General features: G+C 68.0%; 59 protein-coding genes (2 of these 59 cut by a window edge). 23 read left to right on the top strand and 36 right to left on the bottom strand.

All coding sequences use genetic code 11. The features are described from left to right. Window positions 1-438, top strand: the 3' portion of a protein-coding gene (recR, locus tag KIH31_RS12630) for a recombination mediator RecR (protein WP_214427490.1). 159 nt of this gene lie to the left of the window's left edge; 438 of the gene's 597 nt are visible here — the last part of the coding sequence; its start codon lies off the left edge, out of view; it ends in the stop codon at window positions 436-438. 138 nt (window positions 439-576) lie between these two features. Then, complete coding sequence (locus KIH31_RS12625; RefSeq protein ID WP_214427489.1) at window positions 577-1,863, top strand: aspartate kinase; 1,287 nt, start codon at window positions 577-579, stop codon at window positions 1,861-1,863. 81 nt (window positions 1,864-1,944) lie between these two features. Here the strand turns inward: KIH31_RS12625 and KIH31_RS12620 are convergent, their stop codons facing one another. After that, window positions 1,945-2,127: a hypothetical protein gene (locus KIH31_RS12620; protein ID WP_214427676.1), complete on the bottom strand. Its 183-nt coding sequence runs from the start codon at window positions 2,125-2,127 to the stop codon at window positions 1,945-1,947. A gap of 172 nt (window positions 2,128-2,299) precedes the next feature. Further along, on the bottom strand, window positions 2,300-2,521 hold the full coding sequence (locus KIH31_RS12615) for a hypothetical protein (protein WP_214427488.1): 222 nt from the start codon (window positions 2,519-2,521) through the stop codon (window positions 2,300-2,302). A 104-nt stretch (window positions 2,522-2,625) separates the two neighbouring features. On the opposite strand from KIH31_RS12615, the gene KIH31_RS12610 reads away from it, so the two are divergent. The 5 genes from KIH31_RS12610 to KIH31_RS12590 all read left to right on the top strand — a co-directional run bounded on the left by KIH31_RS12610 (window position 2,626) and on the right by KIH31_RS12590 (window position 5,306). Continuing rightward, window positions 2,626-3,096, top strand: a complete 471-nt coding sequence (locus tag KIH31_RS12610) for a MarR family winged helix-turn-helix transcriptional regulator (protein ID WP_214427487.1) — start codon at window positions 2,626-2,628, stop codon at window positions 3,094-3,096. Window positions 3,097-3,098: 2 nt separating this feature from the next. Next, the gene (locus KIH31_RS12605; protein WP_214427486.1) at window positions 3,099-3,635 is read left to right on the top strand and encodes a serine protease inhibitor; all 537 of its coding nucleotides are present in this window, start codon (window positions 3,099-3,101) and stop codon (window positions 3,633-3,635) included. After that, on the top strand, window positions 3,632-4,558 hold the full coding sequence (locus KIH31_RS12600; RefSeq protein WP_307857637.1) for a 3-methyladenine DNA glycosylase: 927 nt from the start codon (window positions 3,632-3,634) through the stop codon (window positions 4,556-4,558). Before KIH31_RS12605 ends, KIH31_RS12600 begins: the two co-directional genes overlap by 4 nt. 3 nt (window positions 4,559-4,561) lie before the next feature. Next, a complete protein-coding gene (locus tag KIH31_RS12595) occupies window positions 4,562-4,930 on the top strand; it encodes a serine protease inhibitor (protein WP_214427485.1) in 369 nt (122 codons plus the stop codon). 130 nt (window positions 4,931-5,060) lie between these two features. After that, a complete protein-coding gene (locus KIH31_RS12590; protein WP_214427484.1) occupies window positions 5,061-5,306 on the top strand; it encodes a hypothetical protein in 246 nt (81 codons plus the stop codon). A 24-nt stretch (window positions 5,307-5,330) separates the two neighbouring features. Here the strand turns inward: KIH31_RS12590 and KIH31_RS12585 are convergent, their stop codons facing one another. After that, window positions 5,331-5,624, bottom strand: a complete 294-nt coding sequence (locus tag KIH31_RS12585; RefSeq protein ID WP_214427483.1) for a DUF503 domain-containing protein — start codon at window positions 5,622-5,624, stop codon at window positions 5,331-5,333. Between the two features lie 153 nt (window positions 5,625-5,777). Here KIH31_RS12585 and purS point away from each other — a divergent pair, with 153 nt between their 5' ends. From purS to purL, 3 genes are read left to right on the top strand one after another with little or no spacing between them, the layout of a single operon-like run. Continuing rightward, complete coding sequence (gene purS / locus KIH31_RS12580; RefSeq protein WP_214427482.1) at window positions 5,778-6,029, top strand: phosphoribosylformylglycinamidine synthase subunit PurS; 252 nt, start codon at window positions 5,778-5,780, stop codon at window positions 6,027-6,029. After that, window positions 6,029-6,781 carry a phosphoribosylformylglycinamidine synthase subunit PurQ gene (gene purQ / locus KIH31_RS12575; RefSeq protein WP_214427481.1) on the top strand — a complete coding sequence of 251 codons (753 nt, stop codon included), beginning with the start codon at window positions 6,029-6,031 and terminating at the stop codon, window positions 6,779-6,781. The genes purS and purQ overlap by 1 nt, the downstream gene beginning before the upstream one ends. Beyond that, window positions 6,781-9,087: a phosphoribosylformylglycinamidine synthase subunit PurL gene (gene purL, locus KIH31_RS12570; RefSeq protein WP_214427480.1), complete on the top strand. Its 2,307-nt coding sequence runs from the start codon at window positions 6,781-6,783 to the stop codon at window positions 9,085-9,087. The genes purQ and purL overlap by 1 nt, the downstream gene beginning before the upstream one ends. Window positions 9,088-9,162: 75 nt before the next feature. Here purL and KIH31_RS12565 read toward each other — a convergent pair whose 3' ends face one another. Beyond that, window positions 9,163-9,540 carry an MmcQ/YjbR family DNA-binding protein gene (locus KIH31_RS12565; RefSeq protein WP_214427479.1) on the bottom strand — a complete coding sequence of 126 codons (378 nt, stop codon included), beginning with the start codon at window positions 9,538-9,540 and terminating at the stop codon, window positions 9,163-9,165. A gap of 66 nt (window positions 9,541-9,606) precedes the next feature. Here KIH31_RS12565 and KIH31_RS12560 point away from each other — a divergent pair, with 66 nt between their 5' ends. After that, on the top strand, window positions 9,607-10,446 hold the full coding sequence (locus KIH31_RS12560) for a DUF1206 domain-containing protein (protein WP_250545932.1): 840 nt from the start codon (window positions 9,607-9,609) through the stop codon (window positions 10,444-10,446). 43 nt (window positions 10,447-10,489) lie between these two features. Here KIH31_RS12560 and KIH31_RS12555 read toward each other — a convergent pair whose 3' ends face one another. The 5 genes from KIH31_RS12555 to KIH31_RS12535 all read right to left on the bottom strand — a co-directional run bounded on the left by KIH31_RS12555 (window position 10,490) and on the right by KIH31_RS12535 (window position 13,720). Beyond that, window positions 10,490-10,900, bottom strand: coding sequence for a CoA-binding protein (locus tag KIH31_RS12555; RefSeq protein ID WP_214427478.1), 411 nt, complete (start codon window positions 10,898-10,900; stop codon window positions 10,490-10,492). Between the two features lie 44 nt (window positions 10,901-10,944). Next, a complete protein-coding gene (locus tag KIH31_RS12550; RefSeq protein WP_214427477.1) occupies window positions 10,945-11,613 on the bottom strand; it encodes a hypothetical protein in 669 nt (222 codons plus the stop codon). Next, window positions 11,610-12,161: an RNA polymerase sigma factor gene (locus KIH31_RS12545; RefSeq protein ID WP_214427476.1), complete on the bottom strand. Its 552-nt coding sequence runs from the start codon at window positions 12,159-12,161 to the stop codon at window positions 11,610-11,612. The genes KIH31_RS12550 and KIH31_RS12545 overlap by 4 nt, the downstream gene beginning before the upstream one ends. A 91-nt stretch (window positions 12,162-12,252) precedes the next feature. Next, window positions 12,253-12,747, bottom strand: a complete 495-nt coding sequence (locus tag KIH31_RS12540) for a hypothetical protein (RefSeq protein WP_214427475.1) — start codon at window positions 12,745-12,747, stop codon at window positions 12,253-12,255. A 166-nt stretch (window positions 12,748-12,913) separates the two neighbouring features. Next, on the bottom strand, window positions 12,914-13,720 hold the full coding sequence (locus tag KIH31_RS12535; RefSeq protein WP_214427474.1) for a carbon-nitrogen hydrolase family protein: 807 nt from the start codon (window positions 13,718-13,720) through the stop codon (window positions 12,914-12,916). 191 nt (window positions 13,721-13,911) lie between these two features. On the opposite strand from KIH31_RS12535, the gene KIH31_RS12530 reads away from it, so the two are divergent. Further along, on the top strand, window positions 13,912-14,673 hold the full coding sequence (locus KIH31_RS12530) for a hypothetical protein (protein ID WP_214427473.1): 762 nt from the start codon (window positions 13,912-13,914) through the stop codon (window positions 14,671-14,673). Between the two features lie 195 nt (window positions 14,674-14,868). Here KIH31_RS12530 and KIH31_RS12525 read toward each other — a convergent pair whose 3' ends face one another. Beyond that, window positions 14,869-16,158, bottom strand: a complete 1,290-nt coding sequence (locus KIH31_RS12525) for an adenylosuccinate synthase (RefSeq protein ID WP_214427472.1) — start codon at window positions 16,156-16,158, stop codon at window positions 14,869-14,871. A gap of 185 nt (window positions 16,159-16,343) precedes the next feature. Here KIH31_RS12525 and KIH31_RS12520 point away from each other — a divergent pair, with 185 nt between their 5' ends. Then, on the top strand, window positions 16,344-16,973 hold the full coding sequence (locus tag KIH31_RS12520) for a hypothetical protein (RefSeq protein WP_214427471.1): 630 nt from the start codon (window positions 16,344-16,346) through the stop codon (window positions 16,971-16,973). A gap of 74 nt (window positions 16,974-17,047) precedes the next feature. On the opposite strand, the gene KIH31_RS12515 is transcribed toward KIH31_RS12520, so the two are convergent. The 4 genes from KIH31_RS12515 to KIH31_RS12500 form a co-directional block, all read right to left on the bottom strand. Further along, complete coding sequence (locus KIH31_RS12515; protein ID WP_214427470.1) at window positions 17,048-17,473, bottom strand: DUF3151 domain-containing protein; 426 nt, start codon at window positions 17,471-17,473, stop codon at window positions 17,048-17,050. Between the two features lie 12 nt (window positions 17,474-17,485). Beyond that, window positions 17,486-18,505 carry a class II fructose-bisphosphate aldolase gene (fbaA, locus tag KIH31_RS12510; RefSeq protein WP_214427469.1) on the bottom strand — a complete coding sequence of 340 codons (1,020 nt, stop codon included), beginning with the start codon at window positions 18,503-18,505 and terminating at the stop codon, window positions 17,486-17,488. 170 nt (window positions 18,506-18,675) lie between these two features. Next, the gene (locus KIH31_RS12505) at window positions 18,676-20,652 is read right to left on the bottom strand and encodes a protease pro-enzyme activation domain-containing protein (RefSeq protein WP_214427468.1); all 1,977 of its coding nucleotides are present in this window, start codon (window positions 20,650-20,652) and stop codon (window positions 18,676-18,678) included. Between the two features lie 85 nt (window positions 20,653-20,737). Beyond that, on the bottom strand, window positions 20,738-21,397 hold the full coding sequence (locus KIH31_RS12500) for a TrmH family RNA methyltransferase (RefSeq protein WP_214427467.1): 660 nt from the start codon (window positions 21,395-21,397) through the stop codon (window positions 20,738-20,740). Window positions 21,398-21,628: 231 nt separating this feature from the next. Between KIH31_RS12500 and KIH31_RS12495 the strand changes: the two genes are divergently transcribed. Beyond that, a complete protein-coding gene (locus KIH31_RS12495; protein ID WP_214427466.1) occupies window positions 21,629-22,426 on the top strand; it encodes an HAD-IIA family hydrolase in 798 nt (265 codons plus the stop codon). Between the two features lie 31 nt (window positions 22,427-22,457). Here the strand turns inward: KIH31_RS12495 and pyrE are convergent, their stop codons facing one another. Beyond that, entirely contained in the window at window positions 22,458-23,033 is a 576-nt protein-coding gene (gene pyrE, locus KIH31_RS12490) for an orotate phosphoribosyltransferase (protein WP_214427465.1), read from the bottom strand. 97 nt (window positions 23,034-23,130) lie between these two features. Between pyrE and KIH31_RS12485 the strand changes: the two genes are divergently transcribed. From KIH31_RS12485 to KIH31_RS12475, 3 genes are read left to right on the top strand one after another with little or no spacing between them, the layout of a single operon-like run. Beyond that, on the top strand, window positions 23,131-23,937 hold the full coding sequence (locus KIH31_RS12485) for an ABC transporter ATP-binding protein (protein WP_214427464.1): 807 nt from the start codon (window positions 23,131-23,133) through the stop codon (window positions 23,935-23,937). Beyond that, window positions 23,934-24,770: an ABC transporter permease gene (locus tag KIH31_RS12480; RefSeq protein WP_214427463.1), complete on the top strand. Its 837-nt coding sequence runs from the start codon at window positions 23,934-23,936 to the stop codon at window positions 24,768-24,770. Before KIH31_RS12485 ends, KIH31_RS12480 begins: the two co-directional genes overlap by 4 nt. Further along, window positions 24,751-25,833: a YbhN family protein gene (locus tag KIH31_RS12475; RefSeq protein WP_214427462.1), complete on the top strand. Its 1,083-nt coding sequence runs from the start codon at window positions 24,751-24,753 to the stop codon at window positions 25,831-25,833. Before KIH31_RS12480 ends, KIH31_RS12475 begins: the two co-directional genes overlap by 20 nt. 105 nt (window positions 25,834-25,938) lie before the next feature. On the opposite strand, the gene manD is transcribed toward KIH31_RS12475, so the two are convergent. The 11 genes from manD to KIH31_RS12420 form a co-directional block, all read right to left on the bottom strand. Continuing rightward, on the bottom strand, window positions 25,939-27,168 hold the full coding sequence (gene manD, locus KIH31_RS12470; RefSeq protein WP_214427461.1) for a D-mannonate dehydratase ManD: 1,230 nt from the start codon (window positions 27,166-27,168) through the stop codon (window positions 25,939-25,941). An 84-nt stretch (window positions 27,169-27,252) separates the two neighbouring features. Beyond that, the gene (gene uidB, locus KIH31_RS12465; protein WP_214427460.1) at window positions 27,253-28,641 is read right to left on the bottom strand and encodes a glucuronide transporter; all 1,389 of its coding nucleotides are present in this window, start codon (window positions 28,639-28,641) and stop codon (window positions 27,253-27,255) included. Beyond that, window positions 28,638-30,416 (bottom strand): beta-glucuronidase, encoded by a 1,779-nt coding sequence (gene uidA / locus KIH31_RS12460; protein WP_214427459.1) that lies wholly within the window; start codon window positions 30,414-30,416, stop codon window positions 28,638-28,640. Before uidA ends, uidB begins: the two co-directional genes overlap by 4 nt. 129 nt (window positions 30,417-30,545) lie before the next feature. Then, window positions 30,546-31,862 (bottom strand): mannitol dehydrogenase family protein, encoded by a 1,317-nt coding sequence (locus KIH31_RS12455; RefSeq protein ID WP_374224880.1) that lies wholly within the window; start codon window positions 31,860-31,862, stop codon window positions 30,546-30,548. Window positions 31,863-31,957: 95 nt separating this feature from the next. Beyond that, entirely contained in the window at window positions 31,958-33,364 is a 1,407-nt protein-coding gene (gene uxaC, locus KIH31_RS12450) for a glucuronate isomerase (RefSeq protein ID WP_214427457.1), read from the bottom strand. Between the two features lie 40 nt (window positions 33,365-33,404). Continuing rightward, window positions 33,405-34,289, bottom strand: coding sequence for a sugar phosphate isomerase/epimerase (locus tag KIH31_RS12445; protein WP_214427456.1), 885 nt, complete (start codon window positions 34,287-34,289; stop codon window positions 33,405-33,407). Beyond that, entirely contained in the window at window positions 34,286-35,458 is a 1,173-nt protein-coding gene (locus KIH31_RS12440; protein WP_214427455.1) for a Gfo/Idh/MocA family protein, read from the bottom strand. Before KIH31_RS12440 ends, KIH31_RS12445 begins: the two co-directional genes overlap by 4 nt. Beyond that, entirely contained in the window at window positions 35,455-36,309 is an 855-nt protein-coding gene (locus tag KIH31_RS12435; protein WP_214427454.1) for a sugar phosphate isomerase/epimerase, read from the bottom strand. Before KIH31_RS12435 ends, KIH31_RS12440 begins: the two co-directional genes overlap by 4 nt. Beyond that, entirely contained in the window at window positions 36,306-37,226 is a 921-nt protein-coding gene (locus KIH31_RS12430) for a carbohydrate ABC transporter permease (RefSeq protein WP_214427453.1), read from the bottom strand. Before KIH31_RS12430 ends, KIH31_RS12435 begins: the two co-directional genes overlap by 4 nt. After that, window positions 37,223-38,239, bottom strand: a complete 1,017-nt coding sequence (locus KIH31_RS12425; RefSeq protein ID WP_214427452.1) for a carbohydrate ABC transporter permease — start codon at window positions 38,237-38,239, stop codon at window positions 37,223-37,225. The genes KIH31_RS12430 and KIH31_RS12425 overlap by 4 nt, the downstream gene beginning before the upstream one ends. Window positions 38,240-38,245: 6 nt before the next feature. Beyond that, window positions 38,246-39,583 carry an ABC transporter substrate-binding protein gene (locus KIH31_RS12420; RefSeq protein ID WP_374224879.1) on the bottom strand — a complete coding sequence of 446 codons (1,338 nt, stop codon included), beginning with the start codon at window positions 39,581-39,583 and terminating at the stop codon, window positions 38,246-38,248. A 204-nt stretch (window positions 39,584-39,787) separates the two neighbouring features. Between KIH31_RS12420 and KIH31_RS12415 the strand changes: the two genes are divergently transcribed. From KIH31_RS12415 to KIH31_RS12400, 4 genes are all read left to right on the top strand, one after another. Continuing rightward, window positions 39,788-40,810 carry a LacI family DNA-binding transcriptional regulator gene (locus KIH31_RS12415; RefSeq protein ID WP_214427450.1) on the top strand — a complete coding sequence of 341 codons (1,023 nt, stop codon included), beginning with the start codon at window positions 39,788-39,790 and terminating at the stop codon, window positions 40,808-40,810. A 42-nt stretch (window positions 40,811-40,852) separates the two neighbouring features. Beyond that, window positions 40,853-41,713, top strand: coding sequence for an ammonia-dependent NAD(+) synthetase (nadE, locus tag KIH31_RS12410; protein ID WP_214427449.1), 861 nt, complete (start codon window positions 40,853-40,855; stop codon window positions 41,711-41,713). 79 nt (window positions 41,714-41,792) lie between these two features. Then, window positions 41,793-42,575: an exodeoxyribonuclease III gene (locus tag KIH31_RS12405; RefSeq protein WP_214427448.1), complete on the top strand. Its 783-nt coding sequence runs from the start codon at window positions 41,793-41,795 to the stop codon at window positions 42,573-42,575. Window positions 42,576-42,580: 5 nt separating this feature from the next. Further along, window positions 42,581-43,429, top strand: coding sequence for a hypothetical protein (locus KIH31_RS12400; protein ID WP_214427447.1), 849 nt, complete (start codon window positions 42,581-42,583; stop codon window positions 43,427-43,429). Window positions 43,430-43,470: 41 nt separating this feature from the next. Here KIH31_RS12400 and KIH31_RS12395 read toward each other — a convergent pair whose 3' ends face one another. The 5 genes from KIH31_RS12395 to KIH31_RS12375 all read right to left on the bottom strand — a co-directional run bounded on the left by KIH31_RS12395 (window position 43,471) and on the right by KIH31_RS12375 (window position 48,130). Continuing rightward, the gene (locus KIH31_RS12395; protein WP_214427446.1) at window positions 43,471-44,508 is read right to left on the bottom strand and encodes a LacI family DNA-binding transcriptional regulator; all 1,038 of its coding nucleotides are present in this window, start codon (window positions 44,506-44,508) and stop codon (window positions 43,471-43,473) included. A 63-nt stretch (window positions 44,509-44,571) separates the two neighbouring features. Beyond that, complete coding sequence (locus KIH31_RS12390) at window positions 44,572-44,751, bottom strand: hypothetical protein (protein ID WP_250545931.1); 180 nt, start codon at window positions 44,749-44,751, stop codon at window positions 44,572-44,574. 63 nt (window positions 44,752-44,814) lie between these two features. Further along, entirely contained in the window at window positions 44,815-45,693 is an 879-nt protein-coding gene (locus tag KIH31_RS12385) for a carbohydrate ABC transporter permease (protein ID WP_250545966.1), read from the bottom strand. 5 nt (window positions 45,694-45,698) lie between these two features. After that, entirely contained in the window at window positions 45,699-46,733 is a 1,035-nt protein-coding gene (locus tag KIH31_RS12380) for a carbohydrate ABC transporter permease (RefSeq protein WP_214427443.1), read from the bottom strand. A gap of 101 nt (window positions 46,734-46,834) precedes the next feature. Continuing rightward, a complete protein-coding gene (locus KIH31_RS12375; RefSeq protein WP_214427442.1) occupies window positions 46,835-48,130 on the bottom strand; it encodes an ABC transporter substrate-binding protein in 1,296 nt (431 codons plus the stop codon). 268 nt (window positions 48,131-48,398) lie between these two features. On the opposite strand from KIH31_RS12375, the gene KIH31_RS12370 reads away from it, so the two are divergent. Further along, entirely contained in the window at window positions 48,399-50,051 is a 1,653-nt protein-coding gene (locus KIH31_RS12370; RefSeq protein WP_214427673.1) for an alpha-amylase family glycosyl hydrolase, read from the top strand. Between the two features lie 87 nt (window positions 50,052-50,138). Here KIH31_RS12370 and KIH31_RS12365 read toward each other — a convergent pair whose 3' ends face one another. From KIH31_RS12365 to KIH31_RS12345, 5 genes are read right to left on the bottom strand one after another with little or no spacing between them, the layout of a single operon-like run. Continuing rightward, entirely contained in the window at window positions 50,139-50,747 is a 609-nt protein-coding gene (locus tag KIH31_RS12365) for a hypothetical protein (protein WP_214427441.1), read from the bottom strand. After that, window positions 50,744-51,364 (bottom strand): DUF6286 domain-containing protein, encoded by a 621-nt coding sequence (locus KIH31_RS12360; RefSeq protein ID WP_214427440.1) that lies wholly within the window; start codon window positions 51,362-51,364, stop codon window positions 50,744-50,746. Before KIH31_RS12360 ends, KIH31_RS12365 begins: the two co-directional genes overlap by 4 nt. Beyond that, a complete protein-coding gene (locus tag KIH31_RS12355; RefSeq protein WP_250545965.1) occupies window positions 51,361-51,762 on the bottom strand; it encodes a hypothetical protein in 402 nt (133 codons plus the stop codon). Before KIH31_RS12355 ends, KIH31_RS12360 begins: the two co-directional genes overlap by 4 nt. Window positions 51,763-51,764: 2 nt before the next feature. Then, on the bottom strand, window positions 51,765-51,956 hold the full coding sequence (locus KIH31_RS12350; RefSeq protein ID WP_214427439.1) for a DUF2273 domain-containing protein: 192 nt from the start codon (window positions 51,954-51,956) through the stop codon (window positions 51,765-51,767). Beyond that, on the bottom strand, window positions 51,953-52,417 hold the full coding sequence (locus KIH31_RS12345) for an Asp23/Gls24 family envelope stress response protein (protein WP_214427438.1): 465 nt from the start codon (window positions 52,415-52,417) through the stop codon (window positions 51,953-51,955). The genes KIH31_RS12350 and KIH31_RS12345 overlap by 4 nt, the downstream gene beginning before the upstream one ends. A gap of 144 nt (window positions 52,418-52,561) precedes the next feature. Between KIH31_RS12345 and KIH31_RS12340 the strand changes: the two genes are divergently transcribed. Further along, on the top strand, window positions 52,562-54,342 hold the 5' portion of the coding sequence (locus KIH31_RS12340; protein WP_214427437.1) for an alpha-amylase family protein. It continues 139 nt past the right edge of the window; the window shows 1,781 of its 1,920 coding nt (coding positions 1-1,781); its start codon is at window positions 52,562-52,564; its stop codon lies off the right edge, out of view.

Raw genomic sequence — 54,342 nt, 5'->3', positions numbered from 1 at the left:
AAGTTCTGCAGCATCTGCGGCAACGTCTCCGAACAGGAGACCTGCAGCATTTGCCGCGACCCGCGGCGCGACCCGACGATGATCTGCGTGGTGGAGGAGTCCAAGGACGTCCAGGCCGTCGAGCGGACCCGGTCCTTCCGCGGCCGGTACCACGTGCTCGGCGGAGCCATCAACCCGATCGCCGGCATCGGCCCCGAACAGCTGCGCATCCGCGAACTGCTCAACCGCCTCTCCGACGGGCAGATCGAGGAAATCATCATCGCCACCGACCCGAACCTGGAGGGCGAGGCGACCGCCACCTACCTGGCGCGGATGCTCAAAACCATCGGGGTCACGGTCACCCGTCTCGCGTCCGGGCTGCCGGTTGGCGGGGATCTCGAATACGCCGACGAAGTCACCCTCGGCCGCGCCTTCGAGGGCCGCCGCCACCTCAGCTGAGGCCAGCGCTGCCTTCGCCGGAGGTCCACACTGCGGACGCCGCTGTCTCACTTTTCAGGCAGTCGCCGCCGTCGCGGTAAACTTGGGAGGTTGGCATTCGCCCGGCCACAGCCCGTTCCCTCAGGAGTTAGAGCACGCATGAGTTTGATTGTGCAGAAGTTTGGTGGTTCTTCGGTCGCGGACGCCGAGGGCATCAAACGCGTGGCCAAGCGCATCGTGGATACGCAGCACGCGGGCAACGAGGTCGTCGTCGTGGTCTCCGCCATGGGCGACACGACGGACGAGCTGCTCGACTTGGCGGCCCAGGTCACCGACGCGGCCCCGGCACGCGAACTGGACATGCTCCTCAGCGCCGGCGAGCGCATCTCAATGGCACTGCTCGCCATGGCCATCCACCAACTCGACGCCAGCGCGCAGTCCTTCACCGGCAGCCAGGCCGGCATGATCACCGACGGCATTCACGGCAAGGCCCGCATCATTGACGTGGACCCGCACCGCATCCGCACCTCGCTGGACAAGGGCAACATCGCGATCATCGCCGGCTTCCAGGGCATGAGCCGTTCCACGAACGAGGTCACCACGCTGGGCCGCGGCGGGTCGGACACGACGGCGGTGGCGCTGGCGGCCGCCCTCGACGCCGACGTGTGCGAGATCTACACCGACGTCGACGGCGTCTTCACCGCCGACCCGCGCGTGGTGGCCTCGGCGCAGAAGATCGACACGCTCTCCAGCGAAGAAATGCTGGAGCTGGCTGCCTCCGGAGCGAAGATCCTGCACCTGCGCTGTGTTGAGTACGCCCGCCGGTTCGGTATCCCGATCCATGTGCGCTCCTCCTTCAGCCAGAAGGAAGGAACCTGGATCATCCCCAGCCCCGATGACAAGATCAAGATCCAAGAAGGAGTTGCCTTGGAGCAGCCAATCATCTCCGGCGTCGCCCACGACCGGTCCGAGGCGAAGGTTACGGTCGTCGGCGTGCCGGACATCCCCGGCAAGGCGGCGGATATCTTCGGCGTGATCGCCGGGGCTCACGTGAATATCGACATGATCGTGCAGAACGTCTCCACCCACGGCTCCGGCCGCACGGATATCTCCTTCACCCTGCCCATGGTCGAAGGCGCCGAGGCACTGGAATCGCTGCGTGCCGCGCAGGAGCGGATCGGCTTCCAGGACGTCATCTACAACGACAAGATCGGCAAGCTGTCACTGATCGGAGCGGGCATGCGCTCCAACCCCGGGGTGTCTTTCAAGTTCTTCGAAGCGCTCTCCAGCGCAGGGATCAACATCGACATGATCTCGACGTCGGAGATCCGCATCTCCGTCGTCACGCGCGCAGACCTGCTCGACAGTGCAGTGCGCGCCATCCACACCGCCTTCAACCTCGACGGCGAGTCCGAAGCGACCGTCTACGGCGGCACCGGCCGCTAGGACCACGCCGGACGCACAGGATCCGCGCCGCCCCCAACGCGCGCGGACCCTGTGCGTCTGTTGCCCGGGCTCCTCCCGGCTTCAGCCAGCGCCGGTCTTGCGGACGCCGTAGTGGTGTCCTTCGGAGTCGGTCTCGACCTCGAAGGTCGCCAGTTCCTCTTCCGAGGCTTCCTCGAAGTCGTCGTGACGGTGCGTCACAGGCACCCTCGGGTCGGCGCGGTCCGCGGGACCGAATACCGCCCGGAGGCGGTCGGTCGCGTGCATGACCCGGCCCACCCCGCTGTGGTGCGTGGCGGCGCCAGGCTCGGCGTGCCGCTCGGTGCTTCGATGTCCAACCACTTTTTCCACCCCCTTCCGCGTCATCGGGTCCGGTGGTGTCAGTAGCACAATTCTACGCTCAGAGGCGTCGCAGGCACCCGGATCAGCCCGGGCACTTTCAGCTCGTTTGCCCTGCCGGCCGCTCCCGCAGATAGGTCGTGCCGTCGGGGTTGCGCACCGTCTCCCACTGGCTCAGCTCCGCCTCCCGGCGCAGCTGAGCGGCGTCGCGCCGCACGATCACCGGGCCCTCCAAGGATCCCTGCTGCGCCGGACCGAAGAAGATCCGAAGTTTGCCGGTCAGTTTCATGAAGCGGCTGGCAAAGCCCTCAGCCTCGGCCATGGTTAGGCTCCTTGACTCGGACGGCCGCCCTCGTGCCGTCGACAACGTTAGTACACTAAATATTAGCGCACAGTTGCGGGAGACGTTCGTATACTGGAGACACCATGGCAACTCCCAAGCCGGCATCCGGCACCGAAGAAGACCTTCTGCTCGAGCGGCAGTTGTGCTTCGCGCTGGCCGTCGCATCCCGGACGGTCATCGGGGCCTACAAACCCGTCCTGCGGGAACTGAAGCTCACGCATCCGCAGTACCTGGTGATGCTCGCGCTCTGGGAACGGAATCCCCGCTCGGTCCGCGAACTCAGCGATGCCCTGCTGCTGGAACCCGCCACCCTCTCACCCCTGCTCAAGCGCCTTGAAGCCCTCGGATACGTCACGCGCCGGCGGGCCGAAGGCAACGAGCGTGCACTCGCCGTCGGCCTCACCGCCGAGGGCACCGCACTGCGCAACAAGGCCCTCGGCGTGCCGGGCGCCATGCTGGACCGCCTGGGCCTCACCCGCCAGGACGCGGCGGACCTGCATGCCTCGATGACCCGGCTGATCGGCGCGGCCCAGTCCGACGTCAGGGCGGGCTGACCATGGGCGCGCGTGGAATGACGTTCGCCGCCGCGGCCGCTTTGGCCGGCAGCCTGTTGCTGTCCGCCTGCGGCGGCCCCACCGGCGGGGGCACCTCTCCGGCAACCACTCCCCCAGCCTCGACCCCGGGCTCGACCCCGACGACGACGCCCGCTCCTGCCACGCCGACGACGCCGCCCGCCTCAGCACCCGTGGCGAAGGACGCTTCGCTGCAGGTCACCGTGCGCGCCACTGCGAACGCCAAACCCGTCCAGTACCGGCTGGAATGCAAGTCGGGCAGCGCGGCCGCGGGCAGCACGGTCCCCGATCCCGCCGCGGCCTGCAAGGCGGTCCTCGCCAACAAGGCAGCCTTCGACACCAAGCCGGACCCCACCCGGATGTGCAACCAGATCTATGCCGGACCCGAGACCGCCACGGTCACCGGCACCATCGACCGCACGCCGGTGAAATCGGCATTCGGCAGGACCGACGGCTGCAAGGAAGAAGTGTGGCGGACGCTCGCACCGCTCTTCGGGTTCACCGCCGGCGGAGCCAAGTGACCTCTCCGGCCATCGGCGCGGTGCTCGATCCCGCCGCCTGGCGCGCCCGGGAAGCGGCCCACGCCGCGCGCGTGCGCCGTTACGCCGACCCGTACCTGCAGCGCCGCTCCGCAAACCGGAAGCACCCCGTCGAGGACTTCCTGTTCACCTACTACTCGCACAAGCCCGGCCAGCTGCTCCGCTGGCACCCCGGCGCCGGCACGGTCCTGACGGGCGACGGCGCACACGAGCGCCTCGGCTGGAAGCATTACCGGGAACCGAGCACTCTCGAACGGGCGCAGGCCGGCCTCGGCGCCGCGGAGCAGGCCGTCATCGTGGACACGGCGGCTTTCCTCACGGACCGGCGCGACGCCGTCGACTTCGCACTCGTCATCCTCGCCGGCACCGCCGCACGCCCCGCCCAGTTCGGCTGTTTCGGCCTGCACGAGTGGGCCATGGTGTACCAGCAGGAGCGGCAGGAGATCCGGCACGAGTACCTCCAGCTGCGGCTGGGAGGCGCGGGGACCGATGAGGTGATTGAGCGGGAGCGGATCCGCTGCTCCCACTTCGATGCCTTCCGGTTCTTCACCTCCGCCGCGGTGCCGCGCAACGAGCTGCAGCCCAGCCGCGCCACCCAGCGCGTGCTGGAACAACCCGGTTGCCTGCACGCCAACATGGACCTCTACAAGTGGGCCTACAAGCTTTCCCCGGCACTTCCGAGCGAGCTGCTGATGGACTGCTTCGAATTATCCTGGCGCATCCGGGCCATGGACATGCAGGCTTCGCCCTATGACCTCGCCGACTGGGGATATCCCCCGATCCCTATCGAGACGGCGGAGGGCAAGGCACGGTACGTGGCCGCGCAGCGTTCCTTCAGTGAGGAGGCCTCCGGCCTCCGGGCGCGCCTGCTTGAGGCCGTCACGGGCCTGGCGAAGAAGCGGTAGCTCATGGTCTCCGAAGCGCCCGCTGGCAGCCCGGCGGCCGACCTGGTGGTCACCCTGTTCGAATCCCCGGGCGCCGCTCCCGTCGTCCGCCGCCTCGTGGCGGACGACGCCGGCCTGCGGCCCGGAACCACCGTGGAGGACGCCCCGGCCGCCCTGGCCGCGGTGCTGGAGCACGGCGAGAGCCTCTTCTTCCCGGTGCGGACGCGCCTGAGGGTCTGCACCCAGCAGTACGGCGGCCCGCAGCGCGCCACGGTGTCCGGGCTGTTCCTGGGCCGGGAGGTCCGCGCCGAGTTCAGCCTCACGGACGGATGCCGAATCGCGGACTGGGAACGGATCGCTGCCCTGCTCGGCGCCCGCCCCGGCCTGCTCTGACCGTCCGTTGCCCGCAGCTTGCGCGGTTGCTCAACCGCCTCCGCGCGACATTGGACAACTGCACATGGCTTCTGCGGCCCCGGGACGCATAACCTGCAAGGGACAGCTCACTTCAATCAATGGGGATCAAGTGAAACGACTCTCTTCGAACCGGCCGGATGCCGGTTCCTCCTCCAGCGCCACCCTGGCTCGGCCGTCCACCTGGATCACGGCGGTCACCGGCAGCCACTGCCCGCGGACAGGCCTCTGGGCCGTGCTCGGGGACTCTTCGACCAGGCGCACCATCTTCGAAGGGGACCTGTTCCCCTCCGTCGCCGGCCGGATGACGGCCTGGCGCCTGGTCCAGCCGGACACGACCCCGCACGCGAACTCCTAACGCCGCCCCGCAGGCGGGCGCCCGCTAGTCCTCGCTGCTGAGGATGCGCCGGCGGGCGCTGAGCAGGTCCACTTCGGGCCGCGCCGCGGCGAGACGCTCGACGGCGTCGAGCAGGTCCACCACGTGCGCCCTGTCCCCCGAGACGACGGCGGCTCCGACCACCGCCCGGCGGTACAGGTCCAGCGCGCCGGCTTCAGCCACGGCCGCCTCGAACCGTCGCCGCAGCTCATTGACCAAGGGCCGGACGACGGCGCGCTTTTCCTTCAGCGAATGCACATCGCCCAGCAGCAAATCCAACTCGATCCACCCGATCCACATGCCACGGTCCTAGCCGCATCACTGACACAAGTCAACGACCGGCGCGAAAGCTCGATAGACTGGCTCTGCAAGCTCGCGGAGCGCTGGATCAGCGTGAGACGGCACCATCCGCGGACGCTTCCCTCGTTACGCTCACCAAACAGGAGTCACCGGATGCCCCGGATCGTCGTTGACGTCATGCCCAAGCCCGAAATTCTTGATCCGCAGGGGAAGGCCATCGTCGGGGCACTCCCCCGGCTGGGTTTCACCAGCTTCAGCGCCGTCCGCCAGGGCAAGCGCTTTGAACTGACCGTCGACGGCGAGGTGACCGACGAGATCCTGGCGCAGGCGCGCAACGCGGCCGAAACCTTGCTCTCCAACCCGGTCATCGAGGACGTCGTGAACATCGAGGTAGTTGAAGGCTGATGACTGAGACTCCTCTGATCGGCGACCTGGCGGCGCCCGCCGCCGGGTCTGCGCTCTCCGGCGCCCGCATCGGCGTCGTCACCTTCCCCGGAACCCTGGACGACCGCGACGCCGCGCGCGCCGTACGCCTGGCCGGCGGCACGGCCGTCCCGCTGTGGCACGCCGCCACCGAACTGGGCGACGTGGACGCCGTCGTCATCCCCGGCGGCTTCTCCTACGGCGACTACCTCCGGGCCGGTGCGATCGCCCGCTTCGCGCCGCTGATGGACAAAATCATCGACGCCGCGAAGTCCGATGCGAAGCTACCCGTGCTGGGCATCTGCAACGGCTTCCAGATCCTGACCGAATCGCACCTGCTGCCCGGATCGATGATCAAGAACGACCACCTGAAGTTCCTGTGCCGTGACCAGGTGCTGCGGATCGAAAACAACACCACGGCCTGGACCTCGGACTACGCCGCCGGCCAGGAAATCACCGTCCCGCTGAAGAACCAGGACGGCCAGTTCATCGCCGATGAGAAGACGCTGGACGCACTGGAGGCCGAGGGCCGCGTGGTCTTCCGCTACGTCGGCTTCAACCCGAACGGCTCCCGCCGGGACATCGCCGGCATTTCCAACGCCGCCGGCAACGTGGTGGGGCTCATGCCGCACCCGGAGCACGCCGTCGAAGCAGGATACGGCCCGGCCCACACCGGCACCGACGGGCTCGGGTTCTTCACCTCTGTTCTCAATAAGCTCGTCGGAGGCAAGTAATGACCGAGGTCACCCAGAAGTTCAACATCGACACCGTCGAGCACGCCGCGCAGACCCCCGAGCAGGAACTGCCCTGGGCAGAGCTGGGCCTGAAGGACACCGAATTCGAGGAAATCGTCAAGCTGCTGGGCCGCCGTCCCACCGCCGCCGAGCTCGCGATGTACTCGGTCATGTGGTCCGAGCACTGCTCCTACAAATCCTCCAAGGTGCACCTGCGTCAATTCGGTGAAAAGGTCACCGAGAAGATGAAGGAGCACCTGCTCGTCGGCATCGGCGAGAACGCCGGCGTCGTGGACATCGGCGACGGCTGGGCCGTGACCTTCAAGGTCGAGTCCCACAACCACCCGTCCTTCGTCGAGCCCTACCAGGGCGCCGCGACCGGCGTCGGCGGCATCGTCCGCGACATCATCTCGATGGGCGCCCGCCCGGTGGCCGTGATGGATCCGCTGCGCTTCGGCGCCATCGACCACCCGGACACCGCCCGCCTGGTGCACGGCATCGTCTCGGGCATCGGCGGCTACGGCAACTCGCTGGGCCTGCCGAACATCGGCGGCGAGGTCGTCTTCGACTCCGTCTACCAGGGCAACCCGCTGGTGAACGCCCTCGCGGTGGGCGTGCTCCGGCACGAGGACATCCGCCTCGCCAACGCCTCCGGTGTCGGCAACAAGGTGGTCCTCTTCGGCGCCCGCACCGGCGGCGACGGCATCGGCGGCGCCTCGGTGCTGGCCTCCGAGTCCTTCGATGCGACGAAGCCCTCCAAGCGCCCGGCCGTCCAGGTGGGCGACCCGTTCGCGGAGAAGGTGCTCATTGAGTGCTGCCTGGAGCTGTTCAAGGCCTCCGTGGTTGAAGGCATCCAGGACCTCGGGGCGGCCGGCATCTCCTGCGCCACCTCGGAGCTGGCCTCCAACGGCGACGGCGGCATGCACGTCGAGCTGACCAAGGTGCTGCTGCGCGACCCGTCGCTGACCCCGGGCGAGATCCTGATGTCCGAGTCGCAGGAACGCATGATGGCCGTCGTGACGCCGGAGAACGTGGCCGCCTTCGAAGCGATCATGGACAAGTGGGCCGTGGAGTACTCCTGGCTTGGCGAAGTCACCGACACCGGCAGGCTCGTCATCGAGTGGGACGGCGAGAAGATCGTCGACGTCGACCCGCGCACCGTGGCCCACGAGGGTCCCGTGTACAACCGCCCGTACAACCGGCCGGAATGGCTGGACAGCATCCAGGCGGACAGCTTCACCGGCAGCGTGCAGGACGCCGGACGGCCGCAGACCCCCGAGGAGCTCGCGGCTGCCGTCGTCGAGCTCATCTCCTCGCCGAACATGGCCTCCAAGGACTGGGTCACCAACCAGTACGACCGCTACGTGCAGGGCAACACCGCGCTGGCGTTCCCGGACGACGCCGGTGTGGTCCGCGTCGACGAGGAGACCGGCCTGGGCGTGTCCATCTCCACGGACGCCAACGGCCGCTACTCCTACCTTGACCCGTACGAGGGCGCCCGCCTGGCCCTGGCCGAGGCCTACCGCAACGTGGCCACCTCCGGTGCGAAGCCGCTGGCTGTCACCGACTGCCTCAACTTCGGCTCGCCCGAGGACCCGGAGGTCATGTGGCAGTTCGCGGAATCCGTTCGCGGGCTGGCCGACGGCTGCCAAGAGCTCGGCGTCCCGGTCACCGGCGGCAACGTCTCGCTGTACAACCAGACGGGCGGCGTCGCCATCCACCCCACCCCGGTGGTCGGCGTGCTGGGCGTGTTCGACGACGTCGCCCGCCGCACCCCGAGTGGCTGGGCGGAGGACGGGCAGGCCATCTACCTGCTGGGCACCACCCGCGACGAGCTGGGTGGATCCGAATGGGCCAACCTGCGCGGCCACCTCGGCGGCAAGCCGCCGGTGGCGGATCTCGCGGCGGAGAAGGCGCTGGGCGAGATCCTGGTCAACGCCTCCCGCGACGGCATGATCGACGCCGCGCACGATCTCTCCGAAGGCGGTCTCGCGGCCGCCCTGGTCGAGGCGTCACTGCGCTTCAACACCGGCGCGCGGATCGGCCTGGACGAATTGTGCGAGCGTGACGGGATCGACCTGTTCACTGCCCTGTTCTCCGAGTCGCAGGCCCGTGCGCTTGTCGCCGTCCCGCGATCCGAGGAGATCCGGTTCACCGACATGTGCACCGCCCGAGGCTTCGCGCATCTGCGGATCGGTGTCGTGGACGCGGCGTCCGAGGCGCTCGATGTGCAGGGCCGGTTCAGCCTGCCGCTGGCCCAGCTGCGCGAGGCGAACGACGCCGTCCTGCCGAAGTACTTCGACTGACCGGACGGCTCCCGCCCATGACGCGGTTTCCCGCCTGCGACACGCCTTAACCCGCGTCGCAGGCGGGAAACCGCGTCATTTTTGGTTCCAGCCCAGCCGCTGGCGGTCCCGAAGCGGAAGGGACGCGACCACGAGGTCGTAGGAATCCTCGATCATGTCACGGACCATGTCGTCCGCCAGGGTTCCGTCCAGCGCCACCCCGTTCCAGTGTTTCTTGTTCAGGTGCCAGGCGCCGGTGATGGTCGGGTGCGCGGCGCGCAGCTGTTCGGCCAGCGCGGGCTCGCACTTGAGGCTGACACTCAGCGGGCGCGCTGCCAGCGCGGTCAGGGCGAAGACCTTCCCCGGTCCGGGCCTGGCCCTGACTTTGAACACCGAGGTCTCCGGGCCGAACGGGAAATCCTCGTAGGCGCCGGGGTGTGACAGGCACAGCGCCCTCAGGTAATCCGGGGTCACCACGCCAGCATAGCCGCGGTCTACACTGGAGCAACCCCGATGCGGCGTCCCGGCGGCTCGGTACCGATGGGAGAACGGAAGATGGGCCAGGCGGCAGGCAAGGCAAACAGAGCGGCCTCCGAGGCGGCGTCGGCGAGCCGAAGCCCCGCCCTGCGGGTTCTCGCCCGCACCGGCTTTGTCTTCATCGGCCTGGTGCACATCCTGATCGGATTCATCGCCCTGCAGATCGACAGGGGGCAGGGGGGCCGGGCTGACCAGTCGGGCGCAATCGGGTCGCTTGCCTCAAAGCCGGGCGGCCCCCTCCTGCTGTGGGCGGGCTTCGCGGCGTGTGCCGCCCTGGCGCTCTGGATGCTCAGCGAGGCGTTCTTCGAGTGGCGCTCCGAACCCGAGCCAAAGAAGAAGCTCGGCAAAGCCGGTGCGGCGGCAGGCAAGGCCGTGGTCTTCGGCTTCCTGGCATTCACCTTCGCCGTGTTCGGCGCCGGGGGCAGCAAGAACTCCAGCCAGTCGGCCAGCGACTTCACGGCCAAGCTGATGGGCGCTCCCGCCGGTGCTGTGCTGCTGATCGCGGTCGGACTCGCCATCATCGCGGCCGGCGGCTTCTACGTATACCGCGGCGTCACGCGCAAGTTCATGGAGGATCTGCAGGACCCCGGACGGGCGCGCACGGCCGTCGAATGGCTCGGGACAATCGGTTACGCGGCCAAGGGTGTGGTCCTCGCCGTCGTCGGCATCCTGATCATCGTCGCCACAGCCACTGCTGACCCGTCAAAATCCTCGGGTCTGGACGGCGGCCTGAAGACCCTTGGTTCCCAGCCGTACGGCGTCTTCCTGCTCGCCGCGGTCGCGGCCGGGCTCATGTGCTACGGCGTGTACTCGATGGCCCGCGGACGGTACGGCAAGTTCTGATCCGCAGCGGCCGGACGGCCGGACGAGGCAGTGTGAAGCAGCCTCAGAGGCCGAGGCGCGGAGCCTCGATCGCCGGACAGCGGTCCATCACCACGTCCAGCCCGGCGGCCTCGGCGCGTTCGACGGCGGCATGATCGATAACGCCCAGCTGGAGCCAGACAGCCCCGGCTCCGATGTCGATTGCCTGGTCCACGACGTCGCCCACGCGGGAGGAATTCACAAAACAGTCGACCACGTCGATGTGCCCGGGAACGTCCGCCAGCCGGGTATAGCCCTTCTCGCCGTGCACGTCATCGCCCTTGAGGCTGACAGGCACAATCTGCTTGCCGAGCGAATCCTTGAGGTAGCGTGCCACGCCCACCGCCGGCCGCAGCGGGTTGTTGGACAGCCCCACCACAGCCCACCGTCCGGGCTTGCGTAGCAGACTCTCGATGACGGCTGGATCGTTCAGCATGGATCCTCCTTGCGGGCGAAACGGTGGTGCGTACCGTCCTCAGTCTATTTGCCGCCGGGAACCGGCTGCGGGAGAACGACGGGCAGGCTCGGCCGGGGCGGAAGCGGAATGGCAGGCAGCTGGTCGCCACCAGGGATCCGGCCTGGCACGGAGCTGCTCTTGCCCGGCTCGGTCGGCGTCGCGGTGGGCGACGCCGGAGCGGGCAACTGCTTGGGGCGTTCGACGGCGGCGCCCGGCGCGGCTGCGGACCCGCGGCTCTCTGCGGTGGCTGTTGGAGCGGGCACAGGAAGTTGGCTGCCCGTGCCCGGTACCGCGGGGATGGCCGAGGGCTCGTGGCTGGCGGGAGCCTTCACGGCTGGCGGCTGGGATTGCTCGGCGGAAGGGCGCAACAGGACCGAGACGGTCTTGCTGACGGAATCGCGGAAGTCCGGATTGGCCGCGGCCACAGCTCCGGCGCCCAGGCCCATCGCACCGACCACGGCGACGCTGACGACGGCGGTGCGGTGGCGGCGGCTCCAGCGCTTGCGCTCGAGGCTGCTGACACCGGGGGTGAGGAGCGCGGCGAGCTCTGCGGACGGCTCGGGCGCCTCCTGCTGGCCCAGGGCACGCAGGTCGCGAAGGGAGGCCGCCAGGGCGGCATCATCCTCAAGGTCGGACTCGTGCAGCATCTCGAGGATGCGCTCGTCCGTCTCGCGGTTCTGGTCGGGTGTCATGATGACGAGTAGTCCTTTGCCGTCACGAGTTCGCGCAAGGCGAGAAGCCCGCGGCGTTGAAGTTGTTTGATGGCCCCTGTGGATTTGCCCATGATCTCGGCGACCTGTTCGATCGCCAGGTCCGCGACGATCCGCAGCACGATCACTTCCCGCTGCTCGTCGTTGAGCTGGTGGAGCATGTCGGTGACTCCCGCGCCGAGCGATTCGAGGGCCTGGTCCTCGGCGGAGCTGGAGACTCTGCTGTCTCCCAGCGGATCGTATTCGCTTAGCTGCGGCGTTCTTTCACGCCGCCTGTGGTGGTCCACCAGCCGGGCGTGTGCCACCGAAAATATGAAGGTCCGCAGGCCCTTTTCCCCGCCGGTCACTGATCCGAGCTTCGGAAGAATGTCGACGAACACGTCCTGGGTGAGGGCCTCGGCGTCGTCCGCTCCCCGCGCCCGGAAGTATCCGAGAACGGCGGGAGCGGTGGTCGCGTAGACGGCGCTGAAGCCGGAGGGATCCCCGGCCAGAGCTGCTGACAATTCACCGTCGGTCAGCTGTACTGCCAAGTAGCTGTCCTTCCGTTGCTGCCGGTGTGCGGCGGGTACAAGTCTAACCGCCGCACACCAACAGCCTGACGCTCAGAAGGTCGCGCGGAGCTTACTTGCCCAGCTGCGGAAGCTTCGGGGCGTTCGGAACAGCGGGAACGGCCGGGAGAGCCGGGGCGCCGGTCTTGGCCGGAACGGCGGGGATCGCCGGGGTCACGGCAGCGTGGGCGGCGCCGTTCACGTTGGCTTCAGCGGACACCTTGCTGCCGTCGACGCCCGCCTTGGCGTCGGCGCTGGACTCGGTGTCGGCGGTCGCCTTCTCGTCATCCGAGGAAGCCTTGGCGGTTGCATCCGCGGAAGCCTTGGCAGAAGCCTTGGCCGCCGGCGCGGTCGGAACCGAGGGCACAGCCGGAACGGCCGGCGTCGCCGGAATCGAAGCGGACGGGGTGGCCGGGACCGCCGGAACAGCGGGCGTAGCGGGGGTCACCGAGGCGCTCTGGGTGCTGGATTCCTGGGCCGCGTTGGCCAGGCCGATGCCGGAGAACCCTCCGGCCGCCAGAATGGCGACACCGATGACAGTCTTGGTGGTCTTGCTAACACTCTTCATTAAAAAAACATCCTTTGGTTGTCCGTAGGCCGGGCTGGAACCTGATGGGGGACAGGTTCCAACCCGACGCTTACAACCAAGTAATCGCCGGCGGGTCCGGAAAGGTTACGCGGGACCGAAAAACTTTTTCGGGAGGGACGTGATGCTCAGTCCGCGGGCAGGATGCTCAGTGCGCGGGCAGGATCTGGCGGCTGCTGACCAGGCGGCGATTCTTGAGCACCGGCAGGAATTCGCGTACCTCGGCAATGCGGCGGGTTGTGACGTCGACCGTCACGATGCCCTCCGGCTCGTCGGATAGGAAGTCCTGCGGGACGCCCATCGGGTTGATGATGGCCGAGTGGCCCACGGTGTGCGCGCTGGAGGTTCCGGCGGCGGCCACCCAGCAGGTGTTCTCGATGGCGCGGGCCTTGAGCAGAGTCTCCCAGTGGTCGATCTTGTGGTCCCCTTTGAACCAGGCGGCGGGCACGCAGATGAGGTCCGCTCCCTGCTCCGCGAGGGCCCGCGCGACTTCGGGGAAGCGCAGGTCGTAGCAGGTCATGACGCCGACGTGCAGACCACCCAGCGCCACCACCTTCACGTTGTGGTCCCCGGGCTTGATCCGCTTGGACTCCTGGTAGCTGAACGCGTCATAGAGATGCAGCTTGCGGTAGGTCTCCACGATCCGGCCGCTCGCATCGACGATGACGAGCGTGTTGTAGGGGCGCTCCTCGCCGCTTGTCTCATAACCGCCGGCAACGACGGCGATTTGAAGTTCCGCGGCGATGAAGGACAGCTGCTGCACGAAGGTGGACCAGTCCCGCTCGACGGCGGCGGCGAGGCTTCCTTCGACCTTGCCGACCGTGAACATCGATTCCTCCGGGAAGACGACCAGCTCCGCACCCTCGGCCCTGGCGTCCGAGGCCAGGCGCCGCATGGTGGCGAGGTTTTCCGCAACGTCTCCGCCCGGTCCGAACTGGCCGACACTGACCTTCATGGCTGCTCCTTCGTTTCGGGTTCTGCTTCACGCTACCGCCCGGGCGCCGGCCGGCACCATATTGCAACAATCCATAAGCATGCTTGCGATTTGTTACTCAACCATGTTTACTAAATTTCGGTAAGCATGCTTAGCAGATTTGACATGGTCCCTTCGAGGACCTTTATCCGAGAACGCAACCGGAGGTTTCAATGCTCGACACCCTCAAGAGCGGTTTGGCGGTTGTGGTCGCCTTTATCCCTCAGTTCCTGTTGTTCCTTGTCATCCTGATTGTCGGCCTGATCGTCGCAAAGGCGATCGCCAAAGCCCTCTCCGAGTTGCTGCACCGGGTCGGCTTCGACCGCGCTGTTGAACGCGGCGGCATCAAGAAGGCTCTGGCCAACTCCGCACTCGATGCGAGCGACATCGTCTCCAAGATCATTTACTACGCGCTGGTCCTGTTCGTGCTGCAGTTCGCCTTCGGCGTCTTCGGCCCGAACCCTGTCAGCACGCTGCTGGCGGCAATCATCGCCTTCCTGCCCAAGATCGTCGTCGCCATCATCATCGTGGTGATCAGCGCCGCCATCGCCGCCGCGGTCAAGACCCTGATCCAAGGCTCGCTCGGCGGCCTGTCCTACGGCCGGACGCTGGCCAACATCGCCAGCATCTTCATCCTCGGCCTTGGCATCATCGCCGCGCTGAACCAGGTGGACATCGCCACCACGGTCACCACACCGATCCTGATCGCTGTCCTGACTGCCCTTGTCGGCGTCGTCGTGGTCGGCGTGGGTGGCGGCCTGATCAAGCCGATGTCCCAGCGGTGGGAGCGGTACCTGAACAAGGCGGAGGAAGAAGCTCCGCTGATCAAGGCCCACGCGCAGGCCGCTCCGCCGGCCGCCGACCAGATCCGCGGCGCCGCCCAGCAGCTGATGCCGGAGTCGGATGCGGATGAGGCCGGCGCACACCGGTACTAAAACGCAGCATCCATACCCCGCATTGGACTGATGTGCGGCATTGATTCGGAGGGTCCGGGGCGCACGCGCTCCGGGCCCTCCTCCGCGTCCTGCGCGGATGTACAGATCATGACGCCTCCCGGGTCCAGGAGGCGGCATGATCTGCAAAGTCGCGAGCGGGCCGGCAGCACCTGCTGCGGGCCGGCAGTGCCGGACCTAGTCGAGGATCAGGTCGTTGACCACGATGGTCTGGTCCCGGTCCGGGCCGACGCCGATCGCGGAGAAACGGGTGCCGGAGAGCCGCTCAAGCGCCCGGACATAGGTCTGCGCGTTCGCCGGAAGGTCCTCGATCGTCTTGGCGCTCGAAATGTCCTCGGTCCAGCCGTCGAAGTACTCGAAGATCGGCTTGGCGTGGTGGAACTCGGTCTGCGTCATCGGCATCTCATCGTGCCGGACGCCGTCGACGTCGTAGGCCACGCAGACCGGGATCCGCTCGATGCCGGTGAGCACATCCAGCTTCGTGAGGAAGTAGTCGGTGAAGCCGTTCACGCGGGAGGCATGCCGTGCCAGCAGCGCGTCGTACCAGCCGCAGCGGCGGGGCCGGCCCGTATTGACGCCGAATTCGCCGCCCGTCTTCTGCAGGTACTCCCCCATCTCGTCGAACAGTTCGGTCGGGAACGGCCCTGCGCCAACGCGCGTGGTGTAGGCCTTGATGATGCCCACCACGCGGGAAATGCGGGTCGGTCCGATGCCGGAGCCGACGGAGGATCCGCCCGCCGTCGGGTTGGAGGAGGTCACGAAGGGGTAGGTGCCGTGGTCCACGTCCAGGAAGGTCGCCTGGCCACCTTCCATCAGCACGACCTTGCCCTCGTCCAGGGCCTTGTTCAGCACATAGGTGGAGTCGACCACCATCGGCGCGAGCCGCTCGGCGAAGCCCAGGAAGTACTCGACGATTTCCTCGACGTCGACCGCGCGGCGGTTGTACACCTTGACCAGCAGTTCGTTCTTCTGCCGCAGCGAGCCCTCGACCTTCTGCCGCAGAATCGACTCGTCGAAGATGTCCTGCACGCGGATGCCCAGCCGGGCCACCTTGTCCATGTAGGCCGGGCCGATGCCGCGGCCGGTGGTGCCGATGGCGCGCTTGCCGAGGAACCGTTCGGTCACCTTGTCCAGCACCTGGTGGTACGGAGCTACAAGGTGCGCGTTCGCGGAAACCAGCAGCCTGGACGTGTCCGCGCCGCGCGCGTTCAGGCCGTCGATCTCCTCGAACAGGGCCTCGAGGTTGACCACCACACCGTTGCCGATGATCGGGACCACGTTGGGGCTGAGAATGCCGGCGGGAAGGAGCTTCAGCTCGTACTTCTCGCCGCCGACGACGACGGTGTGGCCGGCGTTGTTGCCGCCGTTGGGCTTGACGACGTAGTCAACGCGGCCACCGAGCAGGTCGGTGGCCTTGCCCTTACCCTCGTCGCCCCACTGGGCTCCGACAATGACAATTGCTGGCATGGGATCCTCCCCCTTGCTCATGTGACCGGCGTTCACCGGCTGTCCAGCGGCTGCCGGACACAAAAACGCCCCTCGTGCACAGCGTAAGAAGCTCATCGCGCGAAGGGGCTCTTACCAGCCAAGATTACCCGAGCGGGCACAGCGGCGCGACTTTCCGGGCGCGGAGCCCCGGGTAGATTGGCCGCATGATCCTCCCGCAACGCAGGCCAGCACAGCACAATCCGCCGCCGGACCGGTTCCGCGGCTACATCGCCGGCATGGGCACCGGTGCCGGTATCCGGATCGTCGTCGGGCACTGGCAGTCCTCGCCGCTGGGCGGATTCACGGATGTGATGGTTCAGCACCCGGACGGCCGTCGGGTCCTGCTTGCCCCGAACGACGACGTCGCCGCCTACGTGCGCGCGACCTACACCTTCGATGAGGTGCTCATCGCCCCGGTGCGCGCGGACCTGTCACCGCGGGAACTCACGGTCACCGCCGGCCCGCTTTCCCTCTCCGCTGGCATCGGGGCCCGCGCGCCTTTGGGCCATCTGCTGCGCGCCGTGCCGCGGCGCCTCGGAACCAGCCCGCTGTGGCTGGGGGCGCTCGATCCCTTGGCCAGGCTGGCGCGGCTGCGCACGGCGGGCTCGGCAGGCGGGGGGCGCCGCGAGTTCTACGGCGTCACCGACCTGCGCCGCCTCACCGGGCTGTGCGCGTCCTGGGACGGGGAGGAGCTGGGCGGCCTGCGGCCCGTCCTGCCCCCTGTGACATTTGGCTTCGGCTCAGCTCCCCCGGCGCCGTCCATCGCCACCCTCGTCACCACGATCCGGCACTGAACCGGGCCAGCGCCATAAACGCAACGTGCCCCCGGTCCGAGGACCGGGGGCACGCTGCGTCGGGGAAACCCCCGCTAGCTCTTCTCGATTTCCGCCTTCGCGGCGGGATCGGATTCCCGCAGGAACTCCTCCACACGAGCCGCTTCGTCGGTTTCACCGATGGCAGCCGCAGCGCGGCCCAGCGCGTACAGCGCCCGCAGGAAGCCCTGGTTCGGTTCATGCGAGTACGGCACCGGACCCGCCCCGCGCCAGCCGTTGCGGCGCAGCGCGTCCAGGCCCCGGTGGTATCCGGTGCGCGCGTAGGCGTAGGACTCGATGGTCCGGCCCTCGGCGAACGCCTCGTCGGCCAGGATGGCCCACAGGAGCGAGGACGTCGGGTGCTGCGCGGCCAGGTCCACGGCCTCGTGGCCCGTCGCGAGCCCACGGTAGACCTCCGGCTCGTCCGGCAGGAGAGTCGGCTCCGGGCCCAGCAGGTTGCGCGGCCTGAATTCGTCGGACATCAGGGGTGCCTCCTAGAAGGTCTTGCCGGCGGAACCAAGTTCCTGGGCAGCCTGGACGAGGCGGGCGGCGAGTCCCTTCTCGGCCGCGGCGCCCCAGACGCGCGGGTCGTAGGTCTTCTTGTTGCCGACCTCGCCGTCCACCTTCAGCACGCCGTCGTAGTTGCGGAACATGTGGTCCACGACCGGGCGGGTGTAGGCATACTGGGTGTCGGTGTCGATGTTCATCTTGATCACGCCGTAGGAGACGGCGTCGGCGATCTCCTGCGGGGAGGAGCCGGAGCCGCCGTGGAACACCAGGTCGAACGGGCTGTTCTTGCCGATCCGGGAACCGACCTGCTCCTGGATCTCCTTCAGGATCTCCGGGCGCAGCTTGACGTTGCCCGGCTTGTACACGCCGTGCACGTTGCCGAAGGTCAGCGCGGTGATGTAGCGGCCGTTCTCGCCGGAGCCCAGGGCCTCGACCGTGGCAAGACCGTCCTCCACGGTGGTGTAGAGCTTGTCGTTGATCTCGTTCGCGACGCCGTCCTCTTCGCCGCCGACAGTGCCGATCTCGATCTCGAGGATCATCTTGGCGGCCGCGGTGCGGGCCAGCAGGTCCTTGGCGATCCGCAGGTTCTCCTGCAGCGTCTCGGCCGAGCCGTCCCACATGTGGGAGTTGAAGATCGGGTCCTGTCCGCGCTTGACGGCGGCTTCGGACTCGGCCAGCAGCGGCAGGACGAAACCGTCCAGCTTGTCCTTCGGGCAGTGGTCGGTGTGCAGGGCGACATTCACCGGGTAGTTCTTGGCGACCTCGCGGGCGAAAGCGGCGAAACCAAGCGAACCGGCCACCATGTCCTTGGTCGAGGCGCCGGACCAGTAGGCCGCGCCACCGGTGGAGACCTGCACGATGCCGTCCGACCCGGCGTCCGCGAAGCCCTGCAGGGCCGCGTTCAGCGTCTGGGAGGAGGTGACGTTCACGGCCGGGTAGGCGTAGCCGCCTGCCTTGGCCCGGTCGATCATTTCGGCGTACTTCTCAGGGGTTGCGATAGGCATGCTGGCTCCTCATCGAAAGCAGTGGTAGCTACGTGGCTCCTTACATCCTAGCCACGAGCGCCTTTCCACCGAATACGTGAAGCCGGGCCCGGGAAATGTTCCCGGACCCGGCTTCACGGCTGCTGTGGCTCTGCCGCGGCGGTGCCGCCGGCTGACGCCCGGCCTGGCGCTTAGCCGCCCGCGACGGCAGTGGCGAACCGGACCGTCATGCTGCCCAGGCCTGTCACGTCGTCATAGCCCGGAGCCGTGGTCAGCGAGGTGTCCTGGTCGGTGCCGACCAGGTAGCTCGCGCCGCTGACTGAACTCGAGAACACGAGGGCCTGCGGGCTGGGCTGCGGCGCCACGTCCCGCACGCCGGAACCTGCCGACTGGGCCGCCTGGTAGATGGCCGGGTTCGCGAAGCCGACCGTGTGGCCCGTTGCGGACTGGGCGATCGCCATTTGTGCCGCTGTCAGCGGGCAGGCCAGCGAGGTGCCGCCGTAGCGGGTCGTCTCGTAGGAGCCCGTCTTGACCACCTTGTCGTTGGTGATCGGGCTGATGCCCACCTGGTACCCGGTGTACGGATCCGCGAGCGAGGCCACGTCCGGGGAGACGCGGTGGCCGTTGGCGAGCGCGGACGGGACGGCGCCCTGCTGGTACGCGGGCTGGTCGAAGACGGCGCTGGTGCCGCCGCCGGCGCCGAAGCGGAACGCCCCGGGCAGGGCGGCCGCGTAGCCGAGGCTGCCGTCGGCGTTCTGCACGATCTGGTCCCGGGTGGTGCCCCAGCCGGTCTCGAAGAGGTAGTTGTTGTCCTTGCCGACCGCCAGGCTGGTGCCGCCGACGGCGGTGACGAACGGGGAGCTGGCCGGGAAGTCAGGGGACGTGTAGCCCAGCGAGGCCTTCTCGTCGCCGTAGTCACCGCTCGAGAAGTACAGACCCACGCCTTCGCCGGCCGCCTGCACGTGCAGGTTCTGCATGCCCATCAGCGCGTTCGGCGAGACGGCCTCGCCCACGTAGCCGTAGCTGTTGCTGACAATCGTGCTTAGCTTCTGGTCCAGGATCGTGGACATGGCCACGTCGATGCCGGCGCCGCAGTTGTTGGCTCCGACGTAGAGGATGTTGGCAGCCGGCGCCAGTCCGTGGACGGCTTCGACGTCGAGCGTCTGCTCCCCCTGCCAGCCGCTGGGCTCGCCGCAGATCGCCTGGTCCATGAACATCCGGGAGTCCGGGACAATCTGCTGGTACTGCCCGGCCTTGAACTCCGGCACGCCGTTGTTCTGAGAGTAGGTGTTCGCGTCGGACTCAATGCTCGGGGATGCGTAGGCATCGATGATGGCGACCGTCTGGCCGGCGCCCGCCGTCGACGGGCTGGTGACACCGTAGGCGCCCTGCAGCTGGGACGGGGTGTAGCCGCAGATGGCCGTGCCGAAGCTTGTCTTCCCGTAGGCCTCCGGGACCGTCGCCTGGTGCTGGCCCCAGTAAGCGGAGCAGGGTGCGGCCACCGGCGGAGCGCTCACGGGCTTGCCGGTGGGCTGCGTCTGGCCCGCCTCGCCGTCGGCCGAGGCAAGGGACGGACGGGTGAGCAGCCGGCCCTGGTCGATGGAGATGCCGGAGACCCGGGCGGCCAGGTCCGCCGGCAGGGACGGCGCCGTCGCCGGTCCGATCAGGTTCGTGCCGTGGAAGGAGTAGGTCTGCTCCGTGGTGCTGAAGGCGGCGTTGATCTGCGAGACCGTGCCGCGGAAGACCACGTAGAGGCCGCTGGCGGGAACGGAAGTCACCACCATGCCCTGCGCCTTGAGATAGTCGACCAGCGCGGCCACGTCCGCCTTCGCAGGTCCGTACTTGCCGATCCACTCCTCCGGGGAGAGATAGTTCTGGTAGTCCGGGCTGCCCGGCGTCGAGACGGCGGTGGCGAACGCCTGGGCGGCACCGGCGTCAGGCAGCTTCAGGTAGATCTCGCCCTCGACAGTGGTGTTGCTCAGCGGCGTACCGGTCTTGGTCCGCGAGCCTGCCCATGGGGGAACCGAACCGGGATAGTTGTTCGACGGCGGCGGTGACGGCGGGGCTGCGACGGCTGCGGTGGCCGTCAGGCCGACGGCGCAGGCAAGGGATGCGCCAAACGCCAGCAGGCGCGTGAAGCGCCGGGAATGCGAAGTTGAGACCTTCATCAGATGACTTCCCCTAGGCGGGCGCCCTTTGCGCCCACACACGCCAGAGCCTAAACGCCCCAAGGCCGATCTGACTATAGATGCCTCAGGAAACTTTCTGCCCGAACACGTGCCGGCGCACCCAGGCGTGCATCGCGATCGCCGCCGCGGCGGACGCATTGATGGATCGGGTGGACCCGAACTGGGCGATGGACAGCGTGGCCTCGGCGGCGCCGTGCACCTCCGGGGTCAACCCCGGCCCCTCCTGCCCGAAGACCAGCACGCAGTTCTCCGGCAGGTCGTAGGTTTCCAGCGGCACGGAATCGGGGAAGTTGTCGATCCCGATCACGGTCAGGCCTTCGCCCCGGGCCCAGGCGACGAACTCTTCCACGCTCGGGTGGTGGCGCACATGCTGGTACTTGTCGGTGACCATGGCCCCGCGCCGGTTCCAGCGCCGACGGCCGATGATGTGGACTTCCTTGGCCATGAAAGCGTTGGCTGTCCGCACCACGGAACCGATATTCAGGTCGTGCTGCCAGTTCTCGATCGCCACGTGGAACGAATGCCGCTTCGCATCAAGGTCGGCGACGATCGCGTCGTGCCGCCAGTACCGGTATTCGTCCACCACGTTGCGTGTGTCCCCGTGCGCCAGGAGTTCCGGATCCCACTGCGGCCCATCCGGAAGCGGGCCTTCCCACGGACCGACGCCAACGCCCGGGGCGGGATCGGGGGCGGCATCGGCGGCAGGGGCGGGCTCGTTCTTCACGCCCCAAGCCTAGCGGCGCCGTCGCCCCCTTCCGCCGGGCGGCGCCGTCGCCCCCTTCCGCCGGGCGGCGCCGTCGCCCCCTTCCGCCGAACGGCCAGTTGCGGCGGCCTCCGGCGGGTCGAGGCCGCCGCAACTGGCCGTTGGGCGGGGGTCCTGTAACGGCCGACACTGTAACCCGTCGCCGGAGATGGCAGACTGGGGCCAGCAAACGACAGCTGAGCGGAGGAGAACATGGTGGCTGTAGAGGGTGCCCGGACCCCGGCTGACATTGAGTGCTGGCTGACCGACATGGACGGCGTGCTGGTGCACGAGAACCACGCGATCACCGGCGCCGCGGAGCTCATCCAGCGCTGGGTGGACACCTCGAAGCGTTTCCTGGTGCTCACCAACAACTCCATCTTCACCCCGCGGGACCTGGCCGCCCGTCTGCGGTCCTCCGGGCTGGAAGTGCCTGAGGAGAACATCTGGACCTCCGCGCTGGCCACCGCCCAGTTCCTCAAGGCCCAGATGCCCGGGGGCCGGGCGTTCGTGATCGGCGAGGCGGGACTGACGACGGCGTTGCACGAGTCCGGCTTCATCCTCACCGACCAGGACCCGGACTACGTGGTCCTCGGAGAGACGCGCACCTACTCGTTCGAGGCCATCACCAAGGCAATCCGGCTCATCCTCGAAGGCGCCCGGTTCATCAGCACCAACCCGGACCCGACCGGCCCGTCCAAGGAAGGCCCGATGCCGGCCACCGGCGCCATCGCCGCGCTGATCAGCAAGGCGACAAACCGGGAGCCCTACACGATCGGCAAGCCGAACCCGATGATGTTCCGTTCCGCCATGAACCAGATCGAGGCACATTCGGAGACCACGGCCATGATCGGGGACCGGATGGACACCGACATCATTGCCGGCATGGAAGCGGGCCTGCACACGGTCCTGGTGCTCAGCGGCATCACGCAGCAGGAACACATCAGCCGGTTCCCGTTCCGGCCGAACCAGACCCTGAACTCGGTGGCGGACCTGATCCCTCAGATCTGACGGCGAACCCGACGCCCAGGCGGAACCCGCCTCAGTCGAGGCCGAGCTCGTCCTTGCCGAAGGCGTACAGGTACGGCAGGCCGGCTTCCTGCTCGATCCGTTCCTTCGCCCCGGTGTTCCGGTCCACGATGACGGCGACGGCGACGACGTCGGCGCCGGCCTTGCGCAGCGCCTCCACCGCGGTCAGGGCGGAGCCGCCGGTGGTGGAGGTGTCTTCCAGGGCGATGACGCGGCGTCCGCGGACCTCGGGGCCTTCGACCTGGCGGCCCATGCCGTAGGACTTCTGTGCCTTGCGGACCACGAACGAGTCGATTGGCCGGCCGGCGTCACCGGCGGCGTGCATCACCGCGGTGCCGACCGGGTCCGCCCCCATCGTCAGTCCGCCGGCGGCTTCGAAGCCGTCCAGCCCGGCGTCGTCGATCAACGCCAGCATCACCTGGCCCACCAGCCGGGACGCCTCGTGGTGCAGCGTGATCCGGCGCAGGTCGATGTAGTAATCGGCCTCGGCGCCGCTGGAAAGCGTCACCTTCCCGCGCACCACCGCGAGCTCCTTGATCAGATCCAGCAACCGGGCACGGGCGGCGGGCAACGCAAGCGCAGAAGTCATGGCTTCCATCTTAGGGGCGCCCGCAAACGTTGCGGTGCGGCTGGCGCGGGGACCTTCGCCCCTTGCCCCACGTCGGCGGCGGGGAAAGGCTGGCACCATGCAGCAGACTCCGGCGGTCAAATGCAGGGGGATCCGCTACAGCTTCGGACAGACCTTGGCTGTGGCCGGGGTTGATCTGGAGGTGGCCGCGGGCACCGTGTTCGGTCTGCTCGGCCCGAACGGAGCAGGAAAGACCACCGTCATCCGCATGATCACCACCCTGCTGGCGACCAAGGTTGGCACGATCGAGGTTTTCGGCGTCGATGTGGCCCGCAACAAGCTGCAGGCACGGCGGCTGATCGGCTATGTGCCGCAGCAGCCGTCCGCCGACAAGGACCTCTCGGTGCGGGAGAACGTGACCCTGTTCGCGAGGCTCTTCGACGTCCCGCGGGCCCAGCGGCGCGTTGCGGTCGACGACGCGCTGGAGTCCGTCGGCCTGCTGGACATGGCAGGGAAGACCGCGGCCGCGCTTTCAGGCGGGATGATCCGGCGGCTGGAGTTGGCGCAGGCGCTCGTCAGTGCCCCGCGCCTGCTTGTCCTCGACGAGCCCACGGTGGGTCTGGACCCCGGCGGCCGGGCGGCGGTGTGGGAGAGGATCGGGGAGGTCAAGGACCGCACCGGGATGACGGTGCTGGTCACCACCCACTACATGGACGAGGCGGACCAGCACTGCGACGAGGTCGCGCTGATGCACCGCGGTCTTGTGCACGGTCTGGGCACACCTCACGACCTCAAGGCCTCCCTCGGCCCCGAAGCCACGCTCGACGACGTCTTCCTGGCCGTCGCGGGCGAGTCCTACGGCTCGCCCGGATCGTTCGGCTCGCCCGGCCCGAACGGCCGGTTCGGCAGCGGGCGCAGACCATGACAAGCGTTCCCGCCGACCTCCGTCCGCAGGCAGGGGCGTCCCCGGCGTGGCCGCGCCGCCTGGCCGGGCTGGCCGGCCTCCTCATGTCACGGGTCCTGACCATGTGCGTGGTCGAACTGCAGAAAATGGCCCATGACCGCACCGAGCTGCTCATCCGGGCCATCCAGCCGGCCCTCTGGCTGCTCATCTTCGGTGAAACCTTCACCCGGCTGCGGGCCATCCCGACGGGAAACGTCCCCTATCTCGACTACCTCACCCCTGGGATCCTGGCCCAGTCCGCCCTGTTCGTCGCGATCTTCTACGGCATCCAGATCATCTGGGACCGCGACGCCGGCATCCTCGCCCGGTTGCTGGTCACCCCGACGCCGAGGGCCGCGCTCGTCGCCGGCAAGGCCTTCGCCTCGGGCATGCGGGCGCTCGTTCAGGCTGTCGTCGTCCTCGTGCTCGCGGCCCTCCTGGGCGTGAGGCTGACGACCAACCCGCTGCTCCTGCTCGGCACGGCCGGATTCGTGGTGCTCGGTTCAGCCTTCTTCTGCTGCCTCTCGATCACCATCGCGGGCCTGGTCCTGAGCCGGGAACGGTTGATGGGCATCGGGCAGGCCATCACCATGCCGCTGTTCTTTGCCTCGAACGCGCTCTACCCGGTCGGATTGATGCCGGACTGGCTGCAGGCCTTGAACCGGGCCAACCCCCTGGGCTACGAAGTGGATGCGCTGCGGGGCCTGCTGATCGGCACCCCCGCGCACATCCTGCTCGATTTGGCAGTGCTGGCCGCGTCCGCGGTCGCCATGATCGGCATCGCGGCGGCGCTGCTTGGCCGCCTGGCGCGCTGACCGCATTCCGAAGGGCGTGCGCCGCACCGTCCTGATTCTCGCTGCCGTCATCATCGCCGAGTACTTCGCACTGCCGCAGCTGGCCACGGCGGAGGGCGAACTCGGCGTGCTGGCGGGCCTGTCAGCCCCGCTGATGGTCACTGCACTGGCTTTCGAGGCCGCGTCCTGGTTCGCCTTCAGCGGCCTGACCAGGATGATGCTGCCAGCCGAGGACCGCCCCGGCTACGGCACGCTCGTGCTGATCGACCTGTGCTATCAAGGTCTCGTCCACGTCCTGCCCGGCGGAACCACATCCGCCGCGGCAGTGCGGTACCGGATGCTGGTGTCCGCCGGATGCTCCCCTCCGGATGCCCTCGCGGCGGCCACCATGGAGTCCGTCGGCTCAAACCTCGCCCTCGGTGCCGTCTTTGCCGGCGGGGTGGTCCTGGTTTTGCCGGCTCCGCACCTTGGCGCCTACATCGAGGTGGCCGGGGCGGCCGTGCTGGTGCTGCTGATCGCGGCGGCCGGCGCAGCAATCCTGCTCCGCCGGCACCTCGACGCCGGTGTTTCCGCTGCCCGTGCGGGCGCCCGGCGCCTGCGCGTGGTCCGGCAGGACGCCGCGGAGGCGTTCGTCCGGCGCCTCGCCCGGCAGCTCGACCTCTTCGAACTCAGGCCAAGGGCCTTCGGGCTGGCCGCGCTGCTCGCCCTTGCCAACTGGCTGCTGGACGCCGTCGCGCTGTGGCTGGTCCTCGCCGCGTTCGGCGAATTCCTCTCCGTCCCGGCACTGCTGGCCGCCTACGGGCTGGCGAGCATCCTGGCCTCGCTTCCGCTGACACCCGGCGGCATCGGGATCGTCGAAGGAGCGCTCGTGCCGGTGCTCGTGGAGCTCGGCACGGACCGGCCCGAAGCCCTGCTGGGCGTGATCGGGTGGAGGCTGCTGGAATACTGGCTCCCCATCCCCCTCGCCGGCGTCGCCTACCTGCTCCTCCGGCTGCACCGGCACCCCCGTCGGCAGAGGGCCGCCGGCTCCGGGTCCGACCCCGGAGCGGGCTCCGCCGTCACGCCACGCGAGCACCGCCACTAAGGATCCGGCCGCAGCCGTCACACCGAAAGCGAGGATGGATTCCGCGCGCTTTTTGCGGAATCTTACTGCTCGCGTGGTGTGACGGTCGCGGCCGGCGCGACGGACTCACCAGTCGTGCATGGTCCCGTCGGCGAGGCGGTTGTAGGGCAGGTAGGCCTGCTGGTACGGGAAGGAGGCGGCCGCTTCCTCGTTCAGCTCCACGCCCAGTCCCGGGGCGTCGCCGGGGTGCAGGTAGCCATCCTTGAAGGTCATGCTCTGCTCGAAGACGGTGTTCGTCTTCTCCGAGTGCTGCATGTACTCCTGGATGCCGTAGTTGTGGATCGCCAGGCCCACGTGGAGCTGGGCCGCGAAGCCGACCGGGGAGATGTCGGTCGGGCCGTGGAAGCCGGACTTAATCTGGTACTGCGCCGCGTAGTCCATGACCTTCTTCAGCGGCGAGATGCCGCCGAAGTGGGTGGAGGCCGCCCGGACATAGTCGATCAGCTGCTCCTTGATCAGCGCCTGGAAGTCCCAAACGGTGTTGAAGATTTCCCCGATCGCCAGAGGGGTCGTGGTGTGCTGGCGGACCAGGCGCAGCCCTTCCTGGTTCTCCGCCGGCGTGCAGTCCTCGAGCCAGAACAGGTCGTACGGCTCCAGGGCCTTGCCGAGCTTCGCAGCCTGGATAGGGGTCATGCGGTGGTGGCCGTCGTGCAGCAGGGGCAGTTCCGGGCCGAACTCGTTGCGGACCGCCTCGAAAACCGTCGGGAGGTGGCGCAGGTACGCGCGTGTGTCCCAGTCCTCTTCCTGCGGGTAGGCGCCGCGGCCGGCGGGCTCGTAGTCGTAGCGCTCCCCCGAGGCCTGGGCCTGCGCTGCGACCCCGTAGACGGCCTTGATGCCCGGAATGGCGGTCTGGATCCGGATGGACCTGTAGCCCAGTTCCAGGTGCTCGCGGACCGAATCGAACAGGGACGGAATGTCGCTGCCGGAGGCGTGGCCGTAGGCCCGCAGGGCATTGCGGGAGGCGCCCCCGAGGAGCTGGTACACCGGGAGCCCGGCAACCTTGCCCTTGATGTCCCACAGAGCCATGTCGACGGCGGCAATCGCCGCCATCGTCACCGGCCCGCGGCGCCAGTAGGCGCTGCGGTACAGGAACTGCCAGGTGTCCTCGATCCGGTGCGGATCGCGCCCGATCAGCAGCTGGGCAACGTGCTCCTTGAGGTAGGCGGCCACCGCCAGCTCACGGCCGTTGAGCGTGGCGTCCCCGATGCCGGTGACGCCCTCATCGGTGGTGATCCTGAGCGTGACGAAGTTGCGGGTCGGACTGGTGACGAACACGTCAGCAGCAATGATTTTCACGGTTGTCCTTTCAATGGAAGCGGTCTGCTGGTTTCGGTCAGGGGTGCCGGCTAAGCGGTGGTGCGGGCTGCACGGTTGTGCGGGCTAAGCGCCGGGCTGCCCGGTCCGTCGCGCCGCGATTTCGTCAACGATGGTGCGGTGCCGGGCGTCGGTCAGCGGGTAGGCAATCATGACGAGCATAGCCAGCCCGGTGAAGACCACGGGGAGCAGGCCGGCCCCGGCCCGGATGCCCCAGACGGCCTGTTCGCTCTGCCCACCGGCGCCTGCGGCATAGCCGCCCCAGGCCAGGGCGTACGCGGCGAGCGCACCTCCTACCGCCTGGCCGGTCTTGCGGGTGAAGGAAAACAGGGCGTAGGTGATGCCTTCGGTGCGCACCTGTGTCTTCCACTCTCCGTACTCGACCGTGTCGGCTTCGAGGGCCCACACCAGCATGTTGACGGTGAGGATGCCGAACTGGGTGATGGCGGCGCCGGCAAAGGCCAGCGGCACCAGGGAGGCGGGGGTGAGGAAAACGATCAGTCCGCCGAGCACGACGACCGCGCTCGCCACGAGGTAGGTGTTCTTCTTGCCGATGCTTCGCACCAGGCGCGGAAGCACGAATCCCATCCCGAAGGTGAGGACGAGGTTCACCACGGACAGCGCCGCGTACAGCGGAAGGGCGTGCAGCACGTCCCGGAAGTAGTAGATCTGCACCGTGCTGACGGCAAGCATGCCGGTGAGGAAGAGGAAGGAGCTCACGCACAGCAGCAGGAGCGGCTTGTTGCCTTTCAGTGTGTCCAGGCTCTGCTTCAGGGTCACCTTGGGGACATCCCGCTGGACGCGTTCCCTGGCCGTCAGGACCGTGAACAGGTACAGCCCGGCGCCGACGACGGCGAAGGCAACGGTCAGCATCGTGAACAGCGGCTGGAGGTTGGCGCCGTGCACCATCAGCGGTGCAATGAAAATGCCGAGGAAGGAGCCGACGGCGACGGCACCGATAGTGCGGGCGCCGGCGAGCTTGGCGCCCTCACTGGAGACCTGCGTCATGGCACCGGCAAGCGAGCCATAGGGAATGTTGACGAGACTGTAGGCCAGCCCGAGCAGCGTGTAGCTCGCGTAGGCCCAGATCAGCATCCCGGTCTGACCGAGCTGCGGGATCGAGAAGCTGGCAACGCTGAGCAGCAGCAGCGGCATGGACCCGAACATGATGAAGGGGCGGAACTTGCCGAACCGCTTGCTGTACGCCCTGTCGACCAGACGGCCGGCGAAGACGTCGGAGAATGCGTCGAAGACGCGGACCACGAGCAGCAGGGTTCCCGCTGCCGCTGCGCTGATTCCGGCGACATCCGTGTAGTACAGCAGCAGGAACATGTTCGCCGTCGTGAAAGCGAGGTTGTTGGCGGCGTCGCCTGCTCCGTAGCCGATGATGCTGACCTTCGAGAGCGGCCTGAGCGCATCGTTGCGTGTCCGGGCCGGGGCCGTGGTGGCGGTCATCGCTTCAACCAGCGGCGGCGCAGGCTGTGCGCGGCCGCCTTGGGCCGCCGGTCGCGGGTGAAGACACCCTTTTTGTTGCCGTCCACCCGCATGATGCCGTTGGACGTTTGGAAGTCGGCGAAATTCCAGACCTGCTCACCGACCAGGGCCTCCACCCTGTCGAAAACGCGGTGGTACATGTCCAGGAACTCGCTCTGGTACTCCTCGCTCCACGGCTGGTTGTAAAGCGAATGGAACCCGGAAAGGGTGTCCGCACCATACTCGGTCATGATGATCGGCTTGCCGTACTTGCCGTCCCAGCCCAGCAGTTCCTGCTCCAGCACTGCCTCGGCCGCCGCCAGGTCACCGTTTTGCAGATACCAGCCGTAGTAGCGGTTGAGCATGATCACGTCGAAGAGGTCGGTGATGATGTCCTTGTCCCAGTCGTCGAACATGACGTTGACGAAGCCGACGGGGCGGCTGGGGTCGAGCTTCCGAGTCAGGGCTGCCAGTGGCTCGAAGTAGGCCCGGGCGCCGTCCTCGGAGGAGTTCGGCTCGTTGGCGATGCTCCAGAGCACCACCGACGGGTGGTTCTTGTCCCGCGCGACGAGCTCGCTGATGACCTGCCGGTGGCTTGCTGCCGTGTCCTCGTTGACGAAATCCTCCGCGTAGGTGCTGCGCGGGCCGCCACCGAAGACGCCGGCGAAGGCGCCGTTCAATCCCACCGCCGGTGTTTCATCGATGATGACGATCCCATGGCGGTCGGCGAACTCCATCACCTCTTCCGCATAGGGGTAATGGGACGTGCGGAACGAGTTGGCGCCGATCCAGTCCAGCAAGGAAAAGTCGTTCACCAACTGGGCGTTGCCATGGCCCTTGCCCACCGTGACGTGGTCCTCGTGCATGCCGAAGCCCTTGAAGTAGAAGGGGTCGCCGTTGATCAGGAACCTGCGGCCCTTGACTTCCACCGTCCGCACACCGAAGGGGAGTTCGTAGCTGTCCACGAGGACGCCGTCGGCCCGGATCTCAGCGACGAAAGTGTAGAGGTAGGCATTGCCCGGCTGCCACAGCCGGGCGTTCTCGATCCGCACGGTGCCGGCTGCGTCGGCCGCCGCCGCCACCTCCCGGCCGTCCGCATCCAGGACCCTGACGGTAACGGCACCCGTGGCGTCCCCGGCAGTGATGACCTCATAACGGACGAGCCCGGCATCCGCTTCGATGTCGGTGACGAGGGTGACGTCCTCGACGTGCTCCGACGGAGTGCTGTAAAGCCAGACGGAGCGGTGGATTCCGGCGTAGTTGTAGAAGTCGTGCAGGTACGTCTGGGTGCGGCGCCCGTCGGCGCCGACGTCGATCCTTCCCGGCGGGATGCTCGCCTGGGTCAGCTCATTGCTGACGGCGACCGTGAGCCGGAACTGCTCCCCGGCTGCGACGTGGTCAGTGATATCCGCTTCGAAGGGCAGGTATCCTCCTTGGTGCGAGGCGACCTCGACGTCGTCGACCCAGACGGTCGCTGCGTGGGTGGCCGAATCGAGCCGCAGATGGATGCGCTCCCCGTTCCAGCCGCGCGGCACCTGCACCTGGCGCTGGTACCAGACATAGCCCACGTGGTCACGGATCCGCTGATCCGCGTAGAGGTCGTTGAAGCTGGCCGGAACGGCGGCTTCCAGCCGGCTGTCCAGGCGCCGGGCAAACCAGCGCTCTGCGTGGCCTGTCCGGTCGAAATCGACGGCGAACCGGTACAGTCCGTCGAGGTTGACCAGTTCACGGGTGGGGCCGTTCTGCGGCTTCAGCATGCTTCTCGTCCTATCGCTTCATTGCGGCGGGGCTGCGGCGCGCGATGCATGCGCCGCAGCCCCGGAGGCTTACACCCATCCTAGGAAGCCCGGCAAATCGATGCAACCGGTTGCCAACAGTTGCCAAAGCTAGCCGCCGATTCCGCCTGCCAGCTCCTCAAGGAGGTCGAGCAGGTTCTCGTCCGAGGCAAGGTCGCCGTCGACGAGTCGCACCAGCGCCCGCGTTCGGTCCCGGCCCGCACGGCCCAGGGCCTCGGCAATCCCCGCAGCCTGCGGGTCCTGCAGGCCCGAAGTGGCCGCCGCATAGCCCAGCCAGGCGGCGATCATCCGGGCGGCGCCGCTCCCGGCCCTGCCCGCGGCCCGCTCCTCCTTCAGGACAGGCACGGCGCGCACACGCAGCTTGCTCGTTCCGTCAGCGGCGATCTGAGCCAGGTGGTGCGCGATCCGGCTGTTGCCGAAGCGCTCCAGCAGCGCCTGCCGGTACTGCGGGATCTGCAGACCCTCCGCAGGAAGGTTGTGCTCCGCCTCGTCCCACAATTCCTGGACCCAGGCGGCGCACCGCGGGTCGGCAAGGGCCTCGGCCACCGTCGCATGGCCGCGCTGCAGCCCCGCGTAGGCCAGCAGCGAGTGGGCGCCGTTGAGCAGCCACAGCTTGCGGAGCTCGTAGGGCTCGATGTCATCCACGAAGACCGCGCCCGCCCGTTCCCACGCAGGGCGCCCCGCAGGGAACTCGCCGCTCAGGACCCAGTTGCTGAACGGCTCCGTCACCACCGGTGAGGAATCGGCAAACCCGCAGCGCTCAGCCACGAGGTCGATCTCGGCCTGGGTGGTCCGCGGCGTGATCCTGTCCACGGAGGTCCCGACAAAACTGACGTTGCTCCCGATCCACGCCGCAAGGGAAGGGTCGCTGCCGGCGGCGATGCCGAGCACGGCATTGCGGGCCGCCACCGCATTGGCAGCGAGGTTGTCGCAGGAGACGACGGCGACCGGCCCGGCGCCGGCATCCCGGCGGGCACCCAGTCCGGCCACCAGCCGGCCGAGCGGCGTGGACGGCCCGGGGGCCGAGCCGTCCCCGCCGAGGCCGGCGATATCGGCCGCGACCGCGGGATCAGCGGTGTCCAGGCTGAGGTCCGAGCGCAGATGGTAGGCAGCTTCCGTGATCGTCAACGTGACCACCGCCGTTGCGGGTGAGGCCAGCAGTTCCTTCAGGCGGTGCAGGTCGGCGCCGTCGCGGGCTTCGACGATGGACGTGAGCACCTGGAATTCATCGCCGCGGTCGGAACGGATAATCAAGGTGGACAGTCCATCCTGGGCGGCGAGTGCCTGCGCGGCGTCCGGCCGCCGGCCGGTGAACGCCGCGATCCCCCATTCCCCGTCCGGGTCGGACTGCTGGGTGTACCAGGCCTGGTGGGCGCGGTGGAACGCCCCGAGACCGAGATGCACGATGCGCACCGGGGCGGGAGCGGGCCCCGCCCACGTGCTCCGGTTGAGCGGACGAGGGGCTGTTGTCTGCCGGAACGTTGACCCGGAGGATTGGACAGTCACAGCTTGAATACCCTGCGCGGCGAGGCATCGACCAGGTCGACGATGATCCGGGCGGCGCCGGCCTCGGTGATCCGGTGTTCGGCGACCAACCGGGCCAGGAAGGAGGCTTCGATCCGCCGCGACGTGTCGTGCCGGGCGGGAATGGAGCAGAAGGCCCTGGTGTCGTCGATGAACCCGGCCGAACGGGAGAAGCCGGCCGTTTCGGTCACTGCCGAGCGGAAGCGCAGCATGGCGTCCGGGGCGTCGAGGAACCACCACGGCGCTCCCAGGTACACGGCCGGATAGAAACCGGCCAGCGGCGCGAGTTCGCGGGAGAACACTGTTTCGTCCAACGTGAAGAGGACCAGGTGGAAGTCCTTGGCGGTGCCGAAATCGGCCAGCAAGGGCCGGATCCCCTCGGTGTAGTTCACCGCGAAGGGGATGTCGTGGCCGGTGTCGGCGCCGAACCGCTCGAACGTCCCGGGGTGGTGGTTGCGGAACGAACCGGGGTGAATGGTCATCACCAGGCCGTCCTCGACCGACATCCGCGCCATCTGGTACAGCATGTGGGCTTCGAAGGCGTCACGTTCGGCTGCGCTCACGTCCCCGCGGCGAGCCTTCTCGAACAGCGCTTCGGCCTCAACACGGTCCAGCTTCAGCGTCAGCGGGGTGCGCACGCCGTGGTCGGCGGACACGGCGCCGTGGTCGATGAAGTAGCGGCGCCGGTTTTCCAGCGCCGTGACGTAGCCGGCGTATCCCGATTTGCCGTCCCCGGCGGACTGCACCAGCCTCGTGACGTTGTCCGCGAAACCCGGCGCGTGGGCGTTGATGTAGGCATCCGGGCGGAAGGTCGGCACCACCCGGCCCTGGAAGGCCGGGTCCGCGGCAAGCCCGGCGTGGGCGGCAAGGTCGTCCAGTGGATCGTCAGTGGTGGCGAGGACTTCGATGTTGAAGTCCTTGAAGAGCTGCCGCGGCCGGAACCCCGGGTCCTTCAGCCGCGCGCTGATCGTGTCGAACAACGCGTCCGCTGCGGCTTCCGAGGGCTCTTCCGTGAGTCCGAAGACATGCTCGAACTCGCTGCGAAGCCAGTAGCCGGAAGCGGTCCCCTCGAAGAGCGGCCAGGCGGCGCAGAAATGGCGCCATACCGTCCGCGGCTCGGTGCGGGCTCCCGGGCCAACGCCGAGCTGGTCGAGCGGCACCCCGCTGGCGTGGATCAGGCGCGTGACGTAGTGGTCAGGGCTGACCAGCAGCGCTGCCGGATCCGGGAACGGCGTGTCGTGGAGGAGCATGTCCGCGTCGATATGGCCGTGCGGGGAGATGATGGGCAGGTCCTGGACCTGTTCCAGCAGCGAACGGGCAATCGCCCGCACGCCTGGCTCGGCGGGCAGGAGCCGGTTCGGATCGGATGCTATCGACATTGACATGACCTCATCGTGGGTAGAGTGGCAATTCGCTTCGGGCAGCTCAGAGCGCAGCCAGGGCCGCGGTCTTGCGCAGGTAGTCCAGGTTGTCGGCGGTGCGTTCGGCCAGCGGGAGCGCCGTGGAGAAATCCTCGACCGTCACCCAGCCGTCGTAGCCGAAGGCCGCCAGCGCCCGGAAGTACTCCAGCACGCTGCCCTGTCCCTCGCGCAGCGGAACCCATTGGGTGTCGTACACGGCGGCCCCGGAGGCGTCCGGTGCGTCCTGGCGTACCCAGGCCGCGTTCTTGACGTGGACGTGCGCCAGATAGTCGCCGAGCAATTCGAACGCCGGCAGCGGATCCTCCCACCCCTCAATGACCAGGTTCCCCAGGTCGTGGATGACGCCGACGTGCTGCGGATCCAGGCCCTCGAGCAGCCGCAGCGCCGAGGACGCGGAGGCGGTGATCGTGCGGTGGTGGAGCTCGACGAGGGCCTTCACGCCGTGGTGGGCGGCACGGCCGGCAACCCATTCGAAGTCCTTTCGGGCGGCGGCGAACAGCTCCGGGTAGGGCCTGCCGCTGGGCGCTTCCGCACCCCATGCGGCCGTGCCGAGCGGCAGGGTGGTCACGCGGACCTGGCGTGCCCCCAGCGCGGCCGTCGCGGCCAGCATCCGTTCGACGTCGTCGTGGTTGTCGCAGCGCGCATAGCCGCCGATCCCGGAGAACTCCAGCCCCGCCCGGCCGGTGACCGCGGCGATCCTCTCCAGGTTGCCTTCGAGTCCGGCCAGCGGCCAGGTGGCTTTGTTGCCGGCCCAGAACCCGGGCGTTTCCGACTCCGCCTGGTCGGTGATGCGCCATTCAATCCCGTCCCAGCCCTGGGCGGCGAGCGCGGATGCCGCCTCCTCGGGGCTCCACTCCGGCGTCGACGCCGTGAAAACCGAGAATTTCATGCCTGCACCCTTTCCGCAGCAGTGCTGCCGGTACGGACCTCGAGGTCGTTGTATTTGCCGTCCAGTACGTCCTGGAACAGCACTGGCGTATTGAGAGTCGCCGAGACGTAGACGGCCCGCACGGCCGCGAGGGCGTTGACCGCGTCAGTCACGGTCACCCCCGGGGCGCGCCCGGAGGCGATGGCGTCCAGGACGTCGCGGTACTGGCGGATATGGCCGGCGGGATAGACGGTCGGGTCCTTCGCCTCGTAGGTTTCCGACGGGTACTTGGCCAGCTCGTCCGCAGCCTGGTTGCCCCCGCCCTGCAGGCCCATGTCCGCCGAGGCGGTTCCCTCTCCGGCGGCGTGGAAGTACTCCAGCCGGTCGTTGTCGAGCACTGCCGATCCGGCGGAGCCCATCAGCTGCAGCCGCACCGTCAGCCCGGGGTAGGCCGCGGTGGTTGCGTGGAGGACGGCGAGGCCGCCGTTTTCGAACGTCACGGTGGCCACGGCGGTATCTTCGACTTCGACCCGTTCGTGCGCCAGCAGCGCGGTCCTGGCACTGATCTCCACCGGGCGGCCCATCAGCCACAGGAGCAGGTCCACGGTGTGCACGCCCTGGTTCATCAGGGCACCGCCCCCGTCCATGGCCCACGTGCCCCGCCAGTCGCCGGAATCGTAGTAGCCCTGGCTGCGCCACCAGGCCACGGACGCTATGGCCGACGTGAGCCGGCCGAAGCGGCCCGCGCCGACGGCGTCGGCCACCGCGCGGCTGCCCTGGTCGAAGCGGTGCTGGCTGATCACCGATGCCACGATGCCCCGGCTGGATGCTTCCGCAGCAGCCGCTTCGATCTCCTGCGCGCGGCTGAGGTCGACGTCAAGGGGCTTTTCGATGATCAGGTGTTTCCCGGCGGCGAGCACCTCCAGGCCCTGCTGGATGTGCAGGCCGCTGGGGGTGGCGACGGCGACGAGGTCGATGTCGCTGCCGTCGAAGGCCTCGGCGAGGGTGGCGTAGGTGCGCGGCCGGGGGTCCCCGTTGCGCTCGATGGCGTCGGCGAGCGCTTCCGCCGCGGCCGGGATGGCATCCACGAGCGCAACGACGCTGAGACCGGGGATCTCCCGGACGGCTGCCGCGTGGGTGCGGCCGATGTTGCCGCAGCCGGCAATGGCTACTCGGGTGGTTTCGGTCATGCTGTTTTCACTCCTGCTTCTGCTGTCACTTTGGCGAAGGCGCGGGCGGCGATGCCGAAGGCGGTCGGCCCGGAGAATCCGCCGAGCCCGTGGGCTCCGGCGAGGTGCGGTTCGAGGGATGCGAAACCGGTGTAGCCGTCGTCCTTCAGGGCCTGGACGGTGCGCAGCAGGTCCCCGTCCCCCTCACCTGCCGGCGTCACATGGCCGTTGGCGAACAGCGCGTCCTTGACCTGCAGGTACTCCAGATGCGGGCGCAGCTTGGCGTAGGCCTCCTCGAACGGCTTGACGCCGACCTGCACGAAGTTCGCGGCGTCCCAGGCCACCTTGAGGGCCGGCGAAGCGACGGATTCGATGATGTCCAGGACCCGCTCGGGGACGTCCCCGAAAATGTCCTTTTCGTTTTCGTGCAGCAGCACCACGCCGGCTTCCTCGGCGACGGCGGCCAAGGCACGCATCCGCTCGATGACGTCGTCGCGGACGCTCTCCACTGCCACTCCGGAGCCGTAGTAGAAGGAGAAGATGCGGATGTACCGCGCATCGAGGACCTCCGCGGCACGGACCGCACGGCGCAGCCGCTCCACCTCGTGCGCGATCGGCAGGCCGACGTCGACCTTCCCGATCGGCGAGGCGATGGCGGAGACCCGCATGCCCTTGTCCTTGAACAGGCGTGCCAGCTCCTGCAGCTGGTCCTCGGACAGTTCGACGATGTTCGTGCCCCATGCGGAGCGGACCTCGATGTGGGCCGCACCGAGAGCCTGGAGCACGGCGATCTGCACCACCGGGTCGTCGTCGATCTCGTCGCCGAAACCCGAGAGGAGCCAGGTTGGCTGGGAGTCCGGTTCGTTGCTCATTTCACTCCTCCGGCGGTGAGACCGCCCACTAGATAGCGTTGGAATATCAGGTACAGCACCACGACCGGCGCCGCGCACACGAGGGCGGCGGCCATCATCTGACCGTAGTACGGGATGGTCCCGCCCTCCTGCGACACCGTGAAGGTCTGCAGCGCGACGGCGGCGGTCTGGCTCCCCGGCCGGGTCATCACGGACGCGAAGAGGACGTCGTTCCAGCCGAGCAGGAAGGCGAAGATACCCGAGACGACAATGCCCGGCCAGCTCAGCGGCAGGATGATCTTGAACAGCACCCCCAGGTTGCTGGCGCCGTCGATCCGGGCGGCTTCTTCGAGTTCGCGCGGCAGTCCCCGCAGGTAGGTCACCATCACCCAGGTGGAGAACGGCATCGCGAACGTCAGGTAGGTGACGAAGAGCCCCCACTGGGTTCCGATCACCTGGACGCCGAGGTAGGTGAAGGCCGAGGAAAACAGCACGAAGACCGGCAGGACCATCAGCGTCCCGGGGACGGACTGGAGCCCGAGCAGGCCGCGCAGGATGGTGAGCCGGCCGCGGAAGTTGTAGCGCACCAGCACGAAGGCGGTGGACACGGCCAGCGCGGCGGAGACGACGGCGGTGGCCCCGGCCACGAGCACGCTGTTCGCCAGGCCGCCGGCCAGCCCGACACTGCTCCAGATGGTCGAGTAGTTGCCCAGGCTGAAGGACGAGGGCCAGAACTCGCCGCGGGCGACACCGAGGTCCGAGTTCACGGAGGCCAGGAAGATGTAGACGACGGGCACGAGCACCAGCGCCCCGAGGAGGACGAGGATGACGGCGAGCAGCGGTCCGGGCAGCAGCCGGGTGACCTCTGCCTGCCGCCGGGACCCGGGACGGGTCAGAGCCGGTTCCGGCGGGGTGCGCAGGGCGGTGGAGGTGGTCATTTCTTGCCTCCGGGGGTCTCGGCGTCGTCCAGCTTGACGGCGCGCAGGTAGATGAACAGCGGAATGGCGATCAGGATGAGCGAGATGAAGGCCATGGCCGCGCTGAGTCCGAAGCGGAAGCTCTGGAAGCTCGTGACGTAGGTGAGGATGGGCAGCACTTCGACGTCCGAGGGCGCCGGAATGCCGAACAGCACGAACGGCAACGTGAAGTTGTTGATGTGGTGCAGCATGCCGATCAGGAAGGCGAGCGACAGCGGCCCCTTCAGGTATGGGAAGATCACGAAGCGCAGCTTGTTCCACCAGAGGGCGCCGTCCAGTGCGGACGCTTCATGCACTTCGTGGTCCACCGCCTGCAGCCCGGAGAGCGCGAGCAGGTAGATGAAGGGCCAGGAAGCCCAGATCTGCACCAGGATCAGCGTCCAGAAGGTCTGCGGACCGTTCAGCCACAGGCCGGCGTGGATGCCGATGGTGCCGAGCGCCTTGTCCACGACCCCCTCGGGCTGGAACATGATCCGCCACACCGTGGCCACCACGAAGGAGGGCAGCACGTAGGGGATCAGGAAGATCGACCGGACGACGGCACGGCCCCGGAAAGCGTTCTGCGTCGCGACCGCCGCGGCTATGCCCAGGGGCAGCGTGACGAGCATGGCAATGAGCGAATAGCTCACGCTGAGCCAGACAGCATGCAGCAGGGGGCTGGCCGTCAGCGCCTCGACGAAGTTGTCGACGCCGATGAAAGGGGCGCTGATCCACTTGCGCAGGGTGTACTGGTCCAGGTTCAGCACGGACATGTAGATACCCAGCAGCAGCGGGAGCACGATGATGACGATCATCAGCACCCCGCCGGGAATCAGCATCCAGAGCGGGCGGTTCCGCTCGGTCAGCAGCCGGCGCCGGCCGGCCGGTGCCGGCTGTCCTCCCCCGGCAGGGGTTTCCGCGCCGGCGGCTCGCGTCGCCCGGGTCGCGGCGGCAACCGCCGCGACCCGGACTTCGTTTGAAGCATCAGTGGACATCACTGGCTAGCCTTTGGAAGCCCGATCCAGGGACGCCTGGCTCTTCGCCTGTGCGTCCTTGATCCGCTGGTCCAGCGCGGATTCATCCACGCTGCCCCGGGACAGGTCCGGGATGGATTGGACCGTGACGTTCAGCAGGGCCAGCTGGGTGTCACCCCAGGCGCCGGTGAACGGGGTTGCCTTCGATTTCGCCGCGGCCTCGGCCATGGGCTTGAGCACCGGGTTGGTCAGGCTCTTCAGCGCCTCCGCGTTGGCCGGCAGGTCGCCGAAGATCTTCTGGTAGTTCAGCTGCTCGTCCTTGGAGGTGATCAGCTTGATGTACGAGAAGGCCAGGTCCTTTTGCTTGGAGTAGTCCGCCACGACGAGGTTGTCACCGGAAAGGATGCTGGCAGCGTTCGCGCCGTCACCCTTGGGCGCCGTCTCCCCCGGCGCCGTGGTCGGCATCAGCGCGTAGGCGAACTTGTTCGCCACCGATGACTTCTCCAGGGTGGGGATCGACGTCGCCGTCGTCATCAGCAGGTAGCCGGCTTTGCCCGCGGCGAAGGAGGCCACCGCGTTGGCGTTGCTCCAGCCCACGGACGCAGGGTTCACGATCTTGTCCTTTGTGAGCCAGCCGAAGTAGGTGTCGTAGGCCTTCTTCACGGTCGGGTCATCGAGCTTGGCCGTGGAGCCGTCGATGAGCGGATTCCCGTCCTGCACGGACATCGCCCAGATGAACTTCCAGGGGTCGAAGTTGTCCTTGTAGCCGGTGGCGAGGCCGTAGACGTCCCCCTTGGTCATCTTCTTCGCCTGCGCCGCGAGTTCATCCCAGGAGGTCGCGGGCTTCTCAATGCCGGCAGCGGACAGCAGGTCCTTGTTGTAGGCCATCACGAACGGGCGGCTGACGAACGGGATTCCTGCGAGGTGGTCCTTGTCGGGACCGGAGATGCCCAGTGCCGCGGGGTTGAAGCGGTCCTTGCCGCCCACCTTCTTCCAGTCGTCGTCGCTGAGGGTGACGAAGGCCTTCGTGGCGTAGGCGGTCGGCGTGAACGTGGTGCCCAGGCTGTAGACGTCGGGGCCCTGGCCGGAGACGACCGAGGTCTGGATCCGGGTCAGTTCGTCATTGGCGGAAGTGAAGGTCTCAAACTTCAGGTCCGCGCCCGTCTGGGCTTTGAACTTGGCGGCAATATCGCTCTGCCACTGCTTTTGCTGTTCCGGGTACTGCCCGTTGACGTTCACCAGGACGCTCAGGGTCTTGCCCTTGCCGTCCCCGCCGTCCGCGCCGCCGGACCCTCCGCAGGCACTCAGTGCCAGGGCCGCTGCGGCCAACGTTGCGATGACGCCAAGCTGCGCCGGCTTCCTCATCCTCATTCGTGTCTCCTCCTTGAGTCATCCTCCCCGCGGGCAGTGTGGTCTAGGTCACGCGGGCTGAGGTTATTGGCGAGTCTAGGACGGGCGAAAGTTGATCGGCAAGCGATTGCCAAATGTTGCCAAGAATGTTCAAATTGTTGCAGCACGCGGGCCCGGCAACGACCGGGAGCGGGCGGCTCAACGATCAGGAGAACGCCGATGACAGCCAACACCGCCTCATCCAATGGCAAGGTCCCCACCATCAAGGACGTGGCCGAGCTGGCCGGCGTGGCGACGTCGACAGTCTCCCGCGCCTTGTCCAATCCCGACCGGGTCAATGCCCGCACGCGGGCGCGGATCGAGGAGGTCGCAGCCCAGCTCAACTACATCCCCAGCACACAGGCCCGCGCCCTCAGCTCGGGCCGCACCGGCACCGTGGCGCTGCTCGTCCCCGACGTCACCAACCCGTTCTATTTCGACATCATCCGCGGCACGCAGTACCAGCTCAAGGCGGCCGGCTACACCCAGCTGCTGGTGGACACCGAGGAATCCGCCGACGTCGAAGCCGAAGCCCTGCAGAAGCTGCGGCGTTCCTGCGACGGCGTGGTGATGGTGGCCTCCCGCCTGAGCGATGAGCAGCTCGCCGCGGCCGCTGCCAGCCAGCCGCTGGTGACGATGAACCGCGGTGTCCCGAACGTCCCGACGGTCATCATCGATACTCCGGCGGCGATCGGACAGGCCCTGGATCATCTGGTCTCCCTCGGGCACCGGGAGGTCACGTATGTGGGCGGCCCCGCCGGATCCTGGTCCAACGCGCGCCGTTGGACCGCCTTCGAGCAGGCCAGCGAGGCCCTGGGACTGACCATCCACCGGGTGGGGCCCTTCCCGCCGAAGACCACGTCGGGTGCGGCCGCAGCGGATGCCACCCTGCATTCGGGCGCCACCGCCTGCATCGCGTACAACGACCTGCTGGCCATCGGCATGCTGCAGCGTTTCCGCGAACGCGGAGTGCGGGTGCCCGAGGACGTCAGCATCATCGGCTGCGACGACATCTTCGGCGCGGACTTCTGCAATCCGCCCCTGACCACCATGACCGCCCCGGTGGAACAGGCCGGCCGCGTCGCGATCTCCATGCTGCTGGGCCAGCTCAACCCGCTGTACGGGACCGGCAACCGCAAGCTCGCCGTCATGCCCACGCACCTGACGGTCAGGGGCTCCACCGGGCCAGCCCGCGTCGGCTGAAATCCCGCTTGCCGTGCGGCGGCCGGTAGTACTGTGGTGCCTATGCGCGAACTACAGGCCAAGATCATTTCGGAGCTCGGCGCGAAGCCGGTCATTAAACCTGCCGCCGAGATCCGCCGCAGGGTGGATTTCCTCAAGGATTATCTGCGTGCCACCGGCTCCAAGGGCCTGGTCCTGGGCATCAGCGGCGGCCAGGATTCCTCGCTGGCCGGCCGCCTGTGCCAGCTCGCGGTGGAGGAGCTCGCCGCGGAGGGAACGGAGGCCGAGTTCGTGGCCGTGCGGCTCCCTTACAGCGTGCAGCGGGACGAAGAGGACGCCCAGCTGGCGCTGCAGTTCATCCAGCCCCGCACGACATGGACGTTCAACATCCAGGCGCCGGTGGACGGCTTTGAGAAGGAATACCTCGACACCACGGGCGAGGAGATCACCGACTTCAACAAGGGCAACGTCAAGGCGCGCTCGCGCATGATCGCCCAGTACGCCCTGGCGGGCCAGCGCGGCTACCTCGTCGTCGGCACGGACCATGCCGCGGAAGCGATCACCGGGTTCTTTACCAAGTTCGGCGACGGCGGTGCGGACATCCTGCCACTGTCCGGCCTGACCAAGCGGCAGGGCAAGGCCCTGCTGGCCGAACTGGACGCCCCGCGCCGGTTGTACGAAAAGGCCCCGACGGCGGACCTGCTGGACAACAACCCGGGCCAGACCGACGAGGACAACCTGGGCCTGCGCTATGAGGTCATCGACGACTTCCTCGAGGGCAAGGACATCGACCCGGACGCTGCCGACGCGATCGAAACCCGGTACCTGGCCACCCGGCACAAGCGGTCGCTGCCGGTGTCCCCGGAGGACACGTGGTGGCAGGACAGCACGGAAGAGACCTCGGCCGGCGCCTGGACTGCCTGAGTCGCGGCCGCCTGAAGACGGCCGGGGCTCCGCACGCCATGCAGCCCGGGCCCGCTCCGAGTTGGGTAACGTGGAGCCTGTGAAGATTGCTACCTGGAATGTGAACTCCATCCGCGCCCGGGCGGACCGCGTCGAGGCGTGGCTGCAGCGTACCGACGTGGACGTGCTGGCCATCCAGGAGACCAAGACCAAGGATGAATCCTTTCCCTGGGAGCTGTTCGAGAAGAACGGCTACGAGGTGGCCCATTTCGGCCTGGACCAGTGGAACGGCGTCGCCATCGCCTCCCGCGTCGGCCTGGAGGACGTGGAACGCACCTTCGTGAAGCAGCCGCCCTTCAAGGAGGTCGCCGAAGCGCGCGCGATCGCGGCGACCTGCGGCGGCGTGCGGATCTGGAGCCTTTACGTGCCCAACGGCCGCGAACTGGGCGACCCGCACATGCAGTACAAGCTGGAGTGGCTCGACGTGCTCCGGGAGCATGCCGCTTCCCTGCTTGATGCCGACCCCGGGGCGCAGGTGGCCCTGATGGGCGACTGGAACGTCGCACCCGAGGACCACGACGTGTGGGACATGGCCTTCTTCGAAGGCAAGACGCACGTCAGCGGACCTGAGCGCGCCGCGTTCCGCGCGTTCCTTGACGCCGGCTTCGTCGACGTCGTCCGGCCCTTCGCGCCGGGTCCCGGCGTTTACACCTACTGGGACTACACCCAGCTGCGCTTCCCGAAGAAGCAGGGCATGCGGATCGACTTCGTGCTGGCCTCCCCGGCCCTGGCCGGGCGCGTCACCGGCGCGGCCATCGACCGCGAGGAGCGCAAGGGCAAGGGTGCCTCGGACCACGCCCCCGTCATCGTGGATTTGGACTGACCACGATGACCGGTGCGTTGTACACGGGGGCGGTGGGACTTCCTTTCGTCTCGACCCTCCGTGTCTACGAGCCGCTGGAAGCCTTCTCCGAAACAGACCAGGCCGCCCTGCTGGCCGAGGCGCACGGCACCCCGGACCGCGAGGAGCTCGAGCGGCGCGAACTCGCCGGGTCCCTGGGGCGGATCACCCGGTCGGGCCAGGACCCGTTCCCGACCGGGAGCACCGAAGGTGTCCGGACGCTGCGGATGTCCCCCAACGCGCCGCTGCTGTTCTGCCCGAACCAGCTGGTGCTGCGGGCAGGAATGGCAGCCGATTCGCTCAGCGAGAACGTTGCCGGCCCCCTCGCCGACCTCCTCATCCCGGAAAGCAGCAAGGAGGAGCACCGCGAACGGGTGCAGCGGCTGGTGGGCGCCGCCACGGACAAGCGGATCCATTCCCGCAGCTCCACCTGGGGCATCCCCTTCAGCTGGTTCGTCCTCGTCCATGAGACGGACCGCACGGAAGTGCTGGAGGTGGACGGCCGCGTGGCGACTGTGCGCGTCAGCGTCCCCGTGCAGGAGGCGCTGGAAAGGGCCCGCTTCGTGATCGCCAGCCTTGCCTTGGCGGCACCGGAGCTGGACATGCTTGACGACGTGACCCAGCTGACCGAGTGGCTCGAACTCTTCCATCCCGGGTCCGTGGTCGAGCTGGACTACGGGGCGGTGGCGGATAAGGTCTTCCCCGATGAATCGCCGATGGATGTGCGGCTCGGGGTGGAGTGCCTCACCGAGGGGGACATGACCGGCGCGGCGGCGGCGTACCGGCGGCTGGCGTCGCGGTGGATTCCGATCCGCCAGCTGGCCCGTGCCTCCTAGGCCCATCGGCTTCGGCCGGCGCCCGGAAGTCCTTGCGCCGGCTAGCTGGCGGTGACGAACATGCGCCGCGGGGACAGCTTGGCCGTGCTCTCGCGGACAATCAGCTCGTGCGGCGCCAGCACGGACTGGACGGCGCCCGTGTGGCCGTCCAGTTCGTCGAGGAGCATCTTGGTGCCCAGCTGCGCCTGGCTGGTCGGGTCCTGTCCCACCGTGGTCAGCCCCGCGGCGTCGGCGAATTCGTGGTCGTCAATGCCGATCACTGAGAGGTCCTCCGGGATGCGGACACCGAGCCGCCGGGCCTCGAAAATGATGCCCAGGGCCATCTCGTCCGAGGCGCAGAAGATGGCGGTGGGTTTGGGACCCGGCGTGTGCCAGAGCTTCACCAGCGCCTGCTGGCCCGCCCGCAGCGTGAAGTTCCCGTACAGGTCCCAGTCAGGGTTCACGCTCAGGCCGGCCGCATGCATCGCATCGGCGAAGGCCTGGGCGCGGACTTTCGGCACTTCGAAGTTCAGCGCCGAGTCGTCCTCGCCGTGCAGCAGCGCGATGTCGCGATGGCCAAGGCTGATCAGGTGGTTGGTGGCGGCGGTCGCCACCGCGTAGTCGTCGACGCCGATGCTCGGGCAGCCGCGCACCGGCCCCCCGACAGCGACCAGAGGGATGTCCACCCGATGGAGGTTGTCGATCTCCTTCTCGGTCAAAGCCATGCACAGCACGAGCAGCGCGTCGATCTGCTTGTGCACCATGGTCTTGCTGAACAGCCTCTCCCTGCTGCCGGTCTGGCCGCCGAGGTTGAACAGCGAGAGGTTGTAGCCGCGCGAGTGCAGCTCCCGGTTGGCCCCCTCGATTGCCGCCGCGAAGAACCAGCGGTTCACGTACGGAGCCAGCACGCCGACAGTGCTCGTCTTCCCCGTCGCCAGCCCGGAGGCCGACGACGACGCCACGTAGCCCAGGTCCTCCGCCACGGCCAGAATTCGCCGACGGGTGGCTTCGGACACGCGGGGAAGCCCTCGCACGGCCCGCGAAACGGTAGCAGTTGACACGCCCGCGGCCGCAGCGACATCGTCGATGCTCACTGCCACTTGGGAACTCCCTTTCCGCTTTTCGTCCTGCCGTTCGGGCCCGAACCTACTACTGGCCTTCCTTCACCGCCGCCCCGCCCTCCGCGGCGGCAGTGTCCGGCGGAGCCGGATCAGGCCCCACAGCGCCAGCAGCAGGACAAGCAACAGGAGGGCCCAGCCGATCGCCGGCTGGCCGGTGAATTCAGCCACCAGCGTCACCACCAGCAGCACCGCTGCCCAGAACCCGAGGAATCCGATCAGCATGTCGAAATCCTGGGCGCTCCGCAGGAGCTTCCGGCCCGGGTCCTCCTGTCGCACGCGCCTGCCCTACTTCACGCCGCCGGCGGTGAGGCCAGCAACGATCTTGCGCTGGAAGATCAGCACCATGATCACAAGGGGGATCGTGACGATGGTCGCTGCCGCCATGACCGTGGTGTACGGCTCCTGGTGCGGCTGTGCCCCGGCGAAGGAAGCAATCGCGACCGTCACCGGCTGGGTTGCGTCCGAGGAGAGCTGGCTGGCCAGGAGGAATTCGTTCCACGAGGAGATGAACGCCAGGATCGCGGTCGTGAACACCGCAGGCGCGGCCAACGGCATGATCACCTTGCGGAAGGCCTCGCCCTGGGTGCACCCGTCAATGCGGGCTGCCTCTTCCAGTTCCCACGGCATCTCCCGGAAGAAGGAGGTAAGGGTGTAAACCGTCAGCGGCAGGACGAAGGAGATGTTCGGGATGATCAGTGCCTGGTAGGTGCCGATCCAGCCGATGTTGGTGAAGAGCTGGAACAGCGGGGTCACCAGCGCAACGCCCGGGAACATCGAGGCACCGAGGATGACGCCGAGCACGAGGAACTTCCCCGGGAAGTTCAGCCGTGCCAGCGCGTACGCGGCGAACACACCGAAAAGCAGCGCAATCAGGGTCACGCACACGCCGATGAAGAGGCTGTTGCCCAAGGCCCGTGCGAAGTGGTTGCCCAGGTTCGTGGAGAATGCCGTGGCGAAGTTGTCCAGCGTGACGTGGGTGAAAAACGGCGTCGGGTCGAACGTGTAGCCGACGTCGCGGAACGCCGTCACCACCATCCAGTAGGCGGGGGCGAAGCACCAGATGACGATGACGACGGCGCTGATGTAGGTCCGCGCCAGGGCCCAGTCGAAGGGCTTCTTGCGGACCTCGTTCGGCGCCGCGTTGCCGGTGCGGGGGGCTGTCATGGTGCTCATTTGGCCTTCGCCTTTCCGCTTGTGCCGCTGCTGGTCTGGACCGCGTTGGCGCCGAGGAACCTGACAAATATGAAGGCGACGATGAAGATGACCAGGAAGGTGATGGTCGACAACGCCGCCGCGCTATTGAACCCTTGCCGCACCTGGTCAACGACGAGGATGGAGAGGGTGGTCGTGTTGTTGGCGCCGCCGGTGAGAATGTACGGAAGGTCGAACATGCGCAGCGCGTCGAGGACGCGGAACAGGACCGCCACCATCAGTGCCGGCTTGACCAGCGGAAGCGTGATCTGCGTGAAGCGCTGCCAGGTGCTGGCGCCGTCGACCTTGGCTGCCTCGTAGACCTCTTCGGGAATCAGCTGCAGGCCGGCGAGGATCAGCAGGGCCATGAACGGTGTCGTTTTCCACACGTCGGAGATGATGACCGCCCACTTGGCGGGCCACTCGCTGCCGGTCCACAGGATCTGCGTGCCGAAGAGCTTGTTGGCGATGCCGTCGAAGGCGAAGATGAAGAACCACAGCTTGGCTGTGACGGCCGTGGGGATGGCCCAGGGCACCAGTACGGCGGCGCGCAGCAGGCCGCGGCCGCGGAAAGTACGGGCCATGATCAGTGCCATCCAGAACCCGATGAGGGTTTCCAGCAGCACTGTCACAGCGGTGAAGAAGAACGTGGTGCCCATGGCGTTCCAGAACTGGGCGCCGAGCGTGCCCGGAGCACAAGCAACGGTGCCTCCCCCGGCGCCGCACTGCTGCAGCAGCCAGTGCGTGTAGTTGGCCAGCCCCGCGGGGCCGCCCTCGACAAAAAGACCGCTGGCCGGGTCGAGCCCGGAGTCCTTCTGGAAGGACATGATGACGCCGCGCACGATCGGGTACCCGATCACAATCGCGAGCATGATGAGGCTCGGGGCGATCAGGGTGGCGCCCCAGCGCCCCTGGGTGACGGCCTTGCGGTCGGCACTCTCGCCTTTGGGAAGATGATGTTCAGGCTTGGGACTTGTGGTCTGGCCGGGAAGCGCCTTCGCTTCGGTAGACATGTCCCCTCCTTTCAGTGCGGGACCGGTCCCGCCCTTCTTCGGTTGGTCGAAGCGGGCGGGGCGCCCGGGTGGACGCCCCGCCCGCTGGCCCGCAGTAGCGGCTACTGGCCGCTGCTGGCGGAGTCGATGGCCTTGGCCATGTCGGAGAGCGCAGCATCAACGCTCTTTTCACCCTTGATGGCGGAGTAGGCGTTGTCCTGCACCGCCTTGGTCACTGCCGGGTAGAACGGGGTGACCGGGCGGGGCACCGCGTTCTCGATCGAGGTCAGCAGCACCGGCAGGTACGGGAGCTTGCCGACCAGTTCCTTGTCCGAGTAGAGGTCCTTGAGCACCGGAGCCAGTGAGCCCTGGGTGGCGTAGAACTTCTCGGTTTCAGCGCTGGTCATGAACTTCATGAAGTCCAGGGCCGTTGCCTTGTGCTTGGAGTACACGCTCATGGCGACGTTGTGACCGCCCAGCGAGGAGGCGCCGGGGCCGTCCTTGCCGGGAAGCGGGGCGATGCCGAAGCTGTCCTTGACCTTGGACGAACCGTCCGTCTTGGCGAGGTTGTACACGTAAGGCCAGTTGCGCAGGAACAGCAGCTTGCCGTCCTCGAACGCCTGGCGGCCCTGCTCCTCCTGGTAGGTGATGGCTTCCTTCGGGATGTTGCCGTTGGAGTACGCCGTGACCAGGTTCTGCAGGCCGGCCTTGGCCTCGGGCGAGTTGACGGCAGCCTTGCCGGAGTCGTCGACGATCTTGCCGCCGGCGGTGTTGATCGCCTCGGCCGCGTTGACCGTCAGGCCCTCGTACTTGGCGAACTGGCCCGCGTAGCAGGACATGTTCTTCTGCTTTGCGATGGAGCACATGTTCATCATGTCGTTCCACGTCTTCGGCGGGGTCGGGACCAGGTCCTTGCGGTAGTACAGCAGGCCGCCGTCGGAGGTCTGCGGAGCCGCGTACAGGGTGTCCTTGTACGTTGCCGTCTTCACGGTGGCCGGAAGCATGGCCGAGGTGTCGATGGCCGTCTTGTCCTTCAGCGGCTGGAGCCAGCCCTTGGCCGCGAACTCGGCGGTCCACACCACGTCGACGTCAACGACGTCGTAGTTGGCGTTCTTCGCCTGGAAGTTCTGCACCAAGTCGTCGTGCTGCTGGTCGGCCTGGTCGGACTGCTCCTTGAAGGTGACCTGCTCGTTCGGATGCGAGGCATTCCATTTGGCGATCAGCGGACGGACAACGTTGCTGTTGTCCTTGCCCTGCACGTAGGTGATAGGGCCGCGGGCGTCAAGGTTGGCGGTCGCGTCTGAGCCGCCTCCGCCGCCGCCGGACGTGGTCGACCCGCCGCCACCACAGGCGGACAGGGCCAGGGCCAGGATTCCGATGGCTGCCGCGGGGGCGAGCTTTCTTGCTGGGTTCTTCATTCTCAATGGCTCCTCGTTGAGACTCACGCACTTTGGCAAGGCGGTTGAGTGATGGGCATCACTCTAGTAACGTGTTGGCACACAATGCAAGCGCTTACGCACAAGAGTTACCGCAGCGTTGCATAAGGTACCCGCCGAAAGGATTTTCGTGTCTTCTACTGTCCAGGCTCCGGTGCGGGCCTCCTCCGAAAGCGCCCGCCAGTGGTGGGCCAGCGCAGTGATCTACCAGATCTATCCGCGCTCATTCGCTGACGGCAACCACGACGGCATGGGGGACCTGAAAGGTGTGACCGGCAGGCTGCCGTATCTGGCGAAGCTCGGCGTGGACGCCATCTGGCTCTCGCCGTTCTACCGCTCCCCGCAGGCGGACGCGGGCTACGACGTCGCCGATTACCGCGACGTCGACCCCCTCTTCGGCACCCTCGCGGACTTTGACGAGATGCTCCAGAAAGCCCACGCCGCGGGCCTGAAGGTCATCGTGGACCTGGTGCCGAACCACACCTCGGACGAGCACGTCTGGTTCCAGGAGGCCCTGGCCGCCGCCCCGGGCTCGGCCGCACGCGCACGCTACATGTTCCGCGAGGGCAAGGGTGAGGACGGATCACTGCCCCCGAACAACTGGCAGTCCATCTTCGGCGGCCCGGCCTGGACCCGCGTGCCCGACGGCCAGTGGTACCTGCACCTGTTCGACACGAAGCAGCCGGACCTGAACTGGGAGAACGAGGAAGTCTGGGCCGAGATGCGTTCGGTGCTGCGCTTTTGGCTGGACCGGGGCGTGGACGGATTCCGCGTGGACGTGGCGCACGGGCTGGTCAAGGACCCGGCACTGCCGGACTGGACCGGGCAGGCCGCGATGGTCGAAGGCCAGGACGCCGCTCCCCACGCGGCGACCGCCGAGGCGGCCAATGCGCCGGAAGCGCTGCCGTCCCAGGAGGCCGGGCACGTCAGCAAGCCGGCACTGGACCCGCCGTCGCCGTTCTTCGACCAGGACGGGGTGCACGAGGTGTACCGGGACTGGCACAAGGTGCTCGCCGAGTACGGGCCGGACCGCATGATGGTCGCCGAGGCGTGGGTCGAGCCCGCCGAGCGGCTTGTCCGTTATATCCGCCCGGACGAGATGCAGCAGGCCTTCAACTTCGACTTCCTGCTCGCCGGCTGGGACGCGCGGCAGATGGCGAAGGTGATCGCCGACTCACTGGAAGCGTCTGCCAGCGTGGGCGCACCGACGACGTGGGTGCTTTCCAACCACGACACGGTCCGCCACCCGTCACGCTTCGGCCTGGCCGACCCGACGACTTTCCCCAAGGGCATCGCCCTCGAGGATGAGCAGCCGGACGAGGCCCTCGGCCTGGCCCGGGCCCGGGCTGCAACCCTGGTGGCGCTGGCTCTTCCCGGCTCGGCTTACGTTTACCAGGGCGAGGAGCTCGGCCTGCCCGAGCACACCACGCTTGACGCGGAGTTCCGCCAGGATCCGACGTTCTTCCGCACCAAGGGCGTGGAGCGGGGCCGCGACGGCTGCCGCGTCCCCCTGCCCTGGATCTCCGAGGCGCCGCAGTTCGGCTTCAGCGGTCCGACGGCGGACGCCCCGGCGGCCTGGCTCCCCCAGCCGGAAAGCTACCGCCGGCTCGCCGCCGACGTGCAGGAGGGGGTCGCCGGTTCGACCCTGGAGCTGTACCGGACGGCGATTGCCGCGCGCCGGGAACACGCCCTCGGCACCGGCAGCTTGAGCTGGCCGGAGCTGAACGACCCGGACGCCGGGCTGCTCGCCTTCAGCAACGGACAGGTGCTGGTGCTGGCCAACATGGGCCGTGACCGCGCCGCGCTTCCCGACGGCTACGACGTGCTCGTGGCCAGCAGCCCGGAGGCCGTGCAGGACGGTTCGCTGACGCCCAACAGCGCAGTCTGGCTCGTCCAGGCCTAACGGTAACCCCGCCGAACGGCCAGTCGTGGCGGCCTCCGCTCCGCGGAAGCCGCCACGACTGGCCGTTCGCACATGACTGAGGGGTTCTTAGCGGACGCGCTCGGCGCGGCCCAGTTTGCTTCGGGTGCCGGCACCGATGCTGATCAGCACCGGGGTCCGGACCCCCAGCGCGGCGTCGAGCGCTTCGACCAGTTCCGAGACATCGGCGGCAAGCGCCTGCGGCGACACGCCCTGACGAGGCAGGAGCCGGATCTTCAGCCCTGTCCGGCCCTGCACCTCGTAGGTCTGCACCGAGGAGCTCACCAAGTCGGTGCGCTCGGCCAGGGCCGCCTTGAGCGCCTGTTCGGCGAGGGCTCCGCTGATCACCACTTTGCCGGCCACCTCGCGTGCCTCGAACGATGCGGCCAGCACGTCCGCGCGGCCCTTGCCCTGGTTCGCCACCCAGGCCACCATCAGCACGATCACCAAAACCAGGACGGCGGCGGCGGCGAACCACAGCCAGCTGCCCCCTCCCGGCGCCTGGGTGCGGGCCAGGGCGTCATCGACCGCAGCCAGCAGCGAAGCCGTCCGGGCCTGCCACCACGGCCCTGCGGCGGGCACTGCGGCCAGGACGATCGCCAGCACGCCCGAGACCAGCAGCGCCAGTCCGATGACGGCGAGCAGGACCCGGTTGAGCAGCCGAGGGGTTCCGTTCATGCTCCCACCACCCCCGCGGTGGTCACGTTGATGTGCACGGCCGGCAGCGGCGCCGGCGCCATGTCCGCCAGTTCCGCTTCGACCGCCGCCCGGACCTGCTCCACATTGACGGGCATCCCGGAGGTCGGCCGGATGTTGACGACGGCGCTGCGCTGGGACACCACGACCATCACCTGCTCCTGGGTGACCTGGGCGGCGTACCGGGCGCGTCGGGCGAGCGCTGAGGCAATCACCTCGTCATCGACGACGACGGCGGCCCGCCGGTCAGACAGAACGTGCCGGGCGCGGCGGCCGGGGAGCACTGCGTTGAGCAGGAACACCAGGCCGGCCATGGCGAGGACGGCGCCCGCGGCCCCGAGCAGCAACCGGTCGGCACCCTCGGGAAACCGGGCGACGGCGTGCAGCACTGATTGCGGGTCCAGCAGCCATGCGGGCTGGTCGATGCCCGCCAGGATCACTTCCAGCAACGCCCAGACGGCCACGACGATCACCAGCAGGGCTGCGATCACAGCGGCCGGGGCACGGGAGGACCGGGTCTCCCGGCTCAGGATCCTCCCGGTCGCGGCCCGCTCCGGGTCCGGGGCCGCGGTCCCTTTCCGCGCTTCGGCAGCGGTCATCGGACCCGGCCTCCCTCGCTGACGCGGGCGCCGGTGAGCCGGATATCCACCCGGCTGATGTGCGCCCCGCTCAAAGCGGTGACCCGGCGGAGGATTCCGGCCTTCGCGGCCACCGCGCGTTCAAGCACGGACCCGCCCTGCCGTTGCAGGCGGCCGGGATCCCGCAGGACGTCAGCCAGCCGCGGGATGGTTACCGGGGTGCCGACCGCGAGGGCCAGGTCTCCGCCGTCGTCGGACCAGAAGACGCGCACCTCCTGGGCTGGCACGCCCAGGGCTTCCGCCGTCGCCGCCTGGGCGAGGCTGGTCAGGGCCTGGGTGCTGATGCGGTTGTGTCCGGCGAGGGCCGCGACGGCAGGCGCCGCCCCGGCGACGCCTGCCCCGTCCCCCTGGATCGGCAGGCTCACGAGGAGGAGCGCCGTCCGGTGATGGCGTCAATGACGCTGCGCAGGTCCAGCTTCCCCTCCGCCGCGCGCCCGAAAAGGGCACCCACGGCCATGAAGATCAGGGCGATGAGGAAGCCCCAGAAACCGAAGCTGAAGGCCATGAAGGCCAGGAAGGCGCCCACCGCAACGCCGACAACTGTCAGATTCACTGCACTCCCTCCGTCGCGGGCCTGCCGCCGGCCGGCGGCTTGGCTCCCGGTACATGGACGTCGTTGATTTCGACGTTGACTTCGATCACCCGCAGGCCGACCAGCTGTTCCACTGCCCGGTACACGGCGGCCCGGACCTCGTCCGCGAGGATCTGGAGCGGCTTGCCGTAGAACGCGACGAGGCTGATGTCCACCGCCACCTCCGTTTCCCCGACTTCGGCGTGGACGCCCTGTGCGTGGTCGGCGCTGCCCACGGCGTCGCGCAGCGCTCCGAGCGCCCTGGCGGACCCGGAACCGAGCGAGTAGACGCCGTCCACGGACCGTGCGGCGATGCCGGCGACCTTCGCCACGGCCGTCTCGGAAATGGTGGTGCGCCCGCCGTCGGGCGCGCCGCCTGCGGGGACCGGAGGCACGGCCGCTGCCGGAGGTGTCGCTGGCGGGTACAGATCATGGTTGTCCATAAAGCACGCCCTTTCTGCTGAGCCTAAGCCTAGCGCTCAGGCCCTGCCGCTAAACATATGTCCAACGAGTGGCGGTTCTGTCAGGATGTGACCTGAACCGCGTCCGTGCAGCAACACGCCCGCGCAGCAAAGGAGCAGCCACTCATGCCTCAGACCCGCGGCCCCCGCCCGACCACCAAGGACCATGTGACGACGGCGCTCACCGCCGCCGTCGGGCTCGACCCGGCCAACGAGGACTGGGTGGCCTTCCACCGCCGGTTCGACCATTACTTCCCGGCCCTCGAAAGGCTGTTCCGCTCCCTCTACGGGAACCGCGCGGACTGGCTGGAGCAGCTCACGGCGCTGCTGGTCCAGTCCGCCCGGTCCTGGCACCAGCGGCCCGCGGAGCTGAAGGCCCTCGACGCCCGGCAGGAAGCTGACCCGGCGTGGTTCCAGTCCGGCTCGATGCTCGGCGGGGTCTGCTACGTCGACCGGTACGCCGGGAACCTGGAGGGCATCCGGCAGCGGATCCCCTACTTCAAGGAGCTCGGGCTCACCTATCTCCACCTGATGCCGTTGTTCGCCGCCCCCGAGCCCGAGTCCGACGGCGGCTACGCTGTGTCCAGCTACCGGCAGGTCGATCCGGCGCTGGGTACGATGGACGAGTTGCGCGAACTGGCGTCGGACCTGCGGGACAACGGGATCAGCCTGGTGCTGGACTTCATCTTCAACCACACCTCCAACGAACACGAGTGGGCCCTGCGGGCGGCCGAGGGCGACGAGGAGTACAGCGGTTACTACTGGATCTTTCCGGACCGCACCATGCCGGACGCGTTCGAGAAGACTGTCCGGGAAATCTTTCCCGATGACCACCCCGGCTCCTTCGTGGAGCTCCCCGACGGCCGCTGGGTCTGGGCGACCTTCCACTCCTTCCAGTGGGACCTGAACTACTCCAACCCGGATGTCTTCCGTGCCATGGCGGCCGAGATGCTCTTCCTCGCCAACCAGGGTGTCGACATCCTGCGGATGGACGCGGTCGCCTTCATCTGGAAGCAGCTGGGCACCCCCTGCGAGAGTCTGCCCGAGGCCCACACGCTGCTGCGCGCGTTCAACGCTCTGTGCCGCATCGCCGCGCCGTCGCTGCTGTTCAAGTCCGAGGCGATCGTGCACCCGGATGAGGTCATTTTGTACATCGACCCTGCGGAGTGCCAGCTCTCCTACAACCCGCTGCAGATGGCCCTCACTTGGGAGGCGCTGGCCACCCGGGACGTCTCGCTGCTCGCGCAGGCGCTCGAACGCCGCCACAGCCTGCCGGCCGGGACGGCATGGGTGAACTACGTGCGCAGCCACGACGACATCGGCTGGACCTTCGCCGACGAGGACGCTGCTGAGTTCGGCATCAACGGCTTCGACCACCGGCGGTTCCTGAACTCGTTCTATGTGAACCGCTTCCCCGGCAGCTTCGCGCACGGTGTCCCGTTCCAGGACAACCCGCGGACCGGGGACTGTCGGATTTCCGGCACGACCGCCTCGCTCTGCGGACTGGAGGCGGACGATCCGCAGGCGGTGCGGCGGATCCTGCTGGCGCACTCGGTGGCGTTCAGCACCGGCGGGGTGCCCCTGCTCTATCTGGGCGATGAGGTCGGCCAGACCAATGACTATGACTACGCGCGCGAGGAGGGGCATGGAAACGACAGCCGCTGGGTGCACCGGCCGAAGTACCCGGCGGAAAAGTACTCCCGTAGGTCCGACCCCTCCACTCCGGAAGGCGCCGTGCACGCCGGCCTGAAGCGGCTGGCCGAGGTCCGTGCCGCCACGGACGAGCTCGGGGGCACCCGGCTGGTCCCCTTCCACACCCACAACCCCCGCGTGCTCGGCTACCAGCGGCCCGGCGAGTCCACCCTCATCCTGGCCCTGGCCAACTTCGGCGACGACCTGGAGACACT

The organism is Paenarthrobacter sp. DKR-5, from assembly GCF_018531425.1.
GTDB lineage: Bacteria > Actinomycetota > Actinomycetes > Actinomycetales > Micrococcaceae > DKR-5.
This window is presented reverse-complemented; position numbering and strand designations above follow the sequence as displayed.

Bases quoted from the DNA above. Each gene is read 5' to 3' on its own strand.
- KIH31_RS12555 (WP_214427478.1), bottom strand. From the start codon at position 10,900: ATGCTGAACGATCCAGCCGTCATCGAGAGTCTGCTACGCAAGCCCGGA.
- KIH31_RS12345 (WP_214427438.1), bottom strand. From the start codon at position 52,417: ATGGACAACCATGATCTGTACCCGCCAGCGACACCTCCGGCAGCGGCC.
- KIH31_RS12485 (WP_214427464.1), top strand. From the start codon at position 23,131: ATGCAGCAGACTCCGGCGGTCAAATGCAGGGGGATCCGCTACAGCTTC.
- fbaA (WP_214427469.1), bottom strand. From the start codon at position 18,505: ATGCCTATCGCAACCCCTGAGAAGTACGCCGAAATGATCGACCGGGCC.
- KIH31_RS12540 (WP_214427475.1), bottom strand. From the start codon at position 12,747: ATGAAGAGTGTTAGCAAGACCACCAAGACTGTCATCGGTGTCGCCATT.
- KIH31_RS12400 (WP_214427447.1), top strand. From the start codon at position 42,581: ATGACCGGTGCGTTGTACACGGGGGCGGTGGGACTTCCTTTCGTCTCG.
- KIH31_RS12415 (WP_214427450.1), top strand. From the start codon at position 39,788: ATGACAGCCAACACCGCCTCATCCAATGGCAAGGTCCCCACCATCAAG.
- KIH31_RS12385 (WP_250545966.1), bottom strand. From the start codon at position 45,693: ATGACAGCCCCCCGCACCGGCAACGCGGCGCCGAACGAGGTCCGCAAG.
- KIH31_RS12625 (WP_214427489.1), top strand. From the start codon at position 577: ATGAGTTTGATTGTGCAGAAGTTTGGTGGTTCTTCGGTCGCGGACGCC.
- KIH31_RS12585 (WP_214427483.1), bottom strand. From the start codon at position 5,624: ATGTGGATCGGGTGGATCGAGTTGGATTTGCTGCTGGGCGATGTGCAT.
- KIH31_RS12425 (WP_214427452.1), bottom strand. From the start codon at position 38,239: ATGTCCACTGATGCTTCAAACGAAGTCCGGGTCGCGGCGGTTGCCGCC.
- KIH31_RS12525 (WP_214427472.1), bottom strand. From the start codon at position 16,158: ATGCCAGCAATTGTCATTGTCGGAGCCCAGTGGGGCGACGAGGGTAAG.
- purQ (WP_214427481.1), top strand. From the start codon at position 6,029: ATGACTGAGACTCCTCTGATCGGCGACCTGGCGGCGCCCGCCGCCGGG.
- KIH31_RS12595 (WP_214427485.1), top strand. From the start codon at position 4,562: ATGGTCTCCGAAGCGCCCGCTGGCAGCCCGGCGGCCGACCTGGTGGTC.
- purL (WP_214427480.1), top strand. From the start codon at position 6,781: ATGACCGAGGTCACCCAGAAGTTCAACATCGACACCGTCGAGCACGCC.
- KIH31_RS12430 (WP_214427453.1), bottom strand. From the start codon at position 37,226: ATGACCACCTCCACCGCCCTGCGCACCCCGCCGGAACCGGCTCTGACC.
- KIH31_RS12620 (WP_214427676.1), bottom strand. From the start codon at position 2,127: ATGCACGCGACCGACCGCCTCCGGGCGGTATTCGGTCCCGCGGACCGC.
- KIH31_RS12560 (WP_250545932.1), top strand. From the start codon at position 9,607: ATGGGAGAACGGAAGATGGGCCAGGCGGCAGGCAAGGCAAACAGAGCG.
- KIH31_RS12375 (WP_214427442.1), bottom strand. From the start codon at position 48,130: ATGAAGAACCCAGCAAGAAAGCTCGCCCCCGCGGCAGCCATCGGAATC.
- KIH31_RS12520 (WP_214427471.1), top strand. From the start codon at position 16,344: ATGATCCTCCCGCAACGCAGGCCAGCACAGCACAATCCGCCGCCGGAC.
- purS (WP_214427482.1), top strand. From the start codon at position 5,778: ATGCCCCGGATCGTCGTTGACGTCATGCCCAAGCCCGAAATTCTTGAT.
- KIH31_RS12370 (WP_214427673.1), top strand. From the start codon at position 48,399: ATGGGGGACCTGAAAGGTGTGACCGGCAGGCTGCCGTATCTGGCGAAG.
- nadE (WP_214427449.1), top strand. From the start codon at position 40,853: ATGCGCGAACTACAGGCCAAGATCATTTCGGAGCTCGGCGCGAAGCCG.
- KIH31_RS12495 (WP_214427466.1), top strand. From the start codon at position 21,629: ATGGTGGCTGTAGAGGGTGCCCGGACCCCGGCTGACATTGAGTGCTGG.
- KIH31_RS12550 (WP_214427477.1), bottom strand. From the start codon at position 11,613: ATGACACCCGACCAGAACCGCGAGACGGACGAGCGCATCCTCGAGATG.
- KIH31_RS12365 (WP_214427441.1), bottom strand. From the start codon at position 50,747: ATGAACGGAACCCCTCGGCTGCTCAACCGGGTCCTGCTCGCCGTCATC.
- pyrE (WP_214427465.1), bottom strand. From the start codon at position 23,033: ATGACTTCTGCGCTTGCGTTGCCCGCCGCCCGTGCCCGGTTGCTGGAT.
- uidB (WP_214427460.1), bottom strand. From the start codon at position 28,641: ATGACCGCCACCACGGCCCCGGCCCGGACACGCAACGATGCGCTCAGG.
- KIH31_RS12515 (WP_214427470.1), bottom strand. From the start codon at position 17,473: ATGTCCGACGAATTCAGGCCGCGCAACCTGCTGGGCCCGGAGCCGACT.
- KIH31_RS12480 (WP_214427463.1), top strand. From the start codon at position 23,934: ATGACAAGCGTTCCCGCCGACCTCCGTCCGCAGGCAGGGGCGTCCCCG.
- KIH31_RS12360 (WP_214427440.1), bottom strand. From the start codon at position 51,364: ATGACCGCTGCCGAAGCGCGGAAAGGGACCGCGGCCCCGGACCCGGAG.
- KIH31_RS12530 (WP_214427473.1), top strand. From the start codon at position 13,912: ATGCTCGACACCCTCAAGAGCGGTTTGGCGGTTGTGGTCGCCTTTATC.
- KIH31_RS12610 (WP_214427487.1), top strand. From the start codon at position 2,626: ATGGCAACTCCCAAGCCGGCATCCGGCACCGAAGAAGACCTTCTGCTC.
- KIH31_RS12505 (WP_214427468.1), bottom strand. From the start codon at position 20,652: ATGAAGGTCTCAACTTCGCATTCCCGGCGCTTCACGCGCCTGCTGGCG.
- uidA (WP_214427459.1), bottom strand. From the start codon at position 30,416: ATGCTGAAGCCGCAGAACGGCCCCACCCGTGAACTGGTCAACCTCGAC.
- KIH31_RS12535 (WP_214427474.1), bottom strand. From the start codon at position 13,720: ATGAAGGTCAGTGTCGGCCAGTTCGGACCGGGCGGAGACGTTGCGGAA.
- KIH31_RS12440 (WP_214427455.1), bottom strand. From the start codon at position 35,458: ATGACCGAAACCACCCGAGTAGCCATTGCCGGCTGCGGCAACATCGGC.
- KIH31_RS12605 (WP_214427486.1), top strand. From the start codon at position 3,099: ATGGGCGCGCGTGGAATGACGTTCGCCGCCGCGGCCGCTTTGGCCGGC.
- KIH31_RS12380 (WP_214427443.1), bottom strand. From the start codon at position 46,733: ATGTCTACCGAAGCGAAGGCGCTTCCCGGCCAGACCACAAGTCCCAAG.
- KIH31_RS12615 (WP_214427488.1), bottom strand. From the start codon at position 2,521: ATGGCCGAGGCTGAGGGCTTTGCCAGCCGCTTCATGAAACTGACCGGC.
- KIH31_RS12420 (WP_374224879.1), bottom strand. From the start codon at position 39,583: ATGAGGAAGCCGGCGCAGCTTGGCGTCATCGCAACGTTGGCCGCAGCG.
- KIH31_RS12435 (WP_214427454.1), bottom strand. From the start codon at position 36,309: ATGAGCAACGAACCGGACTCCCAGCCAACCTGGCTCCTCTCGGGTTTC.
- KIH31_RS12390 (WP_250545931.1), bottom strand. From the start codon at position 44,751: ATGCTGATCGGATTCCTCGGGTTCTGGGCAGCGGTGCTGCTGGTGGTG.
- KIH31_RS12445 (WP_214427456.1), bottom strand. From the start codon at position 34,289: ATGAAATTCTCGGTTTTCACGGCGTCGACGCCGGAGTGGAGCCCCGAG.
- uxaC (WP_214427457.1), bottom strand. From the start codon at position 33,364: ATGTCAATGTCGATAGCATCCGATCCGAACCGGCTCCTGCCCGCCGAG.